Genomic DNA, 57,671 nt, shown 5'->3' on the forward strand with positions numbered 1-57,671 from the left:
CTAACAAAGTTAATGCCAGCAACTTCAAGTAAACCAACACAGTCTCATTCTGGAGCAGCTAATAAAACACAAAGTCAAAATAAAACCTTGAGAAAGACAATGTTGCCACGCACAGGTACCAAAGATACAATTATTTTGACAGGTTTAGGTACAGCTAGCTTGACCTCGGGGCTTGCTTTAACTAGCATGGTAAAGAAAAAAGAGAATTAATTAATTTTGACTGCTTTGCTTGTGGAATGTTTATTAAAACAATCTATTGAGCAAGGTGCTAGTCTTGACATTTTTCAGATCGAAGTCAACTTTTTTACATTTCAAAATGTAGCAGATTGATAAACTCTCAGGAATGGTGCACATCCTCATTTCTGAGAGTTTTTAATTTTTTATGAAATTGAAAAATACTGACTCAGTTTGGCTTTTCGGGAGAAAGAAATTATTTTTATCTCGTTAACTGGTTTGTTGAGCATGATAAGCTTTAATCATCTTTTTTTGTGGGGTTGCCATGGGGTACTTGCCAAAGTCATTGGCGGAAACCCAGACAAGTTCTTTATCTGTAGCCAACTGACTTGTAGAAACCCGTCCTTCTATTAATTCCACTGTCCATTTTTGATGACTAAAAGTGTGTTTGACAGGATTGAAAGTTGTGCTTAGCCAAGTTGGATGTAATTGGTAATTCTGCTCGAAAAGTGATTTTTGCGAGACGACTTCCATCACAGTTTTGTTATTGTTCTCAAATAGATTTAACTGTTGACTGATAAAATCGGTTTCAAACAGGGGGAAAGACCAAAAGCCAGAGAGGAGACGTCCGTCAACATTTTTTTCAAGGAGAAAGTCACCATTTTGATTTCGAATGACAAAAGCTTGAAGTTGCAGTGGTTTTGGTTTTTTCTTGGGTAATTTAATGGGATATTTATCCATTGTTCCATTAAGATAAGCGGCACTGAAGAAACGAATGGGGCTTTCCTCAGGACGTGGGTTTTTGGCAGATTCAATATCCGTTCCTAAATCCATGAGTGCCTGATTAAAATCTCCAGGGCGGTCAGGATCAATAAGGATTTCCATAATAGCCTGAAAAATCTTGCGGTTTTTAGGGTCACCGATGTCATGGTTTACTTCAAACAGTCGTGCCATAACACGCATAACGTTGCCATCAACAGCCGGTTCTGGTAAGTCAAAAGCAATACTTGCAATAGCACCAGCAGTGTAAGGACCAATTCCTTTTAACCGAGAAATCGTTTCATATGAAGATGGAAATACGCCAGAAAAGTCATTCATTATTTGTTGGGCAGCTTTTTGCATATGACGGACGCGGGAGTAATACCCTAAACCTTCCCAAGCTTTGAGTAAGCGTTCTTCATCAGCAGTAGCTAATGTTTCAACCGTTGGAAACCAGTTTAAAAATCGTTCATAGTAAGGAATAACGGTGATAACTTGTGTTTGCTGGAGCATGATTTCGGATACCCAAATATGATAGGGGTTTTTCGTTCGACGCCAAGGCAAGTCACGTTTTTCTTGGTCATACCAATTTAGAAGGGTTCGGCGAAAAGAAGTAATGGTTTTTGTATCCCACATTTTAATGCCATAATCATTTAATTCAATCATGTTGTTATTGTAACATAGGAACTTGGAAAAACACGTCAGAAAGTTCAAAAAGCATTTGCAAAATAACAAAAAATTTATTACAATAATGTTAAAAGCAACTCATTTGATTCATAGTGCAACTAAATTAATTTAATAAAATTATTAATAAAAGTAGATAAGGTTTATGCAGGGAGGAGTGACATCATGTTTTCAAAGATAAAATGTCTCGTCGATAGGTACTCATGGCATTTTTTTGCCTTTATGATACTTGTTTTTTTTCTTAACTGCCTATATCCATTTGATCATTCTCTTTGGGGACTTCATATAGAATGGTTGATCATGACCAAAATTTTTCCAATTATGGGTGTAGCTTGTGGGCTTGTTGCCATTGTCTTTAGGAAACTTAATCTCTTTATTCTTTCTTTAATTTTGTATTTTGCCCTTTGGATTAAACTCTTTTTAGCTTTTTCTTTATTCCCCTATTTTTTAGGCATTTAAGGGATGTTTCTTTAGAACAAGGCGACTAATAATTTTGTTGATAGACGAAAAAATGGTGTGATTTAGTACATTAAGAGGACTAAGTCTTTTTTAGTGTAAAATTAGAGGATGTCTTTGTCGGTTAAATGACATGAGAAATAAAGTGTGTTAAAAACTTGACTTCAGCAAACGCTTACATTATAATAAAAGTGTAAAGAAGGATGACAGGTGACGAAGCATTGTAGGAAATAGTCTCATGAGGAATGGGCAAGTTGTACGGTACAAGATGGAGACTGAGAACTCCAACGAACGGTAGGCAGAAACCGAATTTTACGTTTACAATTAAACAACAATGTGATCACTCTTTTTAAAACTTATCTAATTGATGTCTAATTTTACCAAAAGGAGCGCTCTAAACGGTATCAGTTTGAAAAGTTTCCAATGTTGAAAGGATGTATGTGATGCTAAGATTCAATAAGGGACGCTATAAAAATGGAGACTAGTTAGCTTGTCGCTGGTCATCCTTGATAATTGTTATTGGCACTCAGTGTGAAAGATGAAACTTATTTTTAATTGTTTTTATTGTCGCTTAGGGAATAATGCTTTTGAAAGATAGGAGGATCTTACGGACATAGCAAGGTATAAAAATGGAGACACGTTAGCTTCTGGTAGAAGATAAGGAGTGGCTCCAGTATAATCTAACAAGAATTACTGAAAACAACTAAAAAACGAAAATCAAGAACAACTTATCCTTTTAGTTAGAGAGAAAGGAGGTTGCACGTTAACAAGCAAACCATAATCTTCTCTTTGAGAGGAGAGATGAGACACAACTCGCTATGGAACGAATCGTAGAAAGGGGATTGCCAGTTAGAAAATAGATAAAAGAGGGAGATACCTACCGTGTGCAGTAGGTATCTTTTTTGATAAAAAGCAATTTATCCTTGATTTTAAATCAAGTTTCTTGTATACTAATAACCTGTGAGAGTCCCTCACTTACTCGTGGCAACGGTTACGAGTCATTAGACCAAAAGGAGGAAAATATCAATGGCTAAATACGAAATTCTTTATATCATTCGTCCAAACATTGAAGAAGAAGCTAAAAACGCTTTGGTAGCACGCTTTGACTCTATCTTGACTGACAACGGTGCAACTGTTATCGAATCAAAAGATTGGGAAAAACGTCGTCTTGCATACGAAATCAATGATTTCCGTGAAGGTCTTTACCATATCGTTAATGTTGAAGCGACTGACTCAGTAGCTCTTAATGAGTTTGATCGTCTTTCAAAAATCAATGGCGACATTCTTCGTCACATGATCGTTAAACTTGACGCTTAATCCCAAATGAGAAGGTAGTTTATGATTAATAATGTAGTACTAGTTGGTCGTATGACCAGAGATGCAGAACTTCGATACACACCAAGTCAAGTGGCTGTTGCAACATTTACATTGGCTGTTAATCGTGCGTTCAAGAGTCAAAATGGAGAGCGTGAAGCAGATTTCATCAACTGTGTTATCTGGCGACAGCCTGCTGAAAATTTGGCAAATTGGGCGAAAAAAGGAGCGTTGATTGGTATTACGGGTCGTATCCAGACACGTCATTATGAAAACCAACAAGGTCAACGTGTTTATGTGACCGAAGTTGTTGCAGATAATTTCCAAATGTTGGAAAGCCGTGCTACACGTGAAGGTGGTTCGACTGCTGCTTTTAATGGTGGATTTAATAATTCACAGGCAACTGCAAATAACAGTTATGCAACACCTGCACAACAAACACCTAATCTTGGTAGAGATGAAAGCCCCTTTGGAAGTGCAAACCCAATGGATATTTCAGATGACGATCTGCCATTTTGATGGGAATCATTTGAACGAAGACAATGAATTGAATAAATTTGCTGAAGAGACAGTAGCGGTTTTGCCTTTTGTCACATGTTGCAAATTTATATCTTGAAAAATATAAAGGAGAAAAACACATGGCTCAACAACGTCGTGGTGGGTTTAAACGCCGCAAAAAAGTTGATTTTATCGCAGCTAACAAAATTGCATATGTTGATTACAAAGATACTGAACTTCTTAGCCGTTTCGTTTCAGAACGTGGGAAAATTCTTCCTCGTCGTGTAACAGGAACTTCAGCTAAAAATCAGCGTAAAGTAACAACAGCAATCAAACGCGCTCGTGTTATGGCTCTTATGCCTTACGTAAACGAAGATTAGAAAAAATTGACCCATTGGGTCATTTTTTAGTGAACTTAGAAATATCAATGAACAAGCACCAGTGGTGCTCAGATTGAAGAAAAAGTCCATTTTGGATGATTTTTTCAATCTGTTTTCTTTTATTAAAACTTCTAGAAGGATTTCTGTAACAACCTTTCTAGGAATTGATATCACGTATACTGCACAACCAATTTGATGATTTCTCAGTTATAGAGCGTTTGTCTATGTTCTGGTGTCAATGACATTTTTTAGTTTGTGTTCAAGAAATTAGAACAACACAAAAGGTTGGAAAGTAGCTCATTTTTTCACGAGCCTGAAAATAGTGAAGCGAGTACATGACTCTGAGTCTTTTCTAGGATTACTAATTAATCGAAGCATGTGCCGGATTATCGGTCTCTTAAAAATTGAGAGACTTTTCATGAGGTTCTTGACATCAGCTAAGAGCAGTGCAAGAAAAACTCCCTGCTTAAGAAACGGGGAGTTTGGTGCTGTTTATTTGTTTACTGGTGACATCGTGTTTTGGATATTATATTTGCGTTGTAGGTAATAGCGTACTCCAAGCGAAACTCCTCCGATAAGCAGGAGGACAGCAGGAGGAAGTTGTGGATTAAGTGTTTTTGGTAGGAAAGCTGTTGCATAGTATAGGGCAATCCATGCCAACATGGCAAGTGACAAAGCGGCAATGATTTTGAACCAACTTGGACGAAGGCTTTTATCTTTACCGAGGTGACGGTAAACGAAATAATAGGTTGCATACATAGAAGCACCACCTCCGAAACCAAGTGCCAGTAAAGAGATGAATCCTGTAACAGTGGCATTGGTATTGAAGAAAGTCATCATCCCATTCAAAAGGGCGACTAAACCGATAAAGAGAAGAGAAGTGTCTAACCACATCAGCCATGGATTGGTATTTTTTTCAGTTGTTTGATTTGCTTTTGAGTTAGGATCTTTGCTAAAAGAAGCTGCCCAAGCAGTTGGTGCACCAAATAAAGTTCTAGCAGTTACCCCTTTTTTCTGATTTTCTAAAATCGTTGGAATGGCTTCTTCGAGGATGCGTTTAATATCCTCGTCAGTTTTTCCATCCTGAATCAGCTTATTGGTGGCAATGTGAATAAATTCTTGGTTTTTCTTGGTGAGTTGTTGTAAATCCATAATGATCCCTTCTTCTGTGTAGTGTGTCAAGCAATTAGGAAGTAGAAGTAATAGAAATGAGTCTGTTTAGAAAATACCCAGGTAGGTAATTAATTTTTAGGAGTTTTTTGGCTAACTTGATAGTTTCTCTATCCGAAGAGAATGCTTTAGAACCATTTTTTTCTAATAAAGTAGATGACAACGCAAGAACTGAGCAGCGTGGCAATCAAAGTAATATACCAAAAGGCATATTCTAGACCGTTTAGTGGTAACCAGTTGTTTTGAAAATTCATCCCATATGCCGAAAAAATAACGGTTGGAATATCGAGCGCCATGGTCATCAAGGCTAGCGTTTTCATGATGGTATTCTGGTTGTTATTGATAATGGAAGCGGTGGTTTCAGTCATCGCATTCAAGACATTTTCATAAATGCCAGCCATCTCGATAGCCTGCTGGGTTTCAATCAAGGTATCTTCTAGTAAATCTTCATCTTCAATATATTTTTTGAGAGAACTGGTTGAGCTTGATAGTTTTTTAACAATCCGTTCGTTGAATTTCAAAGAAGCTTTTAAATAGACGATAGATTTTTCAAGTTCCATCATATCAATCAGCTCTTCATTTCGGGTAGCCGCTTCCAGCTGGGCTTCCAAACGTTCGCTTTGACGGTCAATGGTCCTTAGGGCAGTTAGAAAGAGTTCTGCGTTACGATAAAGGATTTGAAACACAAAACGTGTTTTCATAAACGTGTAAAAATTCTTGACCCGACGATTGTGGAAGTGATCAAAGAGTGTCATGTCATGCAAGCAGGTTGTGATGACAGCATTTTCAGTAACAATAATACCTAAAGGCATAGTAATATAATAACTCTTATTGTTGCGCTCTTCGTAGGTTGGAACGTCGACGATAATCAAGGTATAATCATCCTCAACAGCAATACGTGAGGTTTCTTCCACGTCCAAAGGGGCACGCAAGTCAGAAATGTCAATGTTAAACTGATCGGCGACCGCCATTGATTCTTCCTGAGAAGGGTTGACCAATTTAATCCAAGCCCCTGGCTCGAATGTTTCTATTTCTTTGAATTCAATTGCCGATGAAAGAAACATTTGTTTCATGACAAGCCCTCCTTTTTCAACATTACTGGGTATGGAGAATGATCAAACCTTGATAAATAGGGTCTTCCCAATGTCTTTCTGAAAAATTCTCAATACCCATTTATTATACTACAAATTCGCAATGTTTGGGGTAACTGGTTACCAGAAATTTTGCTATAATAAAAGAAATCTCGATTAGGAGGGTACCTCGAGGTACAATCAACATGCAAGATAAATTAATTATTCGTGGGGCGAGAGCTCACAATTTAAAAAATATTGATGTGGAGATTCCCCGTGACAAATTGGTTGTTGTTACGGGCTTGTCAGGATCTGGTAAATCTAGTTTAGCCTTTGATACCATTTATGCAGAAGGACAGCGTCGTTATGTGGAAAGTTTGTCTGCCTACGCTAGGCAATTTTTAGGCAATATGGAAAAACCGGATGTAGATTCGATTGACGGTCTTAGTCCAGCTATTTCTATTGATCAAAAAACGACCAGTAAAAATCCTCGCTCGACCGTTGGTACGGTTACAGAAATTAATGACTATTTGAGATTGCTTTATGCGCGTGTGGGGACACCTTACTGTATTAATGGGCATGGGGCGATTATGGCTTCTTCGGTAGAGCAGATTGTTGAGCAAGTTTTGGCCTTACCTGATCGGACACGGATGCAAATTTTGGCTCCTAGTGTACGTCGCAAAAAGGGGCAGCATAAGAATGTTTTTGAGAAAATTCAAAAAGATGGTTATGTTCGGGTGCGAGTTGATGGCGAAATTTTTGATGTGGCAGAAGTGCCAGAATTGTCGAAGAGTAAGAGGCATAATATTGAGGTTGTTATTGATCGTCTCATTAATAAAGACGGCATCCGCAGTCGCTTGTTTGATTCAATTGAAGCAGCTTTACGCCTAGGAGATGGCTATCTGATTGTTGATACTATGGACGGAAATGAACTGCTTTTTTCAGAACATTATTCCTGTCCGGTTTGTGGCTTTACCGTTCCAGAATTAGAACCACGACTCTTCTCCTTCAATGCGCCATTTGGATCTTGTTCGACTTGTGATGGGCTTGGTATTAAACTAGAAGTAGATTTGGATCTGGTAATTCCTGATGCTAGTAAAACCTTAAGAGAGGGCGCTTTGGCGCCTTGGAATCCTATTTCTTCTAATTATTACCCAACCATGCTAGAGCAAGCCATGAAGAGTTTTGGGGTAAATATGGATACACCTTTTGAAGCTTTGACTGAGGAAGAAAAAGACTTGGTGCTTTATGGGTCGGGTGGTCGAGAATTCCATTTTCACTATGTGAATGATTTTGGTGGTGAACGCAATATTGATATTCCTTTTGAGGGTGTAGTAACCAATATTAACCGTCGTTATCATGAAACAAATAGTGACTATACACGTAATGTGATGCGTGGCTATATGAACGAATTGACCTGTGTGACCTGCCATGGTTATCGTCTAAATGATCAAGCTTTATGTGTGCATGTAGGTGGTGAAACTGGTCCTAATATTGGTCAAATTTCAGAATTATCCATTGCAGACCAGTTACAACTTTTGGGAAAATTAGAGCTTTCTGAAAATGAAACCACCATCGCTAAACCGATTATCAAGGAAATTCATGACCGCTTGACTTTCCTAAATAACGTTGGACTCAATTATTTAACCCTGTCACGTGCTGCGGGAACCTTATCTGGTGGGGAGAGTCAGCGGATTCGTTTGGCGACACAAATTGGGTCCAATCTATCTGGTGTTCTTTACATTTTAGATGAGCCTTCTATTGGGTTACACCAGAGAGACAATGATCGGTTGATTGACAGTCTCAAGAAAATGCGTGATTTGGGAAATACTTTGATTGTGGTGGAGCATGATGAGGATACTATGATGCAGGCAGACTGGTTGATTGATGTGGGTCCTGGTGCAGGTGATTTTGGTGGGCAGATTATTGCCTCTGGCACACCCAAGCAGGTTGCTAAAAATAGGAAATCGATTACTGGTCAATATCTGTCGGGGAAAAAATCAATTCCAGTGCCCTTAGACCGTCGTTCTGGCAATGGCTGGTTTATTGAAATAAAAGGTGCTACTGAAAACAATCTTCAAAACCTCAATGTTCGCTTCCCACTTGGTAAATTTATTGCTGTCACAGGTGTGTCAGGATCTGGGAAGTCAACTTTAATTAACAGTATTTTGAAAAAAGCAGTTGCTCAAAAATTACATCGCAATGCTGATAAACCCGGGAAACACAAAGTCATCTCTGGTATTGAACATATCGAACGCTTGATTGATATTGACCAAAGTCCGATTGGAAGAACACCGCGGTCAAATCCAGCGACTTATACGGGTGTATTTGATGATATTCGTGATTTGTTTGCCCAAACCAATGAAGCTAAAATTCGTGGCTACAAAAAAGGGCGTTTTTCGTTTAATGTTAAAGGTGGTCGTTGCGAAGCTTGTTCTGGCGATGGGATTATCAAAATCGAAATGCATTTCCTTCCAGATGTCTATGTGCCTTGTGAAGTCTGTCATGGTAGGCGCTATAATTCTGAAACTCTTGAGGTTCACTACAAGGAAAAGAATATCGCTGAAGTGTTGGACATGACGGTAGATGATGCCTTGGCATTTTTCTCAGCGATTCCAAAAATTGCCCGTAAAATTCAGACGATTAAGGATGTGGGCCTAGGTTATGTGACCTTGGGGCAGCCAGCAACGACCCTTTCAGGGGGAGAAGCGCAGCGGATGAAGTTATCCAGTGAATTACACAAACGGTCGACAGGAAAGAGCTTGTATATTCTTGATGAGCCGACCACAGGTTTGCACACAGATGACATTGCTAGACTTTTGAAAGTTCTGGAACGCTTTGTGGATGATGGCAATACAGTGTTAGTTATTGAGCACAATTTGGATGTCATCAAATCAGCCGACCACATTATTGACTTGGGACCAGAAGGCGGTATCGGTGGTGGGCAAGTGATTGCCACAGGAACTCCAGAAGAGGTTGCCAAAGTCAAGGCAAGCTATACAGGACAGTATTTGAAAATGAAATTACAATAATGAATACGATCAGGAACTCGTAAAGTTCCTTTTTGTTTTTTAGAAAACCACTAGCACAGCTAGTGAGTCCAGTACACACTGGTGGTCTTGATTATCTTTCAAATGGTTGAAAATCATGGTAAACTTAAGGTAGTTTTTTTGGAACAAAAGGAGATCATTATGTCAACATTCTTAGAACAGCGCGTGCTTAAATGCCAAAAGCAATTGGAGGATAAGGGGCTAGAGGCTCTTATCATTACTCATTTGACCAATATTTATTATTTAACGGGATTTTCTGGAACCGCAGCGACCGTTTTGATAACAGCGAAGCGTCGTGTTTTTATCGCAGATTCTCGCTATACCTTGATCGCCAAGGGATGTGTGACAGGGTTTGATATTATTGAAAGTCGTACACCACTGCAAGTGGTTTCAGAACTTTTAAAGGCTGATCAGGTGGATCGTCTCGGTTTTGAAGACCAAGTGTCTTTTTCTTTCTATCAAGCTATGCAGACTGCTTTTTCCGGGGTTGATTTACTTGCTCAATCGGGTTTTGTTGAGGAGTTGCGCTTGATTAAGGATACCTCTGAAATTGAAACGATTGCTAAAGCTTGTTCGATTTCTGATAAGGCATTTATGGATGCTCTTGATTTTATCAAACCAGGAACAACCACTGAGCGGGATTTGGCGAATTTTTTAGATTTTCGCATGCGACAGTACGGAGCTAGTGGGATTTCATTTGACACGATTGCAGCGTCAGGTTGTCGCTCGGCTATGCCCCATGGACGTGCCAGTGATAAGGTTATTCAGTCGGGTGAAAGTTTAACCATGGATTTTGGTTGTTATTACAATCATTATGTTAGTGATATGACCAGAACCATTCATATGGGACAAGTAACCGATGAAGAACGTGAGATTTATGAGATTGTTCTTGAGGCCAATAAGGCTTTGATTGCTGAAGCTAGCGCTGGTATGACTTATAGTGATTTTGATGGTGTTCCGCGTCAACTGATTACTGAGGCGGGTTATGGGAGTCATTTCACACACGGCATTGGTCATGGGATCGGGCTTGATATTCACGAGAATCCATTTTTCGGTAAATCTGATCAAAAACTCCAAGCAGGTATGGTAGTGACAGATGAACCAGGTATCTATTTGGACAACAAATATGGTGTCCGAATCGAAGATGATTTGGTGATTACAGAAAGTGGTTGTCGAGTTTTAACACTAGCGCCTAAGGAATTGATTGTGTTGTAGAGCGTGTTCTAGAAAGGATTAGGGAAAGAAGCAATGGCAAATCGTTTATCATGGCAGGATTATTTTATGGCAAATGCAGAGCTGATTTCCAAGCGGTCAACTTGTGATCGTGCTTTTGTGGGAGCAGTTCTTGTCAAGGATAATCGCATTATTGCTACAGGTTACAATGGGGGTGTTTCTGCAACTGATAATTGCAATGAAACAGGGCATTATATGGAGGACGGTCATTGTATCCGAACGGTGCATGCTGAAATGAACGCCTTAATCCAGTGTGCCAAGGAGGGTATCTCGACAGATGGCACAGAACTCTATGTGACTCATTTTCCATGCATTAACTGTACCAAGGCTCTTTTGCAGGCAGGTATTAAAAAAATCACTTATAAGGCGCATTACCGTCCACACCCATTTGCCATAGAGTTAATGGAGAAAAAAGGGGTTGCTTATGTGCAACATGATGTTCCTCAGATTATCTTGGGAGAAAGAGCCGAATTTTAAGCGTTTTCCATGCGGGTGAGACCATAAGAATAGTCATAAAACATTTGAGCCTAAGGTATTTTTGTGGTAAAATGAAGTGATAAATATTTATAGTAAGAGGTAATCAAAATGATTGAAGCAAGTAAGCTTAAAGCGGGTATGACGTTTGAAAGCGAAGGCAAGTTGATTCGTGTACTTGAAGCAAGCCACCATAAACCAGGTAAAGGAAACACTATCATGCGTATGAAATTGCGTGATGTGCGTACAGGTTCTACCTTTGACACAACATACCGCCCAGATGAAAAGTTTGAACAAGCCATTATCGAAACTGTTCCAGCACAGTATTTGTATCAAATGGACGATACAGCCTACTTTATGAACACGGACACCTATGATCAATATGAGATTCCTGTTGTGACTGTTGAACAAGAATTGTTGTATATTCTCGAGAATTCAGATGTCAAAATTCAATTTTACGGAAGCGAAGTGATTGGTGTCACTGTTCCAACAACTGTTGAATTGACAGTTACTGAAACACAGCCATCTATTAAAGGCGCAACTGTGACGGGTTCTGGTAAACCGGCAACCCTTGAAACAGGACTTGTGGTTAATGTTCCAGACTTCATCGAGGTAGGTCAAAAACTAATCATCAATACAGCGGAAGGTACTTATGTTTCTCGTGCTTAATCCTTTGTCAGAAAAGATTAGTTCAAAGAAGAGAAAGGAAATGTTATGACAACTGAACATATCGGTGAAATTGTTATTTCACCACGAGTACTTGAAGTTATTACTGGAATTGCTACCACACAAGTTGAGGGCGTTCATTCCCTTCATAATAAAAAAGTGGCTGATAGCTTTAACAAAGCAAGTTTTGGCAAAGGTGTCTATCTTCAAACGGAAGAAGACGGTACTGTGGTTGCGGATATTTATGTCTATTTGCAATACGGTGTTAAGGTTCCTGCGGTTTCGATAGCCATTCAAAAGGCTGTAAAATCTGCCGTTTATGATATGGCAGAAGTGGTAATTTCTGCGGTTAATATTCACGTTGAAGGAATTGTTCCTGAAAAAACCCCAAAACCAGATTTGAAGTCACTTTTTGTCGAGGATTTCTTGAATGACTAAGAGTTTTCAAAATTCAAGAAGAGACTTACGTGAACGTGCTTTTCAAGCTTTGTTTAATATGGAAATGGGTGGTGATTTCTTAGTGGCTTCTCAGTTTGCTTATGATTATGACAAGGTAGCAACTGAGGATGGTCAGGCTTTAGAACTTCCCCTTTTCTTATTAAATCTTGTCAATGGAGTTATTGCTCACAAGGAAGAATTAGATCGTATCATTTCAGAACATTTGAAAACGGGTTGGTCGTTTGAGCGCTTGACGGTGACAGATAAGACCTTGCTTCGCTTAGGGTTGTTTGAAATTAACTATTTTGACGAAACGCCTGATCGTGTTGCCTTAAACGAAATTATTGAGGTGGCTAAAAAATACTCTGATGAAACATCTGCTAAATTTATTAATGGCTTGCTCAGCCAATTTGTTGTTTCAGAAGCTTCCTCAGCTAGCGAATAAAGATAAAAAATCGGACCGATCTTAGGATCGTGTCCGATTTTTGTAATGTAACTATAGTCGTGATTGAACTCTGCTCCTAAATGCTTGCTCCTGGAAGAAGGGTAATCGGTAAAATATAGTCTTTGCTCGTTTTATCGTTCTTGATTCTTTTGAGGAGGACCTCAACACACAGCTTGGCAATTTCCTCAATAGGTTGTTTAATTGTGGTTAATTGAGGGACATATTGTTCGACAAAAGTAGTACCATCATAGCCAATCAGTTTCATGTCTTGTGGAATGGTAATATGAAGCTGTTTGGCGACTTTCATGATGAGAATGGCAGTTAAGTCATCTGAAACAAAGAGTCCATCTGGTTTTCGTGTTGCTAAGATAGACTTGATTTCCATTTCACGGCGAATGGGAGACAGGTCATTTGGTAATTTAATGATTTCGGCACTTCGTTTGAGTTGATAATTAAAACCTAGTTGGCGTAGACCTGTTGGAGAATCGGAGTTGTCATTGCCTGTTATCATAATGATCTTTTGGCAACCGTGTTTTTGCAGGGTCTGAGCCGCCAATTTTCCCCCTTCAAAATTATCTGAAGAAATAATGGGGATGTTAGGTGCTAGGTTGCGGTCAAAAGCCACAATGGGAGCCTCCACACGTTCGTAGTCATCAATCCCCAAATTGTGACTAGAAGAAATAATACCATCAACTTGGTTGGCGGCAAGCATTTCTAGGTATTCTCGCTCCTTGATAGGATTGTGTTCGCTGTTACAAATAATGGTTTTGTAACCGTGCTTGAATAATTCAATTTCCAAATGCTCAATTAATTCAGCATAAAAGATATTGCTGATGTTCGGGAAGATAAGTCCAATGAGTTGGGCCGATTTTCCTTGTAAACTTCTGGCGAGATTATTTGGTTTGTAGCCCAATTCCCGCATGGCCTTATTCACCTTATCCACCGTTTTTTGAGACAGATAACCTTTTTGGTTGATAACACGAGAAACGGTAGTTGGGCTGACACCTGCTAAAGCTGCCACATCCGTTAATTTTGCGACCACTGTCTAGTACCTCATTTCGTAGTAGTGTCCAGAAACTCGTCCTTCTAGTAGACGAATCCCATTTTGACCTTCGGTTGGAAAAATCCGACTTGTTAGGACTTTTTGCCCCTGATTAATAAAGATTTCAAGGATGGAGTTATCCACATAGATATTAAGTGTAACATGGTCTGTTGATATTTGGCAAGAGCGCTTGGTGCCATACTCTTGGGCGTACTGAATACCTGCTTTGCTACGATCAATACTTAGTTGCCCTTGGTTTGTGTCTACACTTAATTTTAGTCCATTATGATGTTGATCAGCAAATAAAAGTAAATCAACTTTTTCTTGACTTGGAATGGTCAATTCTAGTTCATAGCAGTTGGCAGTTATATCCTTATTTTGGAAAGGCTCAGCTTGTCCACGAAGATTTCTTAAAGCTGCAACAGGGCTTTGATAGAACTGTCCATCTTTGATCCTCAATTCTTTAATCAGGCTGAGGGCTCCTTGATAATCGTAGGTATCCGTTGGGTAATCAATATCTGGTAAACCAATCCATGACACAGCTAAGGCTCTGCCATCTGGACTATTAAAGGCTTGGGTGGCATATGCTTCAAACCCAAAATCAAGATTTTGAAGGGGACCTCCGCCAAGCAGCTGTCCTGTCTCTGGATTGAAATGTTCGAAAATTTTATAGGTGTTAGGATAAATATTTTGATAATCAAGTTCCGACTTGGACAGTCCTTGTGGACTGAAAATTAAGACAGGCTTGTTATCAACAAAAATTAAATTCGGGCATTCGATCATGTATTCGGTGCCAGAACCGTCAAAATCTAGGTTTGCAACAAATTGCCAGTTATCCACATGATTGTCCACAGCTTTGTAAAGTTTGATTTTTCCATTTTGATTTAGGTCTTGTGCCCCAATAATGGCATAAAATTGCCCTTGATAAGGAAAGATTTGTGGGTCACGAAAATGTTCCGTAACATCATCGGGCTGCTCAATCAGAACACGAGGAAGTTTTTCAATTCTTCCTTTTTTATCCATCCAGGCTCCGACCTGTAGAGGAGTTCTTATCCAGTTGTTGTCACGCACATTGCCAGTATAAAAAAGAAAAAGTTTATCGTCAATTGCATAGGCAGAGCCAGAGTAGGCTCCGTGACTATCGTGGGCATGGTCTGGTAATAGTCGTGTCTCGGTCTCAGTGAAATGAACCAAATCTGTGGAGGTCGTGTGCACCCATTGTTTCAGACCATGTGCAGCCCCATAAGGCCAGTTTTGATAGAAAAGATGGTAGCAACCATCAAAATACGAAAAGCCGTTAGGGTCATTAAGGAGTCCAGTCTTTGCTTCAATATGAAAGTGGCTGCGCCAAGGAGACTGTGCAACCCTTTTTGTAATGGCTTGGTAGTCTTTTGTGCCCCACTCCTTGTAGGGACGATAGCGAATTGCTTTTGGTAAATCCATTGGAAGTCTCCTTACTTTTGCAATTATCTTTAATCAATATACTAAACGTTTTCTCCCTAAAAATCAATATTTTTTATTGAATAAAAAATAAAATATGTTAAACGCTTGACATAAAAAATATTAGTGTTAAAATGATAGTCAAGAAGTGAAGCGGATTCACTACAGTTGGTTGAAGGGATTCTAATAGCAAAGCTGGTAGAATTTGCTGGGGATTGACGCTAAATGAATAAAAGGAGACTTTGTCGGCATGGATAATCGTCAGATTGCAAATGAAGTTATTGAGGCTCTTGGTGGTCGAGAAAATGTAAGAAGTGTTGCCCATTGTGCAACTCGACTTCGTGTTATGGTTCATGATGAGGAAAAGATTGATAAGGAAAAAGCTGAGGCTATTGACAAAGTTAAAGGAGCTTTTTTCAACTCTGGTCAGTACCAAATGATTTTTGGTACCGGAACAGTTAATAAGATTTATGATGAAGTGGTTGCTCTTGGTTTACCAACGTCATCAACTGGTGATCAAAAAGCAGAAGCGGCTAAACAGGGGAATATCTTCCAACGTGCAATTCGTACCTTTGGGGATGTTTTTGTGCCAATCATTCCAGCTATTGTAGCAACAGGTCTCTTTATGGGGGTTCGTGGGTTGGTCACTCAGCCGGCTATTATGGCGTTATTTGGTGTGCACGAGTATGGGGAAAACTTCCTCATGTACACGCGTATCTTGACAGATACAGCTTTTGTTTATCTGCCAGCCTTGGTTGCATGGTCAGCCTTTAGGGTATTTGGTGGTAATCCTATTATTGGTATCGTCTTAGGATTGATGCTCGTGTCAAATGAATTGCCAAATGCTTGGGTAGTTGCTTCAGGTGGTGATGTCAAACCATTAATGTTCTTTGGTTTTGTGCCCGTTGTTGGTTACCAAGGAACAGTTTTGCCAGCTTTCTTTGTTGGTTTGGTAGGTGCCAAGTTAGAAAAATGGTTACACAAAAAAGTGCCAGAAGCACTTGATTTGCTAGTAACCCCATTCTTAACCTTTGCCATTATGAGTGCTTTAGGTTTATTTGTCATCGGTCCAGTTTTCCACTCTCTTGAGAATCTCGTTCTTGCTGGAACACAGGCTGTTTTACGGTTGCCATTTGGAATTGCCGGTCTCGTTGTCGGTGGAATTCAACAGTTAATCGTGGTAACAGGTATTCACCATATCTTCAATTTTTTGGAGGCGCAGCTAATTGCCAATACAGGAAAAGATCCCTTCAATGCTTATCTGACAGCGGCGACAGCCGCCCAAGCCGGGGCAACCTTGGCTGTTGCTGTGAAAACAAAATCAGTCAAATTAAAAGGTTTAGCTTTTCCATCAACCTTATCAGCGCTTTTAGGAATTACTGAGCCGGCTATTTTTGGGGTTAATCTTCGTTATCCAAAAGTTTTTGTTTCCGGTCTTGTTGGTGGTGCTATCGGAGGTTGGGTTGCTGGACTCTTTGGCATTGCAGGGACCGGTTTTGGAATTACGGTATTACCAGGAACCCTTCTTTATCTGAATGGGCAACTCCTTCAATACCTTGCTACCATGCTTGTTGGACTTGGGATAGCCTTTGCCATTGCTTATACTTGGGGTTATCACGATGAGGAGGTTCTGCCTTTGCAGACCGTTGAAACAAATCAGACCGTAGCAGATGTGGCAGAGACGACCTCCGTTGAGGAAACGCTGTATAGCCCTATCGGTGGAACTGTTTTAGCCCTTGCGGATGTTTCTGATCCCGTCTTTTCTTCAGGTGCTATGGGACAAGGTTTTGCTATTAATCCTGAAGGGAATATTCTGTATTCACCTGTAGATGGAAAGGTTGAAATAGCTTTTGAAACGGGGCATGCCTACGGTCTTAAATCAGACAAGGGTGTAGAAATTCTTATTCACGTCGGTATTGACACAGTCTCTATGGATGGTGACGGTTTTGAACAAAAAGTTAAAGCTAATCAAAACATTAAAAAAGGTGATGTCCTTGGTACATTTGATCTTGCTAAAATTACTGCAGCAGGTCTTGATGCGACCACCATGCTTATTGTGACAAATGAGGCAGATTATCACGACATTCAGGTTCTTGCCCAAGGAAAAGTAGCTGTCGGTGATCCAGTTGTTCTTGTGAAATAAGTTAAAAAGTTAATTTGTCAACTTTCCAGATTGAAGAAAAGGTCATCTCGGACAATTTCTTCAATCTTTTTTCATTTTTAAATTTGAATGATGTCTAAAATGTAAGAGCAGAAGTGACTCTTGTGAACTGCTGCTAACATTTAGTCTTATCAAACCAAAAGTGCTAGAAGCACAATTTATTGGCAAATGAATTTGCAAGTTTATCTACAATGAAAAATTACTTTGTCGCCTTTTGGTAGTCTAGAAAGACTATTGCCCCCTCTTTAGTTGGTCAAAGCAGCGGGCTTATATAGTTGCCATTTGCACCCTGTTTTCAAAAAAAGTGTAAGGATGGGCATCGTGAAATTGATTGGCATATAATATCAAGATTTACTAGAATGTTTCCTAAAGTAAACTGGTATTCATTGCCTATGGTTTTTGTTATAATAAACGTAAGATTGTTCCATGGAGGATGAAGAGAAAATGGGTAAATTATACGGAAGTATCGAGGCTGGCGGAACAAAATTTGTTTGTGCTGTTGGTGACGAAACATTTAGGGTTGTTGATAAAATACAATTTCCAACAAGAACACCTGAAGAAACCATTAAACAAACCATTGCTTATTTTAAAGCGTTCGAGGAAGATTTGGTTGGTATCTCTATCGGTTCTTTTGGACCAATTAATATTGATCAGGCATCAGAAACGTATGGCTATATTACGACCACTCCCAAGCCGGGCTGGGCTAATGTGGATTTATTGGGACAGATTTCAGCAGCTTTTAAGATTCCTTTTTACGTCACCACAGATGTGAATAGTTCTGCCTACGGTGAAGTGCTTGTTCGTCCTGGTGTAGATAATCTTGTTTATTATACTATTGGAACAGGAATCGGTGCGGGAGCTATTCAAAAAGGAAACTTTATTGGTGGTTTAGGGCACACAGAAGCTGGTCATGCTTATGTGATGACACATCCTGAGGACCTGGCGCAAGGTTTTTTGGGTGTTTGTCCGTTCCATAACGGGTGCTTAGAAGGGATGGCAGCAGGACCAAGTCTTGAAGCTAGAACAGGTATCAGAGGGGAGCTAATTACCCAAGAAGCAAGTGTTTGGGATATTCAAGCATTTTACATTGCTCAGGCAGCTCTTCAAGCGACCATGCTTTATCGCCCGCAAGTTATTGTTTTTGGTGGAGGTGTTATGGCACAAGAGCATATGGTGGTGCGTGTGCATGAGAAGTTTACAAGTCTTTTGAACGGATATTTGCCAGTGCCAGACTTAAACGATTATATCGTGACACCGGCTGTTGCTGGGAATGGCTCTGCTACTTTAGGTAATTTTGCCTTGGCTAAGCTGGTTTCAGAAGGGTATTAGGCAAGTTATTTTTACGCAGCCAGAAAAAAATAACACACAGGAAATTGGAACATGCTATAATAAGTGAAGAATAGTATCAAAATGAAATGAGGAATATTATGCCAGAACCATTATTTCTAAAATCAACGTTGCATGACAGAATTTGGGGTGGGACTAAGTTGAGAGATGTCTTTGCTTATGATATTCCCACCGAAACAACAGGTGAATATTGGGCCATTTCTGCCCATCCCAACGGGGTTTCTATTGTTACCAATGGTCGTTATCAAGGTGTACCTTTAAACAAACTTTATGCAGAAGAACCCGCTTTATTTGGTAATCCTAAAGAAAAAGTTTTTCCTTTACTAACCAAGATTTTAGATGCCAATGACTGGTTAAGTGTTCAGGTGCACCCTGATGATGCTTATGGACTTGAACACGAGGGTGAGTTGGGAAAAACAGAATGCTGGTATGTTATTTCGGCTGAAGAAGGTTCAGAAATTGTTTATGGACACAATGCTTCGTCTAAAGAGGAGCTTCGTGCGATGATTGAAGCAGGGGATTGGGATGATTTGCTGACTCGCATACCAGTCAAGTCAGGTGATTTTTTCTATGTTCCAAGTGGCACCATGCATGCAATCGGAAAAGGGATCTTGATTTTAGAAACCCAGCAGTCATCTGATACCACTTATCGGGTTTATGATTTTGACCGTAAAGATGCCAATGGCAATTTTCGTGACCTTCATATTGAAAAATCCATTGATGTCTTAACCATCGGTAAACCTGAAAATAGTGTTCCGGCGACGATGATTTTGGATCATTTGGTTGCAACAACTTTCGTATCAACACCGTTTTTTACGGTCTACAAATGGACAACTGACCAAATGGTTGACATGAGACAAGCAGCTCCGTATCTCTTGGTCAGTGTTTTGAGTGGTCAAGGCAAACTTTATGTTGATCAAAAGGTCTATGAGATAGATAAAGGCGTGCACTTTATCTTACCAAATGATGTGAAATCATGGGCATTTGATGGCCAGTTAGAGATGATTGTTAGTCACCCAAATCGCATTATTTAGAATAATTACAATTAAATAAAGAGAATAAGAGGCACTTGGGCTTCTTTTTCTTCTATAATCTTTACCACGACAAACACATGAAGAAAAAAATTATCATGATTTTTCCGAAAAGGGGAATTATGTTCTGAAATGCAGAAAACTCCTTTGATTTTTACAGAAAGCATCGTTTTCTAATTAAAACTTTAGGAAGAAAACTATTTCGGCAACTTTATATATTCATAATTAAATGAAGCCTTAAACTTGCAATAGCTTGTTGCTGTTTTCATTGTTTTTCAATAAAAGATTTTCTTCGTGCGTTTGTCGTGAATCTTTACCATCATTTCTTGAACTGACTGTTTATTTATGTTAAAATGAAATGATTAGACGATCGAAAGGAAAGAGAATGGCCAATATTCTACGCAAAGTCATTGAAAATGACAAAGGCGAACTAAGAAAATTAGAAAAAATAGCAAAAAAAGTAGAATCTTATGCAGACCACATGGCGTCATTGTCAGATAGAGATCTACAAGCAAAAACACCTGAATTTAAAGAACGTTATCAAAGGGGAGAAACCCTTGAACAACTGCTTCCAGAAGCCTTTGCAGTTGTCCGTGAAGCTTCAAAACGTGTCCTAGGACTTTACCCATACCGTGTTCAAATTATGGGGGGAGTTGTTCTTCACAATGGTGATGTTCCTGAAATGCGTACTGGTGAAGGGAAAACGCTGACAGCGACGATGCCTGTTTACCTAAATGCCCTTGCTGGTGAAGGGGTTCATGTTATCACCGTCAATGAGTACCTTTCTACGCGTGATGCGACTGAAATGGGTGAGGTTTATAGTTGGCTTGGACTTTCTGTTGGGATTAACCTTGCAGCCAAATCACCGGCTGAAAAACGTGAGGCTTATCTCTGTGACATCACTTACTCAACCAACTCTGAGGTTGGGTTTGATTACCTTCGTGATAACATGGTTGTTCGTCAAGAGGATATGGTGCAAAGACCACTTAACTTTGCCTTGGTCGATGAAGTTGACTCTGTCTTGATTGATGAAGCAAGAACACCGCTAATTGTATCAGGTGCTGTGAGTTCTGAGACAAATCAACTCTATGTCCGCGCCGATATGTTTGTTAAAACCTTGGATTCGGTAGATTATGTGATTGATGTGCCAACCAAAACGATTGGTCTTAGTGATTCAGGGATTGACAAGGCTGAAAGTTATTTCAACTTGAACAATCTGTACGATATTGAAAATGTGGCTTTGACCCACTTTATTGACAATGCTCTTCGTGCCAACTATATCATGTTGTTAGATATTGACTACGTGGTTAGCGAAGATGATGAGATTCTTATCGTTGATCAATTTACAGGGCGTACCATGGAGGGTCGTCGTTTCTCAGATGGTTTGCACCAAGCGATCGAGGCCAAAGAAGGCGTTCGGATCCAAGAAGAATCAAAAACTAGTGCTTCAATCACCTACCAAAACATGTTCCGCATGTATAAAAAATTGGCAGGGATGACAGGTACGGCTAAAACAGAAGAAGAGGAATTCCGCGAAGTTTACAATATGCGTATTATTCCAATTCCAACAAATCGTCCAATCGCTCGTATTGATCATACGGATTTGCTTTATCCAACCTTGGAGTCTAAATTTAGAGCAGTGGTTGCGGATGTAAAAGCACGATATGAAAAGGGACAACCAATCCTTGTTGGTACAGTTGCTGTTGAAACAAGTGATTTGATTTCTCGCAAATTAGTGGAAGCAGGCATTCCTCACGAAGTGTTAAATGCTAAGAATCACTTTAAAGAAGCGCAAATTATTATGAATGCTGGTCAGCGAGGTGCGGTTACGATTGCAACCAACATGGCTGGTCGTGGTACTGACATTAAACTGGGTGAAGGGGTTCGTGAACTTGGTGGGCTTTGTGTTATTGGTACAGAACGTCATGAGAGCCGTCGTATTGATAACCAGCTTCGTGGTCGTTCAGGGCGTCAAGGTGATCCAGGGGAGTCACAATTTTATCTCTCGCTTGAAGATGATTTGATGAGGCGCTTTGGATCGGATCGGATCAAGGCTTTCTTAGATCGCATGAGACTTGATGAAGAAGACACGGTCATTAAATCAGGTATGTTGGGGCGTCAAGTGGAATCAGCGCAAAAACGTGTTGAGGGGAATAACTACGATACCCGTAAGCAAGTCTTGCAATACGATGATGTGATGCGTGAGCAACGTGAAATTATCTACGCTAACCGTCGTGATGTTATTACGGCTAACCGTGACCTTGGTCCAGAAATTAAGGCAATGATGAAACGCACCATTGAGCGTGCCGTTGATGCTCACTCACGTAGCAATCGCAAGGAGGCGGTTGATGCTATTGTAGCCTTTGCACGAACTTCTCTTGTTCCAGAGGAGTCTATCAGCGCTAAAGATTTTCGTAACTTAAAATATGAACAGATTAAAGAAAAGCTTTACCAAAAGGCACTTGCTATCTATGAGCAACAGCTGTCTAAACTTCGTGATCAAGAGGCCATTATTGAATTTCAAAAAGTGTTAATCTTGATGATTGTTGACAATAAATGGACTGAGCATATTGATGCTTTGGATCAACTACGTAATGCTGTGGGACTTCGTGGCTATGCTCAAAATAATCCTGTTGTTGAATACCAAGCAGAAGGGTTCAAGATGTTCCAAGACATGATTGGTGCCATTGAGTTTGATGTGACACGTACCATGATGAAAGCACAGATTCACGAACAAGAACGTGAACGTGCAAGTTACCATGCCACAACAACAGCCACTCAAAATATCAAGTCACAACCAATGAGTGACGAGATGGATTCATCCGTTGATTTTTCAAAAGTGGAACGTAATGCGACTTGTCCATGTGGCTCAGGTAAAAAATTCAAAAATTGTCATGGACGTAGAACTTTCTAAATGAGATCACGTTGAGATGACAAGATAATGACAATTGACAGGAAGCTGAGAATTATTCTCGGCTTCTCACTGTTTGGTTTTTGATCTAAAGAACAGATAGAGGCTGGCAAAGAATAATATGATTGTTGGACATGGCATAGATTTACAAGAACTTTCAGCCATTGAAAAAGCTTACCAGAGAAACCCACGCTTTGCTCAAAAAGTGTTAACAGACAAAGAATTTACCATCTTTAAGACTTTTCCTTACAAACGTCAAATTAGCTATTTAGCTGGGCGATGGTCAGGCAAAGAGGCCTTTTCAAAGGCTATGGGGACGGGTATTGGTCACATTACTTTTCAGGATATTGAGATATTAAATGATGAAAAGGGACAACCTGCTTTGACAAAATCCCCTTTTATGGGAAAGAGTTTTATCAGCATTTCACATAGCGGGAATTACGTGCAGGCAAGTGTTATTTTGGAGGATACCAAATGATTTCAAGCATACATCGCCCAACAGTTGCTAGGGTGGATTTACAGGCAATTAAGGACAATGTTGTTAATATTCAAAAGCATATTCCTACAGGAACAAAAACTTATGCGGTGGTTAAGGCTAATGCCTATGGTCATGGTGCGGTACAGGTTTCAAAATCCCTCTTGGATCATGTGGATGCCTACTGTGTGTCAAATCTAGACGAAGCTTTAGAGTTGCGTCAGGCTGGTATTAATAAAGAAATCTTAATTTTAGGTGTTCTTCTGCCAAGTGAGTTACAACTGGCAATGACTTACCAAATCACCATTACGGTGGCTAGTTTAGATTGGTTGGAAATTGCAAGGACAATGGCACTAAATTTAGAGAAATTGAAGGTTCATATCAAAATTGATTCAGGTATGGGGCGTATCGGCGTTCGTTCATTGGAAGAAGCAGATCAGCTAATTGCTGGTTTGCAAGAAATGGGGGCTGATGTGGAAGGTGTTTTTACACACTTTGCCACAGCAGATGAAGCAGATAGGGTTAAATTTCAGCAACAGCTAAGCTTTTTTAAAGAATTGGTTAGCCGACTTGCGGACAAGCCTCGATTAGTACATGCTAGTAATTCAGCAACTAGCCTTTGGCATAGTGATACCGTTTTTAATGCCGTCCGTCTCGGCATTGCGATCTACGGTCTAAATCCAAGTGGTTTTGAGTTAGCTCTACCGTTTCCTTTAAAAGAAGCTTTATCTTTGGAGTCTGTTTTGGTCCATGTGAAAAAAATTTCCGCTGGAAATACGGTTGGTTATGGGGCTACCTATGTGGCTGAGCAGTCAGAATATGTAGGAACACTCCCAATTGGTTATGCAGATGGTTGGACAAGAGATATGCAGGGCTTTTCTGTCCTGGTAGAGGGACAATTCTGTGACGTTATAGGTCGTGTGTCCATGGATCAGCTAACTATCCGCCTTCCTAAAGCTTACCCACTTGGAACAAAAGTAACTTTAATTGGGAAAAATCAGCAGGAAGCGATTTCTACAACGGATGTAGCCAGTTATCGTAACACTATCAATTATGAGGTGCTTTGTCTCCTTAGTGATCGCATTCCTAGACTGTATTAATCTAATAATGCAAAAATACACCTTATTTCTGCTTAATGCTATAATAAAGTGCAGAATATTAGAAAGAAGAAACTAATTACGACATGAATAAAAAGAAGTTTTTAAGGGTTGTCATGTTGCTAAGTCTCCTAGCGCCGAATGCTGGAAGCCTAACTGTGTTAGCACAGGATGTCAGTCAACCCATAGCTGAATCGACAAGTAGTGTTTCCAAAGAGCAAGAGGCTACAGGAAGTGAAACTAAGGCAGAAACGAATCAAATGGGAACTGGTGATCAATCAGCCGATGACACTCCGACTCAATCTAATCAGGGAAAACCACTTGAACCTGTTCAACCAGATTCAAAAGATAAAGAAAGTCAATCTGAATCGTCTATAGTCCATTCAGGTAGTCAATCACAGTCTCCAACTGACCAAATCCAGCCCAAAGTTCCTCAAGTTGGTATTTCCTCCACTCAACCAGCTTCTAAGGAATCAGAAGTCACTCCCGCTCTTTCCCCTTTACTTCCTTTGGCATCAAGTCTGACATTGGATATGCCGGTTGTGTCGTCCGTTAATACCTATGCGGCTTATGTGGAGCATTGGAGTGGTAAAGATGCTTACACGCATCATTTATTGTCGCGTCGTTATGGCATCAAGGCAGAGCAAATTGATGGTTTCTTAAAATCAAAGGGAATTGCTTATGATAGCAATCGTATTAACGGTGCAACGCTGCTACAATGGGAAAAAGAAAGTGGTTTGGATGTGCGTGCCATTATCGCCATTGCGATGTCTGAAAGTTCATTGGGAACCAAAGGTGTTGCTACCTTGCTTGGTTCCAATATGTTTGGTTATGCGGTCTTTGATTTGGACCCTGCTAAAGTCAGAAAATTTAATGACGAACTAGCAATTATTAAGATGACTCAAGAAACAATCATTAAAAACAACAATACAAATTTTGCCCTTCAAGATTTGAAAGCTACGAAATTTTCCTTGGGTCGGTTGAATTTTGCGGTTGATGGTGGTGTTTATTTCACAGATACGACTGGTAGTGGCAAGCGTCGGGCACAAATCATGGAAGATGTGGACAAGTGGATTGATGCTCACGGTGGAACACCGCCCATTCCTGAAGCGTTGAAAATGCAATCATCATCAAGCTTTGCGTTAGTGCCAGTTGGCTATAAGGTATCTAAGAGTTACGATGTTTTGAGCTACCAAGCAACTAGCTATGCTTGGGGGCAGTGTACCTGGTATGTATATAACCGTGCCAAAGAATTAGGGTATCAGTTTGATCCTTTCATGGGGAATGGTGCTGATTGGAAGCACAAAGCAGGTTATAAACTTTCAACAACACCAAAAGTTGGCTATGCTATTTCCTTTGCACCAGGGCAAGCAGGTGCCGATGGTGTTTATGGTCATGTCTCCATTGTTGAAGATGTCAGAAAAGATGGCTCTATTCTTATTTCAGAATCAAATGGTATTGGTTTAGGCAAAGTGTCTTACCGTACATTCACCGCCCAACAGGCGGAACAATTAACCTATGTCATTGGAAAGAATAACCGGTGATTATATTTCTTGGGATCCAACTCTCTTTAGTGAGGGCTGGGTCTTTTTCATTGCAATAAGGAGTGCTTACTTTTAAAAAGTGTTTCTAAAATCTTCTTGACAAAGCTATGACAAAGTGATAAATTAGGTGCAGTTAATTAAAAAATTAATTTATTTATAAAAAATTCAGAAAGTTGATCGAAAATGAAAAAAGCCGGCAAATATGCCATTTTGGCAATATCAGCCGTAGTTCTTGCTCAGTCTGTCCCGGTAGTTAAGTCTGAAGGGCATTTGGCACAGTCACAGCTAGTTACAACGGTTAAATTAAATCAGGATATTTTATTGTTTGAGGAAATTGGACCTTATGCGGATAATTCAGTCGGGAAACAATACTATAAAAATATTGAAAAGATTATCATTGATAAAGAGACCTATGTAAAAAGTTTAGAAGGTGACCGTCGTTTTGAGATTAATTACCAAGGAATCAAGATCAACGCTAAATTAATCAAAGATGGTAAGCATGACTTGATTATTGTTAACAAAAAAGATGGTGGAATTTTAGTGACATTTGAAAAGAAAGGCTCAAATGTTACTTTTATTTCTGCTAAAAGTCTGGAGACCACTGATGATTTTGAAAAAGAAAGTAAAGAGGGTTCTGATAGGAAAGCAACTGAGAAACAGTTGGCTAAATCTGCTGAAAAAGTTGAAAAAATAGCTACAGGTGTCAAAGAACTATCTCTTATTACTAAGCTAGTTGAAGAAGACGGAGCGATTTTATTTCCAGAAATTGACCGCTATTCTGATAACAAACAAATTAAGGCTTTAACCCAACAAATCACGCAAATTAAAGTCAATGACACACTTTATCAGGATTTGATTTCAGATCCTGTTAAGGATACTTCAGGATGGGTTTCCAATATGAAAGGGCTCTACCTTGGGGCAAAAGCGTTTAAAGAGGGGGATAATACCATTGTCATATCATCAAAAGGTTTTGAAGACATTACAATTACGGTTAATAGAAAAGCCGGCAAATACCAGTTTGTATCTGCCAAGCAAAAACAAGGCAAAGATCTTGAAGGGGAAAGCAGTGTCATTCATTCACTTGAAAAGGCTATCAAAGAAGCAGATGCTATTATTGCTAAGGAGACAAATAAAAGCTTAGTCAAAGAGTTATCTGAAAAATTACAAGTTATCAAGGAGTCTTACCGTGATGTTAAAGAAGAACGCTTGTTGAAAGAGGCTTATCGTCTCTTGATGGATACCATCAAAGCTTACCAATCAGCCGACTTATCAATCACAAACCTAGCGGCAGGCACTTATACCCTAACGTTTAAAGCAAACAAGGAAAACACAGAAGAAACATCAATGCTTCAAGGTGCTTTTGATAAAAAAGTTAAATTGGTCGTTAAAGAAGATGGCAAGATGGAAATTTCCATGCTTAATACAGCGCTAGGGGAATTCTTGATTGATTTTTCAGTTGAAAGTAAAGGGAAGTTCCCGACCTCTGTCCGCCGTCAAATTGGTAAGCGTAACATTAATAATCATTATCTCCGAAGTGAATTCACCATGCCCATTGAAGATTTGGATCAGCTGCACAAGGGTGGGGTTTTAGTATCTGCTATGGGTGGTCAAGAAAGTGACTTGCATCGTTATGAAAAGTATACCAAGCTGGATATGACTTTTGCCAAAAAAGTGACCAAAGATTGGACAGGTTATCAAGCGGAAATTGATGATAAGGAAAAAGGGGTTGGTTCAGAACGTCTTGAGAAAGTTTTGGTTAAACTTGGCAAAGATTTAAATGGGGATGGCAAAATGTCTCCAGATGAATTGGCACAATTATCTGGGGAATTGCATCTTGATCATTATGATTTGACAGACATTTCTCTGTTAAAATATGCGAAAAATGTGACGGAATTACATCTAGAGGGCAATCACATCTCGGATATTCCCAAAGAGACTTTTAGCCAAATGAAAGTTCTTCGATTCTTGAACTTGAGAAATAATGACTTGACGCACTTGGATAAGGAGTGCTTTGCTCATAATAGCCAATTAAGAGAATTGTATTTGTCAAGTAACTTTATGCCAACCTTGGAAAAGGGGATTTTTAAAGAACTGAGCCAGCTGACTCAACTAGATCTCTCTAAGAACCGTCTTACGACCATTAGTGATGGGGTGTTTACAGGACTTTCTCAGGTTACATCACTTGGTTTAGCAGAAAATAATCTAGAAGAAATTTCTGAAGCAGCTTTGTTACCGTTAAAATCACTTAATTTTATCGACCTGTCAGAAAACCGTCTGTCCTTGTTGCCAAAATCCCTAGGTGACTTAAACAAGTTAAGGACTATTGTTGCGAGCCATAATCAGATTGTCAGCATTGATAATGTTGCCTTTAGTCAACTGCCAGAGTTGGCGACAGTGGATCTGGCAACGAATGAAATTTCAAAGCTTCCAAAGGATGCTTTCAAGGCAAACAAGAAGTTGGCTAAGTTAGATTTGTTCAACAATTTGCTGACCCAGGTTGATGAATCAGCATTACCAGACGTTAAAAAACTCAATTTAGATTTGAAATTTAACCAGTTAGGTCAAATTAGTCCTAAAATAAAAGCGCTTATCGGTCAAAATAAGATAACGCCACAAAAAAATGTAGCAGGTATCAAGGCATCTCTAAATGGCTCACAAATTGCTTATCACCAAGATCTTAGCCTTTTAGACTTGTATTATTGGGAGCAAAAGACCAATTCTGTCATGGATAAAGAAATTACCTCTACTGAGGATTATCAAAAATTCTTGAAAGAAAAGGAATCAGATACGGTTTCTTTGTTAAACGAAATGCAAGCTGATTGGAGTATTGCTATACAACTGCAAAAGAAAACATCAGATGGTCGATATGTTACGGTTAAAGAAACGATTTTGACATCGGATCCAAAAGATCAGCTTGATGGAAACCTTGATGTTAAGGAAGAGGGGATTTATCGTGTTCGCAAATCTTTGTTAACCAAGAGAGGTGCAGCTAAGAAAGAACATGTTTACCTTGTTTCTAATGATGTGACGGTTACAGAAACTCAGCTTGGTCATTCTGAAAAACAAGATGGTCTAGATAGACATCATCTAAAAGATGGGCTTTACTACTTAAATGCTAAACTACTGAAAACCGATTTAATATCAGAATCCATGTCAAACAAGGCTATTAATCATCGTGTTGCCTTGGTTGTTGAGAAAGGTATACCTTATTTAGAGGTTGAATTCAAAGCGATGGCAGTTGGTAAGTTAGTGGGTTATTTAGGGGAATTGAGTTATTTCTTGGATGGGTATCAAAGAGATTTGACAGGTAAGCCGGTTGGTCAAAAAGAAAAAGCCGAAGTTATGTCTTACTTTACAGATGCTACTGGTGCCCCTCTTGTGGATGCTTACGGGAAAAATTATCCTAGGGTTCTTCGCATGAAGTTGATAAAACAAGCGAGAAAAGATGGGATAGTTCCTCTTCAAGTTTTTGTCCCTATCATGGATGCTATTTCTAAGGGCTCAGGTCTCCAAACGGTCTTTATGAGTCTTGATTGGCAAAGTTTGACGACAGATAAGGCTAAATTAGTAGCACCAACTGACTCTCAAAAAGAAAGTAACTCTAACTCAGCCAGTCAATCTGCCGGTAAAAATAAAGGACCAGTCACCAATGGACCATCCTTTGGCTCAGGGGCTACGAGTTTGACCGATTTATTGGCTAAGAAGCCATCAGCTAATTCTGATAAAGGAGAACTCTCTAAAAAAGGGGATACGGATAAGACGGACAAATTAAAAGCTTTAATTTCTGCGCATCAGTCATCAGGGACTGATCAAAGGTCAAAAACAGGTCTTAAGGCTAAAGCTGATGATAAGGGACGTCAAACAAGCAAATTACCAAAATTTAAGGATGGTGCCAACCGCTATCATTTGATGATTGGGCTATCCACTTTTATTATTGTAGCTGTAGGTCTAGTCCTTGGAAGAAAGAAATTATTTTAACGAGAACTTTGTTAGCATTCAAACAGATTATGAAAGAAAATAGCTGACAACAGGCAAAAACATGCCTATTTCTGACATGCTGCAAAGTTTGATTTGGAGCAGTTGGAAGATAGGTGTGTTTTTCGCGTGTATAAGGTTATTCGATGGGCAGGAGTTTCAGTAATTAAGTGCTGTCCATTAGAGTAGATTGGTCTATTGAAAGATAAAAAACAGAAAATAAGAGGAAGATATGACAAAGGCAGTAATAAAACAAATTCTGCAAGGGGTAGGCTTAGCAGTTCTATGTTTTTCGGTGATGGTAGGGCAAGTCTATGCGGATAGTGGAAAAATTTATAGCTGTTTGATTCAAAGGGATTATCGTCACCCTATTTCCGTTCAAATTGAAGACAGTGGCGGTCAGAATGCATTTGAAATTGGTCAGGGAATGGTGGAAGGAACGGTCCATGGTAATGGCATGTTAGAGGTTTCTGATTCGGGAAATATGGTCTTGACTTTTCGCATGCGTTTGGCGGATTTTTCAGGAAATTATCATTTTTGGGTGCAACCTGGAGGAAGAGGTGATTTTCAACCAATCTCTTATAGCGTTACTCACCTTGGTTCGGATTCTAATGGAACTACCAAAGATATTTCCATTAGCCTATCGGATGTGAATACCGTTATTCGAGGCACCATGTTTGTTGAGCCGATGGGGAGAGAAGTTGTTTTTTATTTATCTCTTGCTGGGCTTGAAGAAGGGTATACAGGTGATATGCTACCTCAACTTGTGACTGAGGAGGGGAAATTGCAAGGAACTGTAAATAAGGAAGTTGTCAATGGTGGAGTAATTGATGATAAGAAGGATACGGACCAGGAAACAACAAAAAAACAAGCCGATAAATTAATCTCAAAATCAACGGAGAAATCTAGTCAGTTCGCTAAAAAGATTAATGGTAAGAATGCTTCTAAACTTGGATTGACAACCTCTCTAGGACAAAAAAAGAAGGTGATCCAAAAGAATAACCAAGTGCCGGTTATGAGTTACTATCTTCCAACCCTCCTATTACTGTCCTTAGGAGCAATCTTATATGTCAAGAAAAAGAGAAAAAAAGATGACAAAACGATGTAAATTGATTGGCTTAGTGTTGGTGACGATGTTTTTGACAGCTTGTGTTAATCAACACCCGAAAGCTGTGAAACAGGCTCATAAAGAAAGAATTGTAGCGACTTCTGTTGCAGTAGCTGAGATTTGTGACCGTTTAAACTTAGACTTGGTTGGGGTGTGTGACAGTAAACGTTATACCTTGCCCAAGCGTTACGACGGTGTGAAACGGGTGGGATTGCCAATGAATCCAGATATGGAAGTGGTGGCTTCTTTGAAACCGACTTGGATTTTGAGTCCAAATTCCTTGCAAGAGGATCTGGAGCCGAAGTACCAGCGATTAAACACAGAATATGGTTTTTTGAATTTAAGAAGCGTTGAAGGGCTATATCAATCTATTGATGATTTAGGGAAACTCTTTCATCGTCAAAAAGAGGCAGAGCAATTACAGCAAGAGTACCGAGATTTCTATCGAACTTTTCAAGTGAAACGCCAGAGGAAGAAAAAACCAAAAGTGCTAATGTTGATGGGGTTACCAGGGAGTTATTTGACAGCCACCAATCAATCCTATATTGGCAATCTCTTGGAATTGGCAGGAGGTGAAAATGTTTACCATTCGGATGATAAAGAATTTTTGCCCGCTAATCCTGAAGACATGCTGGTAAAAGAGCCAGATCTTATTTTACGCACAGCACATGCGATTCCGGATAAGGTCAAAACGATGTTTGATAAGGAATTTGCTGAAAATGCGATTTGGAAACATTTTGAAGCGGTTAAAAAAGGTAAGGTCTATGACTTAGACAGTGATCTTTTTGGAATGAGTGCTAAATTGAATTATCAAGAAGCCTTAATCACTTTGGCTAAGTTCTTTGATCAGGTAGGAGATGACAAGTAAGATGACACAACATGATTTTAGAAGTGACTACGTTTTATTAGCCAAAAAGCGCTTAAAAAGAAAACTCTGTGTCATCTTTTTGGTGTGTGCCTTAATCACCTTGATTGGGCTAGCCCTTTCTATTGGAGGGTTATCTGTATCTTATCCAGCTATTATCAAGGGTTTGTTTATTGCCTATGATCCTCAAGTTGCTCTCATTTATGATTTGCGGTTCCCAAGAATAGTCATTGCTTTATTGGCAGGGGCTGGGTTATCTGTTTCCGGTGTTATTTTTCAAGCTGTTTTGAAAAGTCCAATTTCTGATCCGGCTATTATCGGTGTTTGTAGTGGTGCCAGTTTTATGGTTTTATTATCCAGTCTGTTATTTCCCCAACTACTTCTTTATGGACCGATCTTATCTTTTTGGGGAGGTTGTGTTTCTTTTTTCTTGATTTATGGTCTGGCTTGGAAAAAAGGTCTAAAGCCTATCCGAATTATTTTGACCGGCATTGCCATTAATGCCTTATTTATGGGGCTATCGAATGCGTTAACCAGTTTTTCAGTTGCGACTAGTCCAGTGGTCAAGACATTACTTACAGGAAACATTAGCCAAAAGACATGGGCAGATGTTAGTGTCTTGCTTCCTTATACTTTACTGGGCTTATTTTTAGCTCTGCTATTTTCTCAAAAATGCGATATGCTATTATTAGATGATAAGGTGATTCGTAATTTGGGAATTGACAGTAATTCATTACGTTTAGGCTTGTCTTTGGTAGCTGTTTTATTGGCATCTGTTGCGACATCTGTTGTGGGAGTGGTTTCTTTTTTGGGATTGATTGTGCCTCATATCGGTCGTTTGCTCGTTGGCAATAAACATCAGCTGTTGATTCCATTCTCAGCGCTTTTGGGAGCCTTTGTTTTCTTGCTAGCTGATACGTTAGGAAGACATCTCGCTTATCCCTTAGAAATCAGCCCTGCGATTATCATGAGTGTTGTAGGTGGTCCTTACTTTATTTACCTGTTAAGGAGGTCTGAACTCATATGACAACAAAAACAGCTCTGATTACTGTTCAAAACCTTACTTTTGGTTATGGGAAACATCTGGTTTTGAGGGACTTGAATTTTATAATTCCAAAAGGGAAAATCACTACTATTATGGGTGCTAACGGCAGTGGCAAGTCAACTCTATTAGATCTACTAACCAAGAATGCACCTTTAAAGCAAGGTCAGATTTGGTTTGGACCAGAAAAATTGACCAATATCTCCTTGAAAGCTTTTGCCAAAAAGGTAGCAGTGGTGCATCAGTACCATCAGGAGGTTGAAGGTATGCTAGTTGGTGATTTGATAGCGATGGCAAGAATGGCGAACCGTTCTTTTTGGGAACCGAGCTGCCAAGAAGATGAAGAAAAGATTGCTTGGGCACTAGATGTAACTGCTCTAGGTGCTTATGTTTACCGAGAAATACAAGACTTATCGGGTGGTGAAAAACAACGGGTTTGGATTGCCATGGCGCTTGTCCAACAAACAGATATTTTGATGTTGGACGAACCAACGACCTATTTAGACATTAACTACCAGTTGGAGATTCTCAAATTAATTAAAACCATCAATCAAAAATTAGGATTGACAATTGTTTTGGTTTTACATGATATTAATCAAGCCTTGGCTATTTCGGACCAGCTTATTGGTTTAAAAGATGGGAAAATATATGCCCAAGGACAGCCGACAGAAGTGCTAAATCAAGGGTTTATCCAAGCTGTTTTGGGCGTTGATTTACCTTTGGTTGAGAAAGATGGTAAACATTTTGTCATCACATCATTAATCACTTGATCGAATCATTTTAGAAATTAAGAGGGGAGATAGACTAACCTATATGAAAGAAACAAGAGATAATATCTCAAGAGAGAAAAAGAAAAAACTCTTGAAGCGATTACGAGAACGAATTGCCCCGAAGCGTTTTTTGCTTTACCTATCAGCCTTTTTGTCTTGGCTACAGTTTTTAATGAGAATTATTAGTTTTTACCTTATTGCCAAAGCCTTCTCAGCTTTTATTGCAGGGCAGCTTATCTCGTTGGGGTCTCTAGTTGGCTTGCTTTTACTTTTAAATGTGATCGGTTTTGCTCTTGCAATTTTAGCAAAACAGTTTCAAGGGATTGCTTCCCAATTCGCAAGAGATTCGCTAAAGCAATCTTTCTTTGACGCTTTTATTGCCTTGGATGGGCAGTTTGATACAGAATCAAGTAGTGCTGATATTTTAACCGTTGCCTCACAAGGCATTGATAGCCTAGATGTTTACTATTCTTATTACTTATCTTTGGCGATGAGAACCAAATGGAACTGCTTGACAGCCTTGCTATTAGTATTTTTGATTTATCCTTTGGCAGGCGTGGTTTTTCTGTTAGTTTTGCCGTTAATTCCCATGTCAATAATAGCCATGCAAAAACGGTCTAAGAAAATCATGACCCATTATTGGGCTTCCTATATGGATGTTGGAAACTTATTTATGGATGATTTAAAAGGACTTAACACCTTGTATTCTTATCAGGCTGCTGAACGGTATGAAAATCAATTTGTGGCAAAGGCAGAGAGTTTTCGTCAAGCAACGATGACCTTGCTAGGTTTTCAGTTGCAGGCGGTTGGCTACATGGATGCAGTCATGTATCTGGGAATTGGTTTGTCAGGATTTTTAGCGGTACAAGCTTTGGCGGCAGGGAGCTTATCTTTTTTTAACTTCCTTTTCTTTATTCTAATTGCTACAGAATTTTTTACTCCGATTCGTGAACAAGGATATGGCATGCATTTGGTCATGATGACCACCAAAATGGCTGATCGTATTTTTTCCTTTTTGGATAGTGTCCAAGAGATGCAAGATGAAAGGAATCAAGAATTAAATCCTTTTGGTAGGATTGACATCAAGGAGTTATCATGTGCTTATGGAGAAAAAGTGGTGTTTGAAAATATTACGATGAGCCTGACTAGGGGGCAATTAACAGCCATTGCAGGAGTTTCAGGTCAAGGGAAAACAAGCCTTGCTCAGCTTTTATTGAAACGTCAGAAAGCTACGTGCGGGCAAATTCTTTTTGATGGGCTTGCAAGCGAAGAAATTTCTAAAGAGCGGATCAATCAGCAGGTTCTTTATGTATCGGATCAGTCCAGCTTATTAAATCGAAGCATTTATGATAATCTGAGGTTAGCGACTAATCTTTCTAGGAAAGAATTGCTAGACTGGATTGATCAACACGGGATTTTAAGTTTTATTAATTGGCTACCAGACGGTATTGATACGCTTGTTGGAGAAAACGGAAATCTGTTGTCTCCCGGGCAAAGACAGCAGGTCATTTGTGCAAGGGCATTTCTTAGTCAACGTTCCTTGTACATTTTCGATGAAGCAACTTCTAGTTTAGATGCAGAGAATGAAAGCTTGGTTTATAATCTGTTGAATCAACTGGCTAAGAAAGCTATTGTAATTGTCATCACTCACAAAATGTCTCGATTAAAAGGAGTTGATCAGGTACTCTTTTTAAATTCCGGACAGGCTTGTCTGGGAAGCCCTCAAGAACTTTATCGCAGTCAGCCCCCTTATCGTCAATTGGTGGATACACAAGTAAGATTGGAGGCAAGCATTTATGGCTAATCGTACAAATCATACGCTTAATTTAGTAAGACGTTTACTAAGTTTGATGAAAACCTTGTTGCCTTGGATTGCTCTTGCTGTGTGTTTTGCGGTGACGGGCTTTGTTATCACTGTAAGTATTCCGACAGGTTTAACTTATCTCGGGCTTTTAGCGTTCCAAAAACAGCCGATTTCGTTGACTTTACTTTATGGTTTGATCGTCTTGGCTTTTCTACGAGGGCTTGTTCGCTACGGGGAACATTATTTTGGGCACTTTGTTGCTTTTCATAGTTTGGCTGCCTTTCGTCAGCTGGTTTTCAAAAAGTTAAGAGCCTTATCACCGGCTCATTTGGATCATCAAGACAGTGGGCATCTGCTCAAGATGATTGGAGAAGATATTGAGGCACTAGAAGTGTTTTTTGCCCACACTTTGGCACCTATTTGCACAGCGATGGTATCAGCTAGTTTTATTGTTGTTTTCTTTTGGCAAAGTAGCTGGAAGCTAGCCTTACTAGCTTTATTGACATATGCATGCTTAGCTATTATTATTCCTATTTATTTTGCCAATCTTTTACAAGTGCTGCTCAAAAATCAAAATCAGGGACGAAAAGACTATCTGTCTTATTTCTTGGAGAGTTTACGTTCTGTCAAGGATCTCTTGCAATTTCAAGCCTTGGAAGAGCAATTTCGCCTTTTAGCCACAAAGAGTAAACGCGTCAATTTTCTTGACCGTAAGGTCGCACAGGCACAATTTCTACAAATGGCATTAACCTTTTTATTGCTTGGCTTAGCTATTTTAACCTTTGCTTACCTTGTTTTTGATGGCATTCGTCAAGGGGCTCTTTCTTTTGATAACGGCTTACTTGCTTTTGTGGCTTTTACTGCTTCTTTTTCACCTTTCTTGGAATTGGGACGTTTACCTCTAGGTTTTAAACGCGCCATGAATGCTGCTAGAAATATCTTTGCACTTTTAGATGAAGAAGTGGTGGTAGATAAGGGGCAAGGGCAACTGGCTAGTTTAGAAAACATTCGTTTTGAGGAGGTGGATTTTGCTTATCCCAAGCGCCATGACCTTGTTTTTAAGGGCTTATCAGTGACATTTGAGCAAAAAGGTATTATTGGGATTCAAGGCGAATCAGGTTCTGGGAAGTCAACCTTAGTGAAATTAATCATGAAATGGTATCATTGGAAATCTGGGAATATTTTTCTTAGTGGTGTTGATAGTCATTCTTTAAGTGCATCCGATTTACAAGCTCAGATTGCCTATGTTCCCCAAGCGGCGCAGCTCTTTCAACAAACTATTCGTGAAAACTTGACCTTTGGGCGGCAAGATATTTCAGATGAGCAGATTATGGCTTTAGCAGAATCTTGCGGCATGAAAGAACGTCTTTTGGCTTGTGAACAGGGCTTGGATACTATTATCAAGGCTACCGATTTCTCAGCGGGTGAAGGGCAACGCTTAGAATTGATGCGGGCACTTTTAAAGAATGCTAGCTGTTACATTTTTGACGAACCAACATCCAATTTAGACTCCCTAAATGAAGCCATACTGATTGATCTCATCAAGAAACATTGTCAAGGAATGGTCTTTTTGATTTCACATAAACCATCAACACTGGCTTGTGCAGACCAACTGTTTTATTTGAAAAACGGTTTTCTTAAAGAGGTAAGGAAATGATGAAACATTTAAAAATGAAGGATATTATGACAACAGGTGCTTTTGCAGCTTTATATTTCATATGTGTCGGTTTAGGAACGATAGTGAGTATCTTTTTTGATCACTCCGGCAATATGCTTTATGCCCCAGCTTTTGCAGCTCTATTAGGTGGAACCGTTTATTTTCTGTTAATAGCCAAACTCCAAAAATTTGGGCCTGTGACGTTATTAGGTCTCATCATGGGGGGCTTCTTTTTCCTTAGTGGGCATTTCTTTGCAGCTATGTTTCCAAGTCTTATTTTTGGCTTTTTAGCAGATATTATTGCATCTCTTGGGAATTACAAATCCAAATGGCTTAATCAAGTCTCATATTTGGTCTTTGCCTTTGTTAATAGCGGACCGATTCTTTTGATGTGGCTACTAAAAGATGCTTATATTGATAGCCTGTTGGCACGAGGAAAAGACATGGCATACATTAATCGTGTCATGTATGAATTAACCTTTGCACATGTCAGTTGGTTTGTAGGAACGGTGCTTGTGGGTGCTCTTTTAGGTGGTTTCTTTGCTCGTTATTTATTAAGAAAACATTTCATAAAGTCAGGATTTCTATCATGAGACTTGATGTTAGGACTAAATTATTGATGTTAGGACTAGCGAATGCTTGCTTCTTTTTTCGAGTAGAGGGCTGGTTAGAAATGATGGTTGTGGGGGTTTTATGGGCGATCTTATACACCTTGGGAAAACCCCATCTATCGCTTGGTGTGGGATTGGCTTATCTGGTGATGGTTGGTTTATCTTTGGCACCATTGATAGCGTTACCTCCTTATTTTTATCGTTTGTTGACTTTTGTCTTAGTGGCAGGAAAGCTGATTTACCCTTCTTTCTTGGCGGCTTTGATTGTTATTAAGACCACAACTGTTTATGAATTGGTTCATGGTCTGCGCAAATGGCATATTCCTGAAGTTTGGCTTTTAACGTTTGCGGTTATGTTTCGCTTTTTGCCACTTATTAGGCAAGAAAGTCGAATCATTCACCGTTCTTTAAAAATTAGAGGAATTTTCTTGAACAATTGGGCTATTTTGACGAAGCCTAAGCAATATTTAGAATATTTGCTGGTTCCCTTGTTACTGTCTTTGATACGTAGTAGCCACGAGCTAACCATCGCCAGTCTAACAAAAGGCTTGGCTGTCAAAAGAGGTGCTAGCGAGTGCTTTAAATCATACCTAACATGGAAGGATTGGGGGGTACAGCTTTGGATCATCATCACCATCGCCATTATGATTGCCCAGTAATCACAGCAAAAGACTTGGCATTTACCTACTGTCATGGGCAGCAGACAGCTTGTCAAATGGCTAACTGTCAAATCACTTCAGGACAGTTGATTGTTCTTTGTGGACAATCGGGTTCGGGGAAATCAACTTTTTTAAAACTTCTGAATGGTCTTATTCCTGATTATTATGCTGGCGAATTGCAAGGCAGATTAGAGGTAGCTGATTGCCAAGCAGGTAAAGACACTATTGAAACTTTTTCTCAGTCTGTGGCTTCTGTATTTCAAAATCCGGCTAGCCAGTTTTTCTATCGGGAAGTCCAGCATGAATTGGTTTTTCCCTGTGAAAATCAGGGGCTTGAACCAAGTCTTATCATGGGACGTTTGAAAACATTGGCACAAGATTTTGATTTTCAAGACCTACTAGATAGAGATATGTTTCACCTATCTGGCGGGCAAAAACAACGGGTTGCCATTGCCACAGCAATTATGCAAGGCACAGCTATTATGGTCTTTGATGAGCCAACTGCTAATTTGGATCAAGCTGGCATAAAAGCTGTGAAAACTTACCTTGGACAGCTAAAGGCGGCAGGAAAAACCATTATTATCGCCGAACATCGTTTGCACTACTTGACGGACTTGGCTGACCAGTTTTTTTACTTTGATCAAGGACGGTTGGCAGATGTTTTGACTTCCAAAGATCTACTAGACTTGAAAGACCAAGATCGTTGCGCACTTGGTTTACGGCGTTTGGAGTTAGCTGACTTAATTCCGGCTTTAGCCGAAAAAAGTTCTAGTGACCACTATGACACGAGTCACGAGTTACAAATCAAACACTTAACCGTCAAAGCGGGTTCAAGAACGCTTTGCCAGATTGACCAATTGAGTTTTGCAGCTGGTAAGATTTCAGGCATTACGGGTCCAAATGGTCTAGGAAAATCTCAACTTGTCGCCTATTTAGCGGGGATTTTAGAAGATAAAAAAGCTTGCATTAGTTTCCAAGGAACCCCCTTATCTGCCAAGGACCGTTTACAAAAAACAAGTTTGGTCATGCAAGATGTTAGCTTGCAACTATTTGCAGAATCCGTTTTGAAAGAAGTTAACTTGGGACATGACGTCCATCCTGAAACAGAGGCAGTGCTTGAGCGTTTAGGTTTGGCAAATCTTTTGGAGAGACATCCTGCCAGTTTGTCCGGTGGAGAACAGCAACGGGTTATGATTGCAGCAAGCCTTTTATCAGAAAAAGACTTGTTGATTTTTGACGAACCAAGTAGTGGACTTGACCTTCTTCAAATGGAGACCTTAGCACATTTGCTTGATGATTTGAAAGCCCAAAACAAGGTGGTTATTCTCATCTCACATGACGAAGAACTCTTGGCAACTGTCTGCGATAGCATTTACCAAATGAAACCATAAAAGACGGATAAGAATTTTTCAAAAAGTCTAAATGCTTTTATCTGAAAATAAGTTGAAACTCTTGTATAATAGGTACAAGAGTTTTTGTGAAAGATGATAGGAAAAAGATGTTGCTAAAAGCCCCCATTGCTGTTTTAAAAGGCTTAGGACCTAAATCGGCAGAGAAATTTCAAAAATTAGGTATTTATCAAATAGAAGAACTCTTGCTCTATTATCCTTTTCGTTATGAGGATTTTAAGAGTAAGTCAGTTTTTGAGCTTTTAGATGGTGAAAAAGCGGTCATCACTGGAACGATTGTCACACCACCAAACGTTCAATATTATGGCTTTAAGCGTAATCGCTTAACCTTTAAATTAAGACAAGGAGAAGTCGTTATTGGAATTAGCTTTTTCAATCAACCGTACTTGCAAGATAAATTGGTTTTGGGAAGTGAGGTTGCTATTTTTGGAAAATGGGATCAGAAAAAAACAGCGTTAACAGGAATGAAATTGCTCATGACCTTAGAAGAAGATTTACAGCCTGTTTATCATGTGGCACAAGGCATTAGTCAGACAGCCTTAATCAAAGCCATCAAGTCAGCTTTTGATAGTGGTGCTTTAGAAGAATTAGAGGAAAACTTACCTGACTGTCTGATTCAAAAATACCGATTAATGCCTAGGCGACAGGCCGTTTATGCCATGCATTTTCCTAAGGATTTACAGGATTATAAATTGGCTTTACGCCGAATCAAATTTGAAGAACTTTTTTATTTTCAAATGCAGTTGCAAGTCTTGAAGAGAGCAAATAAATCCGAAAGTAATGGGCTTATTATAGCCTTTGATCAAGAACAAATGACAGATAAAGTAGCTGCTCTGCCGTTTCCACTGACTAAAGCACAAGAGCGAAGCTTAACAGAAATTTTAAAGGATATGGCTTCTGGCGCTCACATGAATCGGCTATTGCAAGGAGATGTTGGTTCTGGCAAGACCGTTATTGCTAGTCTAGCCATGTATGCTGCCAGCCTAGCAGGTTTTCAGTCAGCGTTGATGGTGCCAACAGAACTGTTAGCAGAGCAACATTATGATAGCTTGAAACAGTTCTTTCCTGATTTATCCATTGCCATATTAACATCTGGCATGAAAATATCGCAAAGACGAACCGTTTTAGAAGCCATTGCTGCCGGATCGGTGGACATGATTGTGGGAACGCACGCACTTATTCAAGATGCTGTTCAATACCACAAATTGGGACTTGTAATTACAGACGAACAGCACCGTTTTGGGGTTAAGCAACGCCGTATTTTCCGTGAAAAAGGGGACAACCCTGACGTTCTAATGATGACTGCAACCCCTATTCCAAGAACACTTGCGATAACAACCTACGGGGAGATGGATATTTCTATTATTGACGAATTGCCAGCGGGGCGAAAACCTATTGTGACACGTTGGGTCAAGCATCAAGAGTTAGATATGGTTCTCGCTTGGATGGCAAGAGAAATAGCACAAGGGGCACAAGCTTATGTCATTTCCCCTTTGATTGAAGAGTCTGAAGCCCTAGACCTCAAAAATGCTGTTGCCTTGGAAGCAGAGTTAAAGGCTTATTTCAAAGCATCTGTCCGCATTGCTCTAATGCATGGCAAAATGAAAACTGACGAAAAAGAGACTATTATGCAAGCCTTCAAAGCTCGGGAAATTGATCTTTTGGTTTCCACAACAGTAATTGAAGTTGGCGTCAATGTTCCGAATGCCACCATTATGGTGGTTATGGATGCTGATCGTTTTGGGCTAAGTCAACTGCATCAGTTAAGAGGGCGTGTTGGACGTGGACACAAACAATCTTATGCGATTTTAGTTGCCAATCCTAAAACGGAATCTGGAAAGGAAAGAATGGTTATTATGACCAAAACAACTGACGGTTTTGTTCTTGCTGAGGCAGACCTCAAAATGAGGGGGGCAGGGGAAATTTTTGGGACACGTCAATCAGGGATTCCTGAATTTAAGACGGCTAACATTGTAGAAGATTACCCGATCTTAGAAGAAGCTCGTAAAGTAGCTTCAGAAATTGTGGCAGATCCCCATTGGACTAGCCAAAAAGAATGGCAAAGCATTGTTGCGCATATTGACTCCCAAGCTGATCTTGATTAGAAAACACTTAATGACTAGGGGCATAACTTCACCAAAAATACTAGCAATGAGAAAGGCTTAGAAAATAACAAAATACGAAAAAATACGATATACCTTGATTTAAGCACTACCAACTAGGCATTTCGTCAATTTAAAAAGGAAGGAACTCTTGTCTAGAGTGGGTCCTTCCTTTTTAAATTGCTGATCGCTAAAATCTCTGAGTCATTTTTCAGTAGGTTCGTTAAGAGACAGAACAGGTTGCCGATGTCTTTCAACCTTCGATGTAGTCTTTCAATGCCTGATCAGAAAGCCCAGCATTTAGTGCAATCAGAAGTTTTAAGCGAGCCTTGGGAGCGTTTAGTTCTTTGACGAACATGACACCAGCTTCTTGTAACATGGCACCTCCACCTTGGTAACCATAGACAGGCTCAGCCATGCCATTAAAGCATCGTGAAACCAAGACAACAGGAATCCCTAAAGCAATTAATTTTTGAATTTCAGTGACTGCTAACGGAGGGACATTGCCAGCACCAAGCGCTTCAATGACTAGTCCTTGGATGCTATCAGGTGTTAAGAGACTTAGAATACTGCCATCCCCCATGCCAGCATATGCCTTAATGATAGGAACGGTTCCTGAAATTTTCCGAATATCAAAGCGAACACGAGGCTCGGCATGTTTGAAAAAAAGTAAATCGTCCTTCATGACAACCCCTAATGGTCCGTGAGTCGGTGTTTGGAAGGTTGAAATATTAGTTGTGTGGGTCTTTGTGACATATTTAGCGGCATGAATCTCATCGTTCATGACGACAAGAACCCCCTTATCCTTAGCTTTGTCACTGTTTGCTACTCTCAGAGCGGTTAGATAATTGTAAACACCATCACTTCCAATTTCATTGGAAGATCTCATAGCACCAGTCATAACAATAGGCATGTCGGCAGGTAAAGCCATGGTATCTAGAAAATAAGCCGTTTCCTCCAATGTATCTGTTCCATGAGTGATAACCACAGCATCAAATTGGTCGGCTCTTTCTTGGATATAATGGAAAATAGACAACATATGGTAAGGTGTAATGTGGGGACTTGGGAGATTTAAAAAATCAACAACAGTTAGCTGGAAATCCTCAGTAGCCAAGCCAACTTGAGTCATAGGATTATTTTGATTAGGGAAAACTTTTCCAGAGTCATCAGCCTGCATGGAAATGGTTCCACCAGTGTGTAAAACAAGGATTTCTTTCATTCTAATTGATTACTTCTTTCAAATTTGTGATATAATCTATTTTATCATAAACAGAAGAGAGAACAGAAGGTTTTGACAATAAAAGCAGTCTTTTTCGACATTGACGGCACCCTCCTCAATGATCGTAAAAATGTCCAAAAAACGACACAAAAAGCCATTCAACAGTTAAAAAATCAGGGCATTATGGTTGGTTTAGCAACTGGTCGTGGACCTGGTTTTGTTCAACCTTTTTTGGAAAATTTTGGGCTTGATTTTGCAGTTACCTATAATGGGCAGTACATTTTAACACGTGACAAGGTTCTATACCAAAATCAGTTACCTAAATCAATGATTTATAAAATTATCCGTTATGCCAGTGACAAAAAACGGGAAGTTTCCTTGGGGACGGCATCTGGTCTAGCTGGTTCACGTATTATTGACATGGGGACAAGTCCGTTTGGGCAAATTGTTAGCAGTATTGTACCAAAAAGTTGGGCAAAAACAGTAGAAGGCAGTTTTAAGCATTTGATTCGTCGGATAAAACCACAAAGTTTTAGCCATCTGGTGACCATTATGCGAGAGCCTATCTATCAAATTGTTTTGGTTGCTTCTGCGGATGAGACAGGCAAAATTCAGGAGAAATTTCCACATATTAAAATAACCAGAAGTAGCCCTTATTCTATTGATTTGATCTCGGTTGACCAGTCAAAAGTCAAAGGAATTGAGCGCTTAGGAGAGATGTTTGGCTTTGAATTGTCCGAGGTAATGGCTTTTGGCGATTCAGACAATGATTTGGAGATGTTATCTGGTGTTGGGATCGGTGTTGCTATGGGAAATGCAGAAGCTGTGGTTAAGAGTGGAGCACATTTTACAACAGCTTCAAATAATAACGATGGGATTTCAAAAGCCTTGGCACATTATGGCTTAATTCATTTCGATGTTGAAAAAAGTTTCAAAAGTCGTGATGAAAACTTCAACAAGGTTAAAGATTTCCACCGTCTCATGGATGGGGATACCATTGAAACACCAAAAAGTTATGCTTTAGTGGAAGCAAGTCATCGGGCTGATTTTAAAGTGGAAGAAATCGTTGAATTTCTTTACGCTGCCAGCAAGGGAGATAAGCAGCAATTTACCCAGTCTTTGCTTGATATGCACGCGGCTATTGACAAAGCTGCTGATAAAGTGCAATCTAAAAAACACTCAGAATCACCACTCGTTGGTCAGGTAGATGCCTTGGCAGATTTGCTTTACTTCACCTACGGTTCTTTTGTTTTAATGGGTGTTGACCCACAACCTATCTTTGAAACGGTACATGAAGCCAATATGGGCAAAATTTTCCCTGATGGAAAACCTCATTTTGATCCGGTTACCCATAAAATTCAAAAGCCTACTGATTGGGAAGAACGCTATGCACCAGAAACAGCGATCAAAAAAGAATTAGATAAACAATTGCAAAAATCACTCCAACGTCTTGAAAAACAGAAATCGTAAGTGATTGCACCAAACACAAACAGCGTCTAAGTAAAATGCTTAGACGCTGTTTGTGTTTGGTGCAATAGTTATTAAAAGCTTTTGGTGTTGTCACGCACAACAAGCAAATCAACCTTGGCGTGACGTAAAATATACTCAGACGATGAACCGATAAGTAAGCGTTCAAAGGTATTGAGACCGGTAGCACCGACCATGATTAAATCAATTTTTTCACGATCTGGAATTGTCTGAGCCAACAAGGTTTTGGGATTACCAAATTCGATAATTTGTCTAACATCGTTTAGTCCCGCAGCACGTGCCTGCTTTTCAAAATTAGCCAAGACCTCCTTGGCTTCTTGCTCCAGCTTGTCATAAATATAAGTATCAAATGTGGCAACACTCTGCAAAGCGCGTGTATCAATGACATGGGTCAAAAATAGAGAGGCACCATTACGCAGTGCAACAGTAACACCTTTATTGAAGGCTAATTCAGACTCGTAAGAACCATCAATGGCAACGAGGATGCGTTCGTATTTTTGTGACATAAGCTTGCCCTCCTTTAAAATGTTATCAAACAATAGATCTTATTGCTATCCTTATTATACTTCTTTTTTTGAAGATTTGAAAGCGTTTCAGTGATTTTCCTGAAATAGAAAGAGATGTGATTTTCGATAGTTTCTAAAATGACTAAAAATGACTTTACAAAGGTCATAAACCTGTTGACAACTCTTAGAAAAATAGCTTTAGAAAATACCTTGACGAGGTTTTTTTTAATCAGTGTTATCCCTTGGTAGATGGGATAATTTCTTTTTATTTTACCTGTTTTAGGGTATAATATGGGGTACGAGGTAAATGAGGTTATGAAAATTATTGAAAAATCATCCAAGTTAGAGCATGTTTCTTATGATATTCGAGGTCCTGTCTTAGACGAAGCCAATCGTATGATTGCTAATGGCGAAAAAATCCTTCGATTAAATACAGGAAATCCAGCGGCATTTGGATTTGAAGCGCCAGATGAAGTTATTCATGATTTGATTATTAATGCTAGACGAAGCGAGGGGTATTCTGACAGTAAGGGAATCTTTTCGGCACGCAAGGCAATTATGCAGTATTGCCAGCTCAAAGGCTTTCCAGAAGTTGATATTGATGACATTTACTTAGGCAATGGGGTTTCAGAGTTAATTTCAATGTCCCTTCAAGCCTTACTTGATAATGGCGATGAGGTTTTGGTTCCAATGCCAGACTACCCTCTTTGGACAGCCTGTGTCAGCCTAGGAGGTGGCAATGCCATTCACTATCTGTGTGATGAAGCTGCAGATTGGTACCCAGATATTGCTGATATAAAAGCAAAAATAACCAATCGCACAAAAGCAATCGTGATTATTAATCCCAATAATCCAACAGGAGCGCTTTATCCGCAAGAGATTTTAGAAGAAATTGTGGCGCTAGCTAGAGAACATCAACTCATTATTTTTGCTGATGAGATCTACGACCGCTTGGTCATGGATGGTGAGGAGCATGTGGCAATCGCAAGTTTAGCCCCAGATGTTTTTTGCGTTTCTATGAACGGTTTGTCAAAATCCCATCGCATTGCTGGCTTTCGTGTCGGTTGGATGGTTCTCTCGGGACCTAAAGGACATGTGCAGGGATATATTGAGGGGCTGAACATGTTAGCCAATATGCGCCTATGTTCAAATGTTCTAGCTCAACAAGTCGTGCAAACCTCTCTCGGAGGACGTCAGTCCGTCGATGAGCTCTTGCTCCCAGGTGGTCGTATTTTTGAACAGCGTAATTTTATTCATCAGGCGATTAATGCCATTCCGGGACTATCAGCCGTCAAACCAAAAGCAGGGCTTTACCTCTTTCCTAAAATTGACCGCCAAATGTATCGCATTGACGATGACGAAGAATTTGTCTTACAACTCCTCAAGCAAGAAAAAGTCATGCTGGTACATGGTCGTGGTTTTAACTGGAAAGATCCCGACCACTTCCGCATCGTTTATTTGCCGACAGTAGAAGAGTTAGAAGATGTCCAAGAGAAAATCACACGTGTCTTACAGCAGTATAAGCGTTAGGCTTTTACCAACTTGTAACGGTGATGGAATGATTAAACCAAGAAGATCCAATGGGTCTTCTATTTCTTTTGTGACTTTAAGTTTGTTTACTTATAACTTCTGATTTTGTTGAAATATACCATTTTTAAATCCAAAAATATCCCCCCCCCCCCCGATAAAAAAGGTTTCTTCAATTTTATCTTTTTTGAATATTTTATATAATAATTCAGCAATATAATTAGCATATTTGCAATTAAATGTGATTATTATCTAATTAAAAGAGATAAAGAGGAGAGAAATATTTTGAAAAAAAGACGTATTGACAAATTAGTTTGCCATTATGGATTAACATCAGCTACGGTTTTGCTAATGGCTTTGGGGACAGGAGCATCGGTTCAAGCAGAGAGTAGCGGTGTTAGTGCCTCTTTGCACAAATTGAAAGAGCTTTCCGAAAAGCAGCTGCCATCGGTTTCGGAAACTTTGATTTCTCAACAGTTAGCATTGAATGATTATAACACAAAAAGCATTAAGGAATATTTAGATAAATTAGAGCAATTTTTGAAACAGTATCTTCACCAACATCATCAAGTTTTGAGCGATTTAGCTGAAAAACCCGGAATTCCAGGGCCTCCTGGACCGATGGGACCACAGGGGACTCCGGGTGAGAAAGGACAAAAAGGAGATCCTGGACCTCAAGGTCCAGCCGGTAGAGATGGTTTAGCTGGTGCAAAAGGTGACCGTGGTGAAACTGGACCCGCCGGTCCAACTGGTCCGCAAGGTCCAGCCGGTAAAGATGGTGCACCCGGTCCTAAAGGAGAAGCCGGCGCACAAGGACCAATGGGTCCCGCTGGTCCAGAAGGGAAAAAAGGCGATTGTGGTGTAGCTGGTCCTAAGGGAGAACCTGGTGCAAAAGGCGAACGCGGTGAACAGGGGATACCGGGACAAAAAGGAGATCGCGGCGAAACTGGTGCAACTGGATCTAAGGGTGAGAAGGGAGACACCGGAGCAGCTGGTCGTGATGGTAAAGACGGTTTAGTCGGACCAAAAGGCGACCAAGGTATCCAAGGAGAAAAAGGCGATAAGGGCGACCAAGGCATCCAAGGAGAAAAAGGCGATAAAGGCGACCAAGGTATCCAAGGAGAAAAAGGCGACAAGGGCGACCAAGGCATCCAAGGACCAAAAGGTGATAAGGGTGACCAAGGTATCCAAGGAGACAAAGGAGACAAGGGCGACCAAGGCATCCAAGGAGAAAAAGGCGATAAAGGCGACCAAGGTATCCAAGGAGACAAAGGCGATAAGGGTGACCAAGGCATCCAAGGAGAAAAAGGCGACAAGGGCGACCAAGGCATCCAAGGACCAAAAGGTGACAAGGGCGATACAGGTACTCCAGAAATTCCTCAAAAGCCTGAGATCCCAAATCAACCAGAAGAACAGCCCAAAGCTCCTGAGTTACCACAGCAACCTCAAACTCCAAAGCAGACTCCAGAAGTAAAACCTACCCCACAAGTGACCCCTTCTGAAAGCCAAAAAGGTGCTAGCACTTCACACACTCAAAGCTTACACCAAGAGCAAAAGTTGGCTAAATCGGTAGTTAACCGTGCTTCTTCAGTAAGACATTTGCCATCTACTGGCGAAACCACAAACCCATTCTTCACAACGGCAGCGGTTGCAGTGATAGCAAGTTCAGGTCTGCTTACGCTATCTTCAAAACGTAAAGAAGGCTGATCTTTTTCCTGAAAAAGGTTCGGAAAGATAGGTCAATTAAGAGTTATCTTTTGGAAATGGCTGGAATGATTGAATGTACCGGTTATTGATAATAGAAGTCAGTCCGGGAAAAAGAATATGTTTTTAAGCTAACTTCTGTACAGACTATTGCCGTTGGCTGAACGGGTAAGGTTATTTTTAACTTTTCAAGTGATTGAAATTGTAGAAATAATAGAAAATTTTCTGATAATTTCTTGCAAAAGCTAATTGGCTTTGTTATAATTGAAACGCAAATAATTCAAAGGAAAAGGAAGAAAATGCCTAACTTATTAGAAAAAACTCGTAAAATTACATCTATTCTGCAACGTTCCGTAGATAGTCTGGAAACAGAATTACCCTATAATACCATGGCTTCTCGCTTAGCAGATATTATTGATTGTAATGCTTGTATTATTAATGGTGGTGGAACCTTACTTGGTTATGCCATGAAATATAAAACCAATACTGATCGTGTTGAGGAATTTTTTGAGGCAAAGCAATTCCCGGATACTTATGTAAAAGCAGCCAGTCGTGTTTATGATACGGAAGCTAACCTTTCAGTCGAAAACGATTTGACGATCTTTCCTATTGAGTCCAAAGATATTTACCCCGATGGTTTGACGACAATTGCCCCAATTTATGGTGGTGGGATGCGTCTTGGGACTCTAATTATCTGGCGTAATGATAATGAATTTAGTGATGAAGACCTGATCTTGGTTGAAATTTCAAGTACCGTTGTCGGGATTCAATTATTGAACCTTCAAACAGAAAACTTAGAAGAGACCATCCGCAAACAGACCGCGGTCAATATGGCGATTAATACCCTTTCTTATTCAGAAATGAAAGCTGTTGCAGCCATTCTTGGAGAACTGGGTGGCAACGAGGGACGCCTAACCGCATCTGTGATTGCCGATCGTATCGGGATTACACGTTCTGTTATTGTCAATGCTCTTCGCAAACTTGAAAGCGCAGGAATTATCGAGAGCCGCTCTCTTGGAATGAAAGGAACCTATCTCAAGGTTATCAACGAAGGTATTTTTGATAAACTAAAAGAATTTTAAAATGTAGCATCTCCCATTGTACTGACCCCCAAAAGTTAGATCAAAATTCTAACGATTTGGAGGTCGGTCCACAGTGGGAGGTGTTTTTTAGCTATATAAACACTGGTGTCTTGACACGTGTAAACAAAAGTGCTATGATTAAAATTGTAAAGAAGAGTGTTGATCGCCTATTTGGAGGAGATAATCGTGAAAGCATTGATTGTTATTGATTACACCTATGACTTTGTTGCAGATGATGGGAAGTTAAGCGCAGGAAAGCCTGCACAGGATATTGAAGAAAAAATTGCAGAGGTAACTCAAGAAGCTTTTGATCAAGGAGATTATATTTTCTTTGCGGTTGATTGCCACGAAGAAACTGACCAATGGCACCCTGAAGCGAAACTCTTTCCGGCTCATAGCCTCAAAGGGACTAGAGGACGTTGTTTGTATGGAGCTTTAGCTGATGTTTATGACAAGATAAAAGGCAATCCTAATGTTTGTTGCATAGACAAGAGGTATTATTCCGCTTTTTCGGGTACTGATCTTGATATTCGCTTGCGTGAGCGCGATGTTAATACACTTGTGTTGTCAGGACTTTTAACAGATATTTGTGTGTTGCACACTGCGATTGACGCTTACAATCTGGGTTACCATCTTGAAGTTATTAGTACCGCAGTGGCTAGTTTATCAAAAACAAATGATCGATGGGTATTAAGGCATTTTGAACAGGTGCTTGGTGCAACATTGGTTGAAGCTTAACTTTTCATGAAAGCCAATAAAAATAATTTGAGAGCGTTGATAGCACCTAATCAAGGGACAAAACATTTGTAATAAGATTTTAATTAAATGCGTTATTTAGCTAAAAATAGTGCGAGCTTTTATTTGAGATGGCTTTAGCCATTTCAGATAACAACTAGTGTATCACATTTAAGAAAGAGGGTGATTTTTCAATTAAATCAAATACAGCAAAAGGTTGTTGCTATTGTCAAAAAAGAACCCTCTATCTTTCCAAGGTTTTGACCAAAACGGAATTGGGTGTCTCTTTGGAATAGCAGTTGAGTTAGGACGATCCGTCAAGCCATATCTAAAAATAGTACCTATGGAGAGCCTGGCTCAATTACTTTTTGCCATAGCCAAGGTTTGATCTATGTGTTTTGCCCGCCATTTAGGGTTCCATTTAGCAGTTGCCAAGCTGCCGCTAATGCTTCGGATTATACCCTTTTAGGAGAGAAATACCCCTTATCTGATGAGCTTCTTGATCGAGGTTTTTGCCTCAAGATTGAGGAGCTTGTTTGCGTGTCTCCTATGGTAAATAAGAGCAATTATGATATAATGTTTAGGACGATGTAAAAAGGATACAGAAGGATTTATCTTGCTTTTGGACAATAGCTGAGTTCTTGTTCCAATCTTGTAAATACCTAACATCATCTTGGATGGGAGAAGTCATGAAAATTTCTGAAGAAGAAGTTCGCCATGTGGCGAATTTATCAAAATTAGCATTTTCAGACAGCGAGACAGCTGAATTTGCGTTAACGTTATCAAAAATCGTTGACATGGTTGAATTGCTCAATGAAGTTGACACAAAAGGTGTCGCCATTACAACAACCATGGCAGATCATAAAAATAGAATGCGAGCAGATGTTGCTGAAAAAGGAACAGACTGTGCTCAACTCTTTAAAAATGTTCCTGAAAAAGAAAACAATTTTATCAAGGTGCCAGCTATCCTTGATGACGGAGGGGATGCCTAATGTTTTTGAACCATAAAACCATTGACGAGTTGCATGATCTTCTTGTCAAAAAAGAAATTTCTGTCACGGAGTTGACCAAAGCCACTTTGGATGATATTTATGCGCGTGAAGAAGCTATCGGCTCGTTTATCACGATTTCAGAAGAAGCAGCCTTGAAACAAGCAGCGGCTCTTGATGCTAAAGGGATTGATGCAGACAATATCATGTCTGGCATACCTCTTGCTGTCAAAGACAATATCTCAACCGAGGGAATTTTGACGACAGCGGCATCAAAAATGCTTTACAATTACGAGCCAATTTTTGATGCGACAGCCGTTGCTAATGCCCGTCAAAATGGCATTATTGTGGTTGGAAAAACCAACATGGATGAATTTGCCATGGGGGGGTCAACAGAAACATCATACGTGAAGAAAACGAAAAATGCTTGGGATCAAACAAAGGTTCCTGGTGGATCATCAGGTGGTTCAGCGACAGCAGTTGCATCTGGTCAAGTGCGTTTATCACTTGGGTCTGATACCGGTGGCTCAATTCGTCAACCTGCAGCTTTCAATGGTGTCGTTGGGTTAAAACCCACTTATGGGACAGTGTCTCGATTTGGCTTGATTGCCTTTGGTAGCTCACTTGATCAAATTGGTCCTTTCGCCCCTACCGTTAAGGAAAATGCTCAATTATTGAACGTCATTGCCAGCGCAGATAGCAAAGATTCAACATCAGCTCCTGTTCGTATAGCGAACTACACAAGCAAGCTCGGTCAAGATATTAAAGGCATGAAGATTGCCCTTCCTAAAGAGTATCTTGGCGAAGGGATTGATCCTGAGATTAAGGAAACAGTTCTTGCGGCGGCTAAACACTTTGAGAAACTTGGTGCCATTGTCGAGGAAACGAGTCTCCCACATAGCAAGTACGGAGTTGCCGTATACTATATTATTGCATCATCTGAGGCTTCTTCAAACTTGCAGCGGTTTGATGGAATTCGTTATGGTTTTCGTGCAGAAGATGCCAAGAGTCTTGAAGAAATCTATATCAATACACGTAGCCAAGGGTTTGGTGATGAAGTCAAACGTCGTATCATGCTTGGAACATTCAGCTTGTCATCAGGGTATTACGATGCTTACTTTAAGAAAGCTGGTCAAGTCCGAACCCTGATCATTCAAGATTTTGAAAAAGTCTTTGCGGATTATGATTTGATTTTAGGACCAACAAGTCCGACAGTTGCTTTTGGACTTGATACCCTTAATCACGACCCAGTTGCGATGTATCTGGCTGATTTGCTGACGATTCCTGTTAATTTAGCAGGTCTTCCTGGAATTTCCCTACCATCTGGATTTGTGGATGGCTTACCAGTAGGTCTTCAATTGATTGGTCCAAAATATTCAGAAGAAACGATTTATCAAGCAGCTAGTGCTTTTGAAGCAACAACTGATTATCATAAGCAGCAACCCGTTATTTTTGGAGGTACTAACTAATGAACTTTGAAACCATTATCGGGCTTGAAGTCCATGTGGAGCTGAATACCCATTCAAAAATCTTCTCACCAACACCAGCCCATTTTAGTGATGATCCAAATGCTAATACAAACGTGATTGACTGGTCATTTCCTGGCGTGCTTCCTGTGATGAACAAGGGTGTTATTGATGCCGGGATTAAGGCGGCTCTGGCTCTGAACATGGACATCCATAAGAACATGCACTTTGATCGCAAAAATTATTTCTATCCAGACAATCCAAAAGCCTACCAAATTTCTCAGTTTGATGAGCCGATTGGTTACAATGGCTGGATTGACATTAAACTAGAAGACGGTTCAGCGAAAAAAATCCGTATTGAACGTGCTCATTTGGAAGAAGATGCTGGCAAAAACACACATGGCACAGATGGTTATTCTTACGTTGACCTCAATCGCCAAGGGGTGCCATTGATTGAGATTGTGTCTGAAGCAGACATGCGCTCGCCAAAAGAAGCCTATGCTTATTTGACAGCTTTAAAAGAAATCATTCAATACACTGGCATTTCTGATGTCAAAATGGAAGAAGGGTCAATGCGTGTGGATGCCAACATTTCTCTTCGTCCGTACGGTCAAGAAACATTTGGTACCAAAACGGAGTTGAAAAACTTGAATTCTTTCAGCAATGTGCGCAAAGGACTTGAATTTGAAGTGGAGCGCCAGGCTAAGATTCTCCGTAGTGGCGGTATTATCCAACAAGAAACGCGTCGCTATGATGAAGCCAATAAAAGGACAATCTTGATGCGTGTTAAAGAAGGAGCAGCTGACTACCGTTACTTCCCAGAACCAGATTTGCCATTGTTTGAAATTGATGATGCTTGGATTGAAGAAATGCGTGCGGAATTGCCAGAGTTTCCAAAAGATCGTCGGGCTCGTTACGTGGCAGAGCTTGGTTTGTCAGATTACGATGCTAGTCAATTAACCGCAACGAAGCGTCTTTCAGATTTCTTTGAAAGAGCAGTCGCTATCGGTGGCGATGCCAAACAGGTTTCAAATTGGTTGCAAGGCGAAGTAGCTCAGTTCTTGAATGCAGAGCAAAAAACATTGGATGCCATTGCTTTGACACCTGAAAACTTGGTTGAAATGATTGGTATTATCGCTGATGGAACCATCTCATCAAAAATTGCCAAGAAAGTTTTTGTTCACTTGGCTAAAAATGGTGGTTCAGCTAAGGAATATGTTGAAAAAGCAGGGCTTGTTCAGATTTCAGATCCAGCAGTTCTTGTACCAATAATTCATCAAATCTTTGCAGACAATGAAGCAGCCGTCACTGACTTTAAATCAGGAAAACGCAATGCAGACAAGGCTTTTACAGGTTTCTTGATGAAAGCGACCAAAGGTCAAGCGAACCCACAAGTAGCTCAACAATTACTGGCACAAGAATTGAATAAGCTATTAGAATGATTTGCATTGCCCAGGAAAAAGTCCCTTAATGGGTTTTGTGAGAAAGGTTGGCAAAGGGTAGATTCGCCAATTCGTCACTTAGTTATTAAATTAAGCAATGACTTATGATCAAGACCTTGTTGGAATTCTTACTTATTACATTTTTTGAGTTATCTCCCTGTCTAAACAGAATTTGGCATGCCTTATTTGATAACGGATTGGCTTTAAGCCTTGATAAAGAAAAATAACTTGCCAAACCAAATATCCTGTGATAAAATAGGTAAGTATGTGGTGCTAGCACATCCGTAAACATATTCTACGTAGGAGGAAACAGATCAAAATGGCTAAAGTATGTTATTTTACAGGACGTAAGACCGTTTCTGGTAACAACCGTTCACATGCAATGAACCAAACAAAACGTACCGTTAAACCAAATCTTCAAAAAGTTACTATCCTTGTTGATGGCAAACCTAAAAAAGTTTGGGCTTCTGCTCGTGCGCTTAAATCTGGTAAAGTAGAACGCATCTAATTAGAAATAAGCCTTAGGGCTTTTTTTCTTACTCTATTTTCACCTGCCCCAAACAATGGCTAACAGACAACTCTCCTCCTTAATGCAATGAGCATGGGAGATCAGTTGTTACTAGGATTAAGGTCATGTCATTATTAGATAGGTTTTGATTTATCTCTTTTACATTGGGCTTAGATTATGGTAAAATAAACTGATAAAAACTTTTTGAGGTAGTAAATATGACTGTAAAAATCAATACAAAAGATGGTCTGATTGAACTATCCGACGACGTTATTGCAACTGTCGTGGGTGGTTCGGCAACGGAAATTTTTGGCGTTGTTGGAATGGCTAGTAAAAGTGCAATCAAAGACAATTTTCAATCACTACTTCGCAAAGAAAACTATGCTAAAGGTGTCGTAGTGAAATCAACAGATAGGGGTATTTCTGTTGATGTTTACACTGTTATGAGTTATGGTGTGAAAATCAGTGAAGTCTCTAAAAATATCCAAGAACGTGTGAAGTTTAACCTTGAAAGTCAGTTAAGTCTTACAGCTGATATGGTTAATGTTTACGTGCAAAATATTAAGGTTGTAGGAGAAAATTAGTGTCAAATATTACAACAAGCTTATTCCAAGAAATGGTCCAAGCAGCGGCGACTCGCCTTGGTAAACAAGCAGAATATGTCAATTCCTTAAATGTTTTTCCTGTTCCAGATGGAGATACAGGAACAAATATGAGCATGACTTTGGACAACGGTGCTAAAGAAGTTGCAGACAAGCCTGCCTCAACAGTTGGTGATGTTGGTCAGATTTTGTCAAAAGGGCTTTTGATGGGGGCACGTGGAAACTCAGGCGTTATCACTTCTCAACTTTTTCGTGGTTTTGGTCAAAGCATCAAAGGTAAAAACGAACTTACTGGTAAAGATTTGGCACAGGCTTTTCAAATGGGAGTCGAAGTTGCTTACAAAGCAGTTATGAAACCTGTCGAAGGAACTATTCTAACGGTTTCTCGTGGAGCAGCTACTGCTGCTTTAAAAAAAGCTGACTTTACAGATAACGCCGTTGAGGTCATGCAGGCTGCCTTGGACGGTGCGAAAGGTGCTCTTGCTAAAACACCAGATTTACTACCAGTCCTTAAAGAAGTTGGTGTAGTTGACTCGGGTGGTCAAGGGCTTGTCTTTATCTATGAAGGCTTCTTATCTGCTTTAAATGGCGATTACGTGGCTTCAGAAGATTTCAAAGCGACACCTGCTAATATGTCTGAAATGATTAATGCAGAGCACCACAAGTCAGTTGTTGGTCATGTTGCGACTGAGGACATTACTTTCGGTTACTGTACAGAAATCATGGTGGCTTTAAGGCAAGGACCGACTTATGTCAAAGAATTCAATTATGAAGAATTTCAGGGTTACCTTAGCGGTTTAGGGGACTCGCTGTTAGTCGTTAACGATGATGAAATCGTTAAAGTTCATGTCCATACGGAAGATCCGGGACTTGTGATGCAAGAGGGTTTGAAGTATGGTTCGTTAATTAAGATTAAAGTAGACAATATGCGCAGCCAGCATGAAGTGCAGGTTCAAAAAACAGAGACTAAAGCTAAAAAGGCTGAAACAAAATCCTTTGGATTAATTGCTGTCGTTGCTGGTGAAGGCTTATCAGAAATCTTTAAAGCTCAAGGTGTTGATTACATTATTTCAGGTGGTCAGACCATGAATCCATCAACTGAAGATATTGTAAAAGCTATTGAAGCTGTTAACGCTAAAAATGTGATTATTTTACCAAACAATAAAAATATTTTTATGGCTGCTCAATCAGCAGCAGAGGTCGTTAATATTCCGGCAGCAGTTGTTGAGACACGGACAGTCCCTCAAGGCTTTGCAAGTCTACTAGCCTTTGATCCCTCAAAAACATTAAAAGACAATGTAGCCGACATGACAGCTAGCCTTTCGGATGTGATTAGTGGAAGTGTGACCTCAGCTGTTCGTGATACAACCATTGATGGTTTAGAAATCCATGAAAATGATTTCTTAGGAATGGTTGATGGTAAGATTATTGTTTCAAATCCAGACATGGGAACGGTCTTGAAAGCAGCTTTTGCCAAAATGATTGATGAAGATAGTGAAATTGTTAGTATTTTTGTTGGTGAAGAGGGTGACAAAAACTTGGCAGAAGAACTTGCCGACTATTTGGAAGAAACCTATGAAGATGTAGAAGTTGAAATTCACCAAGGAGATCAACCGGTATATCCCTACTTAATGAGCGTTGAATAATATAATAAAGTGAAGAGGAGTTAGGCAAGTCTAACTCTTTTTGTCTCTTTACGAAGAGAAAACAGGAAGTAAGACCCGTTTGCTAGTATAAGAGGTAAGTCACCGAAGCGAAACGGTCAAAAAAGTCTATCAAAAATTGAAGATTTGACAAAGAATAGAAAAATATTATAATTGTCTTATAACAATAAGTCAAGAACTGAAAGTCTTTCAGTTCCAAACACATCACAAGGAGGAGATTTTATGTTAGGAACACTTATCTTTATTGCTTTTGCGGTTATTTTAATCCTAGCTGTTGTAGCTAGTACCCTGTATGTTGTTCGTCAACAATCTGTCGCTATTGTTGAACGTTTTGGGAAATACCAAAAAACGGCGACTAGTGGTATTCATGTCCGACTTCCGTTTGGAATTGACAAGATTGCGGCACGTGTGCAGTTGCGCCTTTTGCAGTCAGAAATCATTGTTGAAACCAAAACCAAGGACAATGTGTTTGTCACATTGAATGTCGCTACCCAATACCGAGTAAATGAGCAAAATGTTACAGATGCTTACTACAAATTGATGAAGCCAGAATCACAAATCAAGTCTTATATTGAAGATGCCTTGCGGTCATCAGTTCCTAAGTTAACCTTGGATGAATTGTTTGAGAAAAAAGATGAAATTGCCTTGGAAGTGCAACATCAAGTGGCTGAAGAAATGTCAACTTATGGATACATCATTGTGAAAACTTTGATTACAAAAGTTGAACCAGATGCCGAAGTGAAACAATCAATGAACGAAATTAATGCTGCACAACGTAAACGTGTTGCTGCCCAAGAATTGGCTAATGCTGATAAAATTAAAATTGTCACTGCTGCTGAAGCAGAAGCTGAAAAAGATCGTTTGCACGGTGTTGGTAT

48 protein-coding genes (1 of these 48 running past the window's edge) are annotated in these 57,671 nt (G+C 39.8%); 41 read left to right on the forward strand and 7 right to left on the reverse strand.

The genetic code is table 11. The features are described 5' to 3' along the window. Positions 1-210, forward strand: a 210-nt coding sequence (locus H346_RS09630) for an LPXTG cell wall anchor domain-containing protein (protein WP_037562567.1), incomplete at its 5' end; no start/stop codon positions are given. Positions 211-444: 234 nt separating this feature from the next. Here H346_RS09630 and mutY read toward each other — a convergent pair. Continuing rightward, a complete protein-coding gene (gene mutY, locus H346_RS0103595) occupies positions 445-1,599 on the reverse strand; it encodes an A/G-specific adenine glycosylase (RefSeq protein WP_027969878.1) in 1,155 nt (384 codons plus the stop codon). A 183-nt stretch (positions 1,600-1,782) separates the two neighbouring features. Between mutY and H346_RS0103600 the strand changes: the two genes are divergently transcribed. The 4 genes from H346_RS0103600 to rpsR all read left to right on the forward strand — a co-directional run bounded on the left by H346_RS0103600 (position 1,783) and on the right by rpsR (position 4,265). Then, positions 1,783-2,076 (forward strand): hypothetical protein, encoded by a 294-nt coding sequence (locus tag H346_RS0103600; RefSeq protein WP_027969879.1) that lies wholly within the window; start codon positions 1,783-1,785, stop codon positions 2,074-2,076. Between the two features lie 1,023 nt (positions 2,077-3,099). Then, positions 3,100-3,390 (forward strand): 30S ribosomal protein S6, encoded by a 291-nt coding sequence (gene rpsF / locus H346_RS0103605; RefSeq protein ID WP_027969880.1) that lies wholly within the window; start codon positions 3,100-3,102, stop codon positions 3,388-3,390. A 21-nt stretch (positions 3,391-3,411) separates the two neighbouring features. Continuing rightward, entirely contained in the window at positions 3,412-3,906 is a 495-nt protein-coding gene (locus H346_RS0103610) for a single-stranded DNA-binding protein (RefSeq protein ID WP_027969881.1), read from the forward strand. 119 nt (positions 3,907-4,025) lie between these two features. Then, positions 4,026-4,265 (forward strand): 30S ribosomal protein S18, encoded by a 240-nt coding sequence (rpsR, locus tag H346_RS0103615; protein WP_027969882.1) that lies wholly within the window; start codon positions 4,026-4,028, stop codon positions 4,263-4,265. Between the two features lie 492 nt (positions 4,266-4,757). Here rpsR and H346_RS0103620 read toward each other — a convergent pair whose 3' ends face one another. Both H346_RS0103620 and H346_RS0103625 read right to left on the reverse strand, forming a co-directional pair. Then, positions 4,758-5,417: a DUF1129 domain-containing protein gene (locus tag H346_RS0103620; RefSeq protein WP_027969883.1), complete on the reverse strand. Its 660-nt coding sequence runs from the start codon at positions 5,415-5,417 to the stop codon at positions 4,758-4,760. Positions 5,418-5,563: 146 nt separating this feature from the next. Continuing rightward, positions 5,564-6,508 (reverse strand): magnesium transporter CorA family protein, encoded by a 945-nt coding sequence (locus H346_RS0103625; protein WP_027969884.1) that lies wholly within the window; start codon positions 6,506-6,508, stop codon positions 5,564-5,566. Between the two features lie 203 nt (positions 6,509-6,711). Between H346_RS0103625 and uvrA the strand changes: the two genes are divergently transcribed. The 6 genes from uvrA (at position 6,712) to nusB (ending at position 12,811) form a co-directional block, all read left to right on the forward strand. Further along, on the forward strand, positions 6,712-9,537 hold the full coding sequence (uvrA, locus tag H346_RS0103630; RefSeq protein ID WP_027969885.1) for an excinuclease ABC subunit UvrA: 2,826 nt from the start codon (positions 6,712-6,714) through the stop codon (positions 9,535-9,537). Between the two features lie 159 nt (positions 9,538-9,696). Then, entirely contained in the window at positions 9,697-10,770 is a 1,074-nt protein-coding gene (locus tag H346_RS0103635) for a M24 family metallopeptidase (protein WP_027969886.1), read from the forward strand. A gap of 33 nt (positions 10,771-10,803) precedes the next feature. Continuing rightward, positions 10,804-11,265, forward strand: coding sequence for a deoxycytidylate deaminase (locus tag H346_RS0103640; RefSeq protein ID WP_027969887.1), 462 nt, complete (start codon positions 10,804-10,806; stop codon positions 11,263-11,265). Positions 11,266-11,373: 108 nt separating this feature from the next. Then, a complete protein-coding gene (gene efp, locus H346_RS0103645) occupies positions 11,374-11,931 on the forward strand; it encodes an elongation factor P (RefSeq protein ID WP_027969888.1) in 558 nt (185 codons plus the stop codon). Between the two features lie 45 nt (positions 11,932-11,976). Beyond that, entirely contained in the window at positions 11,977-12,366 is a 390-nt protein-coding gene (locus tag H346_RS0103650) for an Asp23/Gls24 family envelope stress response protein (RefSeq protein WP_027969889.1), read from the forward strand. Beyond that, on the forward strand, positions 12,359-12,811 hold the full coding sequence (gene nusB / locus H346_RS0103655) for a transcription antitermination factor NusB (protein ID WP_027969890.1): 453 nt from the start codon (positions 12,359-12,361) through the stop codon (positions 12,809-12,811). Before H346_RS0103650 ends, nusB begins: the two co-directional genes overlap by 8 nt. A 76-nt stretch (positions 12,812-12,887) precedes the next feature. Here the strand turns inward: nusB and H346_RS0103660 are convergent, their stop codons facing one another. Together H346_RS0103660 and H346_RS0103665 are read right to left on the reverse strand one after the other, a co-directional pair. Continuing rightward, the gene (locus H346_RS0103660; protein WP_027969891.1) at positions 12,888-13,853 is read right to left on the reverse strand and encodes a LacI family DNA-binding transcriptional regulator; all 966 of its coding nucleotides are present in this window, start codon (positions 13,851-13,853) and stop codon (positions 12,888-12,890) included. Between the two features lie 3 nt (positions 13,854-13,856). Next, positions 13,857-15,296, reverse strand: coding sequence for a sucrose-6-phosphate hydrolase (locus H346_RS0103665; protein ID WP_027969892.1), 1,440 nt, complete (start codon positions 15,294-15,296; stop codon positions 13,857-13,859). A 247-nt stretch (positions 15,297-15,543) separates the two neighbouring features. Here H346_RS0103665 and H346_RS0103670 point away from each other — a divergent pair, with 247 nt between their 5' ends. From H346_RS0103670 to recG, 18 genes are all read left to right on the forward strand, one after another. Further along, positions 15,544-17,436, forward strand: a complete 1,893-nt coding sequence (locus tag H346_RS0103670; protein ID WP_027969893.1) for a sucrose-specific PTS transporter subunit IIBC — start codon at positions 15,544-15,546, stop codon at positions 17,434-17,436. Between the two features lie 462 nt (positions 17,437-17,898). After that, positions 17,899-18,783, forward strand: a complete 885-nt coding sequence (gene scrK / locus H346_RS0103675; protein ID WP_027969894.1) for a fructokinase ScrK — start codon at positions 17,899-17,901, stop codon at positions 18,781-18,783. A 98-nt stretch (positions 18,784-18,881) separates the two neighbouring features. Next, a complete protein-coding gene (manA, locus tag H346_RS0103680; RefSeq protein ID WP_027969895.1) occupies positions 18,882-19,835 on the forward strand; it encodes a mannose-6-phosphate isomerase, class I in 954 nt (317 codons plus the stop codon). Between the two features lie 382 nt (positions 19,836-20,217). Beyond that, on the forward strand, positions 20,218-22,746 hold the full coding sequence (gene secA / locus H346_RS0103685) for a preprotein translocase subunit SecA (RefSeq protein ID WP_027969896.1): 2,529 nt from the start codon (positions 20,218-20,220) through the stop codon (positions 22,744-22,746). A 118-nt stretch (positions 22,747-22,864) separates the two neighbouring features. After that, on the forward strand, positions 22,865-23,221 hold the full coding sequence (gene acpS, locus H346_RS0103690) for a holo-ACP synthase (RefSeq protein ID WP_027969897.1): 357 nt from the start codon (positions 22,865-22,867) through the stop codon (positions 23,219-23,221). Further along, positions 23,218-24,318 (forward strand): alanine racemase, encoded by a 1,101-nt coding sequence (gene alr / locus H346_RS0103695; RefSeq protein ID WP_027969898.1) that lies wholly within the window; start codon positions 23,218-23,220, stop codon positions 24,316-24,318. Before acpS ends, alr begins: the two co-directional genes overlap by 4 nt. Before the next feature lie 83 nt (positions 24,319-24,401). Further along, entirely contained in the window at positions 24,402-25,859 is a 1,458-nt protein-coding gene (locus H346_RS0103700; protein ID WP_027969899.1) for a CHAP domain-containing protein, read from the forward strand. Positions 25,860-26,042: 183 nt separating this feature from the next. Further along, positions 26,043-29,837, forward strand: a complete 3,795-nt coding sequence (locus H346_RS0103705; RefSeq protein ID WP_027969900.1) for a leucine-rich repeat protein — start codon at positions 26,043-26,045, stop codon at positions 29,835-29,837. Positions 29,838-30,066: 229 nt separating this feature from the next. Continuing rightward, positions 30,067-30,942 (forward strand): heme-binding Shp domain-containing protein, encoded by an 876-nt coding sequence (locus H346_RS0103710; protein ID WP_027969901.1) that lies wholly within the window; start codon positions 30,067-30,069, stop codon positions 30,940-30,942. Continuing rightward, positions 30,926-31,810 (forward strand): heme ABC transporter substrate-binding protein IsdE, encoded by an 885-nt coding sequence (gene isdE, locus H346_RS0103715; RefSeq protein WP_027969902.1) that lies wholly within the window; start codon positions 30,926-30,928, stop codon positions 31,808-31,810. The genes H346_RS0103710 and isdE overlap by 17 nt, the downstream gene beginning before the upstream one ends. Position 31,811: 1 nt before the next feature. After that, a complete protein-coding gene (locus H346_RS0103720; RefSeq protein WP_027969903.1) occupies positions 31,812-32,834 on the forward strand; it encodes a FecCD family ABC transporter permease in 1,023 nt (340 codons plus the stop codon). Further along, positions 32,831-33,619 (forward strand): ABC transporter ATP-binding protein, encoded by a 789-nt coding sequence (locus H346_RS0103725; protein WP_027969904.1) that lies wholly within the window; start codon positions 32,831-32,833, stop codon positions 33,617-33,619. Before H346_RS0103720 ends, H346_RS0103725 begins: the two co-directional genes overlap by 4 nt. Positions 33,620-33,662: 43 nt before the next feature. Further along, on the forward strand, positions 33,663-35,423 hold the full coding sequence (locus H346_RS0103730; protein WP_027969905.1) for an ABC transporter ATP-binding protein/permease: 1,761 nt from the start codon (positions 33,663-33,665) through the stop codon (positions 35,421-35,423). Further along, positions 35,416-37,080, forward strand: coding sequence for an amino acid ABC transporter ATP-binding/permease protein (locus tag H346_RS0103735; RefSeq protein ID WP_027969906.1), 1,665 nt, complete (start codon positions 35,416-35,418; stop codon positions 37,078-37,080). Before H346_RS0103730 ends, H346_RS0103735 begins: the two co-directional genes overlap by 8 nt. Further along, the gene (locus H346_RS0103740) at positions 37,080-37,673 is read left to right on the forward strand and encodes an MptD family putative ECF transporter S component (protein ID WP_027969907.1); all 594 of its coding nucleotides are present in this window, start codon (positions 37,080-37,082) and stop codon (positions 37,671-37,673) included. Before H346_RS0103735 ends, H346_RS0103740 begins: the two co-directional genes overlap by 1 nt. Next, positions 37,670-38,350 (forward strand): energy-coupling factor transporter transmembrane component T, encoded by a 681-nt coding sequence (locus H346_RS0103745; RefSeq protein ID WP_027969908.1) that lies wholly within the window; start codon positions 37,670-37,672, stop codon positions 38,348-38,350. Before H346_RS0103740 ends, H346_RS0103745 begins: the two co-directional genes overlap by 4 nt. Next, the gene (locus H346_RS0103750; RefSeq protein WP_027969909.1) at positions 38,287-39,741 is read left to right on the forward strand and encodes an ABC transporter ATP-binding protein; all 1,455 of its coding nucleotides are present in this window, start codon (positions 38,287-38,289) and stop codon (positions 39,739-39,741) included. The genes H346_RS0103745 and H346_RS0103750 overlap by 64 nt, the downstream gene beginning before the upstream one ends. Before the next feature lie 107 nt (positions 39,742-39,848). After that, positions 39,849-41,864, forward strand: a complete 2,016-nt coding sequence (gene recG / locus H346_RS0103755) for an ATP-dependent DNA helicase RecG (protein WP_027969910.1) — start codon at positions 39,849-39,851, stop codon at positions 41,862-41,864. 250 nt (positions 41,865-42,114) lie between these two features. Here the strand turns inward: recG and H346_RS0103760 are convergent, their stop codons facing one another. Beyond that, positions 42,115-43,080, reverse strand: a complete 966-nt coding sequence (locus H346_RS0103760) for an asparaginase (protein WP_027969911.1) — start codon at positions 43,078-43,080, stop codon at positions 42,115-42,117. Between the two features lie 72 nt (positions 43,081-43,152). On the opposite strand from H346_RS0103760, the gene H346_RS0103765 reads away from it, so the two are divergent. After that, positions 43,153-44,550: a Cof-type HAD-IIB family hydrolase gene (locus H346_RS0103765; protein ID WP_027969912.1), complete on the forward strand. Its 1,398-nt coding sequence runs from the start codon at positions 43,153-43,155 to the stop codon at positions 44,548-44,550. Between the two features lie 71 nt (positions 44,551-44,621). Here H346_RS0103765 and H346_RS0103770 read toward each other — a convergent pair whose 3' ends face one another. Continuing rightward, positions 44,622-45,074, reverse strand: a complete 453-nt coding sequence (locus tag H346_RS0103770) for a universal stress protein (protein WP_027969913.1) — start codon at positions 45,072-45,074, stop codon at positions 44,622-44,624. 315 nt (positions 45,075-45,389) lie between these two features. Here H346_RS0103770 and H346_RS0103775 point away from each other — a divergent pair, with 315 nt between their 5' ends. From H346_RS0103775 to H346_RS0103830, 11 genes are all read left to right on the forward strand, one after another. Next, positions 45,390-46,604 carry a pyridoxal phosphate-dependent aminotransferase gene (locus H346_RS0103775; protein ID WP_027969914.1) on the forward strand — a complete coding sequence of 405 codons (1,215 nt, stop codon included), beginning with the start codon at positions 45,390-45,392 and terminating at the stop codon, positions 46,602-46,604. A gap of 282 nt (positions 46,605-46,886) precedes the next feature. Next, positions 46,887-48,308 (forward strand): LPXTG cell wall anchor domain-containing protein, encoded by a 1,422-nt coding sequence (locus H346_RS10920; protein ID WP_051188349.1) that lies wholly within the window; start codon positions 46,887-46,889, stop codon positions 48,306-48,308. A gap of 296 nt (positions 48,309-48,604) precedes the next feature. Further along, positions 48,605-49,387 carry a GTP-sensing pleiotropic transcriptional regulator CodY gene (codY, locus tag H346_RS0103785; protein ID WP_027969916.1) on the forward strand — a complete coding sequence of 261 codons (783 nt, stop codon included), beginning with the start codon at positions 48,605-48,607 and terminating at the stop codon, positions 49,385-49,387. A 183-nt stretch (positions 49,388-49,570) separates the two neighbouring features. Further along, positions 49,571-50,125: a cysteine hydrolase family protein gene (locus H346_RS0103790; protein ID WP_027969917.1), complete on the forward strand. Its 555-nt coding sequence runs from the start codon at positions 49,571-49,573 to the stop codon at positions 50,123-50,125. Positions 50,126-50,811: 686 nt separating this feature from the next. After that, a complete protein-coding gene (gene gatC, locus H346_RS0103800) occupies positions 50,812-51,114 on the forward strand; it encodes an Asp-tRNA(Asn)/Glu-tRNA(Gln) amidotransferase subunit GatC (RefSeq protein ID WP_027969918.1) in 303 nt (100 codons plus the stop codon). After that, positions 51,114-52,580: an Asp-tRNA(Asn)/Glu-tRNA(Gln) amidotransferase subunit GatA gene (gene gatA / locus H346_RS0103805; RefSeq protein WP_027969919.1), complete on the forward strand. Its 1,467-nt coding sequence runs from the start codon at positions 51,114-51,116 to the stop codon at positions 52,578-52,580. The genes gatC and gatA overlap by 1 nt, the downstream gene beginning before the upstream one ends. Then, complete coding sequence (gatB, locus tag H346_RS0103810) at positions 52,580-54,019, forward strand: Asp-tRNA(Asn)/Glu-tRNA(Gln) amidotransferase subunit GatB (RefSeq protein ID WP_027969920.1); 1,440 nt, start codon at positions 52,580-52,582, stop codon at positions 54,017-54,019. Before gatA ends, gatB begins: the two co-directional genes overlap by 1 nt. Before the next feature lie 319 nt (positions 54,020-54,338). After that, positions 54,339-54,527, forward strand: coding sequence for a 50S ribosomal protein L28 (rpmB, locus tag H346_RS0103815; RefSeq protein ID WP_002982870.1), 189 nt, complete (start codon positions 54,339-54,341; stop codon positions 54,525-54,527). Between the two features lie 218 nt (positions 54,528-54,745). Then, positions 54,746-55,111, forward strand: a complete 366-nt coding sequence (locus tag H346_RS0103820) for an Asp23/Gls24 family envelope stress response protein (protein WP_027969921.1) — start codon at positions 54,746-54,748, stop codon at positions 55,109-55,111. Further along, the gene (locus tag H346_RS0103825) at positions 55,111-56,775 is read left to right on the forward strand and encodes a DAK2 domain-containing protein (protein ID WP_027969922.1); all 1,665 of its coding nucleotides are present in this window, start codon (positions 55,111-55,113) and stop codon (positions 56,773-56,775) included. Before H346_RS0103820 ends, H346_RS0103825 begins: the two co-directional genes overlap by 1 nt. 240 nt (positions 56,776-57,015) lie before the next feature. Beyond that, positions 57,016-57,671, forward strand: partial view of an SPFH domain-containing protein gene (locus H346_RS0103830; protein WP_027969923.1) — the 5' portion only. 235 nt of this gene lie beyond the right edge of the window; 656 of the gene's 891 nt are visible here — the first part of the coding sequence; its start codon is at positions 57,016-57,018; its stop codon lies off the right edge, out of view.

This window comes from Streptococcus castoreus DSM 17536 (assembly GCF_000425025.1).
Classification (GTDB): Bacteria; Bacillota; Bacilli; order Lactobacillales; family Streptococcaceae; genus Streptococcus; species Streptococcus castoreus.

Bases quoted from the DNA above. Each gene is read 5' to 3' on its own strand.
- mutY (WP_027969878.1), bottom strand. From the start codon at position 1,599: ATGATTGAATTAAATGATTATGGCATTAAAATGTGGGATACAAAAACC.
- H346_RS0103600 (WP_027969879.1), top strand. From the start codon at position 1,783: ATGTTTTCAAAGATAAAATGTCTCGTCGATAGGTACTCATGGCATTTT.
- rpsF (WP_027969880.1), top strand. From the start codon at position 3,100: ATGGCTAAATACGAAATTCTTTATATCATTCGTCCAAACATTGAAGAA.
- H346_RS0103610 (WP_027969881.1), top strand. From the start codon at position 3,412: ATGATTAATAATGTAGTACTAGTTGGTCGTATGACCAGAGATGCAGAA.
- rpsR (WP_027969882.1), top strand. From the start codon at position 4,026: ATGGCTCAACAACGTCGTGGTGGGTTTAAACGCCGCAAAAAAGTTGAT.
- H346_RS0103620 (WP_027969883.1), bottom strand. From the start codon at position 5,417: ATGGATTTACAACAACTCACCAAGAAAAACCAAGAATTTATTCACATT.
- H346_RS0103625 (WP_027969884.1), bottom strand. From the start codon at position 6,508: ATGAAACAAATGTTTCTTTCATCGGCAATTGAATTCAAAGAAATAGAA.
- uvrA (WP_027969885.1), top strand. From the start codon at position 6,712: ATGCAAGATAAATTAATTATTCGTGGGGCGAGAGCTCACAATTTAAAA.
- H346_RS0103635 (WP_027969886.1), top strand. From the start codon at position 9,697: ATGTCAACATTCTTAGAACAGCGCGTGCTTAAATGCCAAAAGCAATTG.
- H346_RS0103640 (WP_027969887.1), top strand. From the start codon at position 10,804: ATGGCAAATCGTTTATCATGGCAGGATTATTTTATGGCAAATGCAGAG.
- efp (WP_027969888.1), top strand. From the start codon at position 11,374: ATGATTGAAGCAAGTAAGCTTAAAGCGGGTATGACGTTTGAAAGCGAA.
- H346_RS0103650 (WP_027969889.1), top strand. From the start codon at position 11,977: ATGACAACTGAACATATCGGTGAAATTGTTATTTCACCACGAGTACTT.
- nusB (WP_027969890.1), top strand. From the start codon at position 12,359: ATGACTAAGAGTTTTCAAAATTCAAGAAGAGACTTACGTGAACGTGCT.
- H346_RS0103665 (WP_027969892.1), bottom strand. From the start codon at position 15,296: ATGGATTTACCAAAAGCAATTCGCTATCGTCCCTACAAGGAGTGGGGC.
- H346_RS0103670 (WP_027969893.1), top strand. From the start codon at position 15,544: ATGGATAATCGTCAGATTGCAAATGAAGTTATTGAGGCTCTTGGTGGT.
- scrK (WP_027969894.1), top strand. From the start codon at position 17,899: ATGGGTAAATTATACGGAAGTATCGAGGCTGGCGGAACAAAATTTGTT.
- manA (WP_027969895.1), top strand. From the start codon at position 18,882: ATGCCAGAACCATTATTTCTAAAATCAACGTTGCATGACAGAATTTGG.
- secA (WP_027969896.1), top strand. From the start codon at position 20,218: ATGGCCAATATTCTACGCAAAGTCATTGAAAATGACAAAGGCGAACTA.
- acpS (WP_027969897.1), top strand. From the start codon at position 22,865: ATGATTGTTGGACATGGCATAGATTTACAAGAACTTTCAGCCATTGAA.
- alr (WP_027969898.1), top strand. From the start codon at position 23,218: ATGATTTCAAGCATACATCGCCCAACAGTTGCTAGGGTGGATTTACAG.
- H346_RS0103700 (WP_027969899.1), top strand. From the start codon at position 24,402: ATGAATAAAAAGAAGTTTTTAAGGGTTGTCATGTTGCTAAGTCTCCTA.
- H346_RS0103705 (WP_027969900.1), top strand. From the start codon at position 26,043: ATGAAAAAAGCCGGCAAATATGCCATTTTGGCAATATCAGCCGTAGTT.
- H346_RS0103710 (WP_027969901.1), top strand. From the start codon at position 30,067: ATGACAAAGGCAGTAATAAAACAAATTCTGCAAGGGGTAGGCTTAGCA.
- isdE (WP_027969902.1), top strand. From the start codon at position 30,926: ATGACAAAACGATGTAAATTGATTGGCTTAGTGTTGGTGACGATGTTT.
- H346_RS0103720 (WP_027969903.1), top strand. From the start codon at position 31,812: ATGACACAACATGATTTTAGAAGTGACTACGTTTTATTAGCCAAAAAG.
- H346_RS0103725 (WP_027969904.1), top strand. From the start codon at position 32,831: ATGACAACAAAAACAGCTCTGATTACTGTTCAAAACCTTACTTTTGGT.
- H346_RS0103730 (WP_027969905.1), top strand. From the start codon at position 33,663: ATGAAAGAAACAAGAGATAATATCTCAAGAGAGAAAAAGAAAAAACTC.
- H346_RS0103735 (WP_027969906.1), top strand. From the start codon at position 35,416: ATGGCTAATCGTACAAATCATACGCTTAATTTAGTAAGACGTTTACTA.
- H346_RS0103740 (WP_027969907.1), top strand. From the start codon at position 37,080: ATGAAACATTTAAAAATGAAGGATATTATGACAACAGGTGCTTTTGCA.
- H346_RS0103745 (WP_027969908.1), top strand. From the start codon at position 37,670: ATGAGACTTGATGTTAGGACTAAATTATTGATGTTAGGACTAGCGAAT.
- H346_RS0103750 (WP_027969909.1), top strand. From the start codon at position 38,287: ATGGAAGGATTGGGGGGTACAGCTTTGGATCATCATCACCATCGCCAT.
- recG (WP_027969910.1), top strand. From the start codon at position 39,849: ATGTTGCTAAAAGCCCCCATTGCTGTTTTAAAAGGCTTAGGACCTAAA.
- H346_RS0103760 (WP_027969911.1), bottom strand. From the start codon at position 43,080: ATGAAAGAAATCCTTGTTTTACACACTGGTGGAACCATTTCCATGCAG.
- H346_RS0103770 (WP_027969913.1), bottom strand. From the start codon at position 45,074: ATGTCACAAAAATACGAACGCATCCTCGTTGCCATTGATGGTTCTTAC.
- H346_RS0103775 (WP_027969914.1), top strand. From the start codon at position 45,390: ATGAAAATTATTGAAAAATCATCCAAGTTAGAGCATGTTTCTTATGAT.
- codY (WP_027969916.1), top strand. From the start codon at position 48,605: ATGCCTAACTTATTAGAAAAAACTCGTAAAATTACATCTATTCTGCAA.
- gatC (WP_027969918.1), top strand. From the start codon at position 50,812: ATGAAAATTTCTGAAGAAGAAGTTCGCCATGTGGCGAATTTATCAAAA.
- gatA (WP_027969919.1), top strand. From the start codon at position 51,114: ATGTTTTTGAACCATAAAACCATTGACGAGTTGCATGATCTTCTTGTC.
- gatB (WP_027969920.1), top strand. From the start codon at position 52,580: ATGAACTTTGAAACCATTATCGGGCTTGAAGTCCATGTGGAGCTGAAT.
- rpmB (WP_002982870.1), top strand. From the start codon at position 54,339: ATGGCTAAAGTATGTTATTTTACAGGACGTAAGACCGTTTCTGGTAAC.
- H346_RS0103820 (WP_027969921.1), top strand. From the start codon at position 54,746: ATGACTGTAAAAATCAATACAAAAGATGGTCTGATTGAACTATCCGAC.